The 57,671-nt window shown below is 40.9% G+C and carries 53 protein-coding genes and 2 pseudogenes (1 of these 55 running past the window's edge); 16 read left to right on the top strand and 39 right to left on the bottom strand.

Features of this window, described 5'->3' with window-relative positions; translation table 11 throughout:
* The 6 genes from DEAC_RS02320 to DEAC_RS02295 form a co-directional block, all read right to left on the bottom strand.
* Nucleotides 1-2,141, bottom strand: partial view of an ATP-dependent Clp protease ATP-binding subunit gene (locus tag DEAC_RS02320; protein WP_047808439.1) — the 5' portion only. The gene continues 301 nt to the left of window position 1, outside the view; 2,141 of the gene's 2,442 nt are visible here — the first part of the coding sequence; its start codon is at nucleotides 2,139-2,141; the stop codon falls past the left edge of the window.
* Nucleotides 2,142-2,220: 79 nt separating this feature from the next.
* Nucleotides 2,221-3,261, bottom strand: coding sequence for a protein arginine kinase (locus tag DEAC_RS02315; RefSeq protein ID WP_047808438.1), 1,041 nt, complete (start codon nucleotides 3,259-3,261; stop codon nucleotides 2,221-2,223).
* Entirely contained in the window at nucleotides 3,251-3,766 is a 516-nt protein-coding gene (locus tag DEAC_RS02310; protein ID WP_047808437.1) for a UvrB/UvrC motif-containing protein, read from the bottom strand. The genes DEAC_RS02315 and DEAC_RS02310 overlap by 11 nt, the downstream gene beginning before the upstream one ends.
* Before the next feature lie 13 nt (nucleotides 3,767-3,779).
* Nucleotides 3,780-4,250, bottom strand: coding sequence for a CtsR family transcriptional regulator (locus tag DEAC_RS02305; RefSeq protein WP_047808436.1), 471 nt, complete (start codon nucleotides 4,248-4,250; stop codon nucleotides 3,780-3,782).
* Between the two features lie 237 nt (nucleotides 4,251-4,487).
* Complete coding sequence (locus tag DEAC_RS02300) at nucleotides 4,488-4,805, bottom strand: hypothetical protein (RefSeq protein ID WP_047808435.1); 318 nt, start codon at nucleotides 4,803-4,805, stop codon at nucleotides 4,488-4,490.
* 220 nt (nucleotides 4,806-5,025) lie between these two features.
* Nucleotides 5,026-5,454, bottom strand: coding sequence for a universal stress protein (locus tag DEAC_RS02295; protein ID WP_047808434.1), 429 nt, complete (start codon nucleotides 5,452-5,454; stop codon nucleotides 5,026-5,028).
* 547 nt (nucleotides 5,455-6,001) lie between these two features.
* Between DEAC_RS02295 and DEAC_RS02290 the strand changes: the two genes are divergently transcribed.
* Nucleotides 6,002-7,213 carry an MDR family MFS transporter gene (locus DEAC_RS02290; protein WP_083995839.1) on the top strand — a complete coding sequence of 404 codons (1,212 nt, stop codon included), beginning with the start codon at nucleotides 6,002-6,004 and terminating at the stop codon, nucleotides 7,211-7,213.
* Here DEAC_RS02290 and DEAC_RS02285 read toward each other — a convergent pair.
* From DEAC_RS02285 to DEAC_RS02240, 10 genes are all read right to left on the bottom strand, one after another.
* Entirely contained in the window at nucleotides 7,205-7,522 is a 318-nt protein-coding gene (locus DEAC_RS02285) for a nitrous oxide-stimulated promoter family protein (RefSeq protein WP_047808432.1), read from the bottom strand. The genes DEAC_RS02290 and DEAC_RS02285 overlap by 9 nt on opposite strands.
* A gap of 104 nt (nucleotides 7,523-7,626) precedes the next feature.
* On the bottom strand, nucleotides 7,627-8,130 hold the full coding sequence (locus tag DEAC_RS02280) for a DinB family protein (RefSeq protein ID WP_047808431.1): 504 nt from the start codon (nucleotides 8,128-8,130) through the stop codon (nucleotides 7,627-7,629).
* A gap of 218 nt (nucleotides 8,131-8,348) precedes the next feature.
* The gene (locus tag DEAC_RS02275; RefSeq protein WP_047808430.1) at nucleotides 8,349-9,578 is read right to left on the bottom strand and encodes an NAD(P)-dependent malic enzyme; all 1,230 of its coding nucleotides are present in this window, start codon (nucleotides 9,576-9,578) and stop codon (nucleotides 8,349-8,351) included.
* 248 nt (nucleotides 9,579-9,826) lie between these two features.
* Nucleotides 9,827-10,720, bottom strand: coding sequence for an HpcH/HpaI aldolase/citrate lyase family protein (locus DEAC_RS02270; RefSeq protein WP_047808429.1), 894 nt, complete (start codon nucleotides 10,718-10,720; stop codon nucleotides 9,827-9,829).
* Between the two features lie 594 nt (nucleotides 10,721-11,314).
* The gene (locus tag DEAC_RS02265) at nucleotides 11,315-12,691 is read right to left on the bottom strand and encodes an FAD-binding oxidoreductase (protein WP_047808428.1); all 1,377 of its coding nucleotides are present in this window, start codon (nucleotides 12,689-12,691) and stop codon (nucleotides 11,315-11,317) included.
* Nucleotides 12,692-12,709: 18 nt separating this feature from the next.
* The gene (locus DEAC_RS02260; RefSeq protein WP_047808427.1) at nucleotides 12,710-14,014 is read right to left on the bottom strand and encodes an FAD-binding oxidoreductase; all 1,305 of its coding nucleotides are present in this window, start codon (nucleotides 14,012-14,014) and stop codon (nucleotides 12,710-12,712) included.
* Between the two features lie 86 nt (nucleotides 14,015-14,100).
* Complete coding sequence (locus tag DEAC_RS02255) at nucleotides 14,101-15,351, bottom strand: (Fe-S)-binding protein (protein ID WP_047808426.1); 1,251 nt, start codon at nucleotides 15,349-15,351, stop codon at nucleotides 14,101-14,103.
* 222 nt (nucleotides 15,352-15,573) lie between these two features.
* The gene (locus DEAC_RS02250; protein WP_047808425.1) at nucleotides 15,574-16,350 is read right to left on the bottom strand and encodes an IclR family transcriptional regulator; all 777 of its coding nucleotides are present in this window, start codon (nucleotides 16,348-16,350) and stop codon (nucleotides 15,574-15,576) included.
* A 327-nt stretch (nucleotides 16,351-16,677) separates the two neighbouring features.
* Nucleotides 16,678-20,292: an SbcC/MukB-like Walker B domain-containing protein gene (locus tag DEAC_RS02245; protein WP_047808424.1), complete on the bottom strand. Its 3,615-nt coding sequence runs from the start codon at nucleotides 20,290-20,292 to the stop codon at nucleotides 16,678-16,680.
* A complete protein-coding gene (locus tag DEAC_RS02240) occupies nucleotides 20,289-21,635 on the bottom strand; it encodes an exonuclease SbcCD subunit D (RefSeq protein WP_083995837.1) in 1,347 nt (448 codons plus the stop codon). The genes DEAC_RS02245 and DEAC_RS02240 overlap by 4 nt, the downstream gene beginning before the upstream one ends.
* 198 nt (nucleotides 21,636-21,833) lie before the next feature.
* Here DEAC_RS02240 and DEAC_RS02235 point away from each other — a divergent pair, with 198 nt between their 5' ends.
* The gene (locus DEAC_RS02235; RefSeq protein WP_047808423.1) at nucleotides 21,834-22,499 is read left to right on the top strand and encodes a uracil-DNA glycosylase; all 666 of its coding nucleotides are present in this window, start codon (nucleotides 21,834-21,836) and stop codon (nucleotides 22,497-22,499) included.
* A gap of 185 nt (nucleotides 22,500-22,684) precedes the next feature.
* Here DEAC_RS02235 and DEAC_RS02230 read toward each other — a convergent pair whose 3' ends face one another.
* From DEAC_RS02230 to DEAC_RS02215, 4 genes are all read right to left on the bottom strand, one after another.
* Nucleotides 22,685-23,239 carry a chromate transporter gene (locus tag DEAC_RS02230; protein ID WP_047808422.1) on the bottom strand — a complete coding sequence of 185 codons (555 nt, stop codon included), beginning with the start codon at nucleotides 23,237-23,239 and terminating at the stop codon, nucleotides 22,685-22,687.
* A complete protein-coding gene (locus DEAC_RS02225) occupies nucleotides 23,223-23,789 on the bottom strand; it encodes a chromate transporter (protein WP_047808421.1) in 567 nt (188 codons plus the stop codon). Before DEAC_RS02225 ends, DEAC_RS02230 begins: the two co-directional genes overlap by 17 nt.
* Before the next feature lie 98 nt (nucleotides 23,790-23,887).
* Nucleotides 23,888-24,592 carry a GntR family transcriptional regulator gene (locus tag DEAC_RS02220; RefSeq protein ID WP_047808420.1) on the bottom strand — a complete coding sequence of 235 codons (705 nt, stop codon included), beginning with the start codon at nucleotides 24,590-24,592 and terminating at the stop codon, nucleotides 23,888-23,890.
* Between the two features lie 317 nt (nucleotides 24,593-24,909).
* Nucleotides 24,910-25,485, bottom strand: a complete 576-nt coding sequence (locus tag DEAC_RS02215; protein WP_047808419.1) for a class I SAM-dependent methyltransferase — start codon at nucleotides 25,483-25,485, stop codon at nucleotides 24,910-24,912.
* Between the two features lie 251 nt (nucleotides 25,486-25,736).
* Here DEAC_RS02215 and DEAC_RS02210 point away from each other — a divergent pair, with 251 nt between their 5' ends.
* Complete coding sequence (locus DEAC_RS02210; RefSeq protein ID WP_047808418.1) at nucleotides 25,737-25,922, top strand: ferredoxin; 186 nt, start codon at nucleotides 25,737-25,739, stop codon at nucleotides 25,920-25,922.
* A 125-nt stretch (nucleotides 25,923-26,047) separates the two neighbouring features.
* Here DEAC_RS02210 and cbiM read toward each other — a convergent pair whose 3' ends face one another.
* From cbiM to DEAC_RS02185, 5 genes are all read right to left on the bottom strand, one after another.
* Nucleotides 26,048-27,073: a cobalt transporter CbiM gene (gene cbiM / locus DEAC_RS02205; RefSeq protein WP_047808417.1), complete on the bottom strand. Its 1,026-nt coding sequence runs from the start codon at nucleotides 27,071-27,073 to the stop codon at nucleotides 26,048-26,050.
* 50 nt (nucleotides 27,074-27,123) lie between these two features.
* A complete protein-coding gene (locus tag DEAC_RS02200) occupies nucleotides 27,124-27,906 on the bottom strand; it encodes an energy-coupling factor ABC transporter ATP-binding protein (protein ID WP_242847057.1) in 783 nt (260 codons plus the stop codon).
* Between the two features lie 17 nt (nucleotides 27,907-27,923).
* A complete protein-coding gene (gene cbiQ, locus DEAC_RS02195) occupies nucleotides 27,924-28,859 on the bottom strand; it encodes a cobalt ECF transporter T component CbiQ (RefSeq protein ID WP_053006258.1) in 936 nt (311 codons plus the stop codon).
* Between the two features lie 48 nt (nucleotides 28,860-28,907).
* On the bottom strand, nucleotides 28,908-29,120 hold the full coding sequence (locus DEAC_RS02190) for a CooT family nickel-binding protein (protein WP_047808415.1): 213 nt from the start codon (nucleotides 29,118-29,120) through the stop codon (nucleotides 28,908-28,910).
* Nucleotides 29,121-29,367: 247 nt separating this feature from the next.
* A complete protein-coding gene (locus DEAC_RS02185; RefSeq protein WP_047808414.1) occupies nucleotides 29,368-29,898 on the bottom strand; it encodes a hypothetical protein in 531 nt (176 codons plus the stop codon).
* A 449-nt stretch (nucleotides 29,899-30,347) separates the two neighbouring features.
* Between DEAC_RS02185 and DEAC_RS02180 the strand changes: the two genes are divergently transcribed.
* Nucleotides 30,348-30,716: a hypothetical protein gene (locus tag DEAC_RS02180; RefSeq protein ID WP_047808413.1), complete on the top strand. Its 369-nt coding sequence runs from the start codon at nucleotides 30,348-30,350 to the stop codon at nucleotides 30,714-30,716.
* Nucleotides 30,717-30,900: 184 nt separating this feature from the next.
* On the opposite strand, the gene DEAC_RS02175 is transcribed toward DEAC_RS02180, so the two are convergent.
* Together DEAC_RS02175 and DEAC_RS02170 are read right to left on the bottom strand one after the other, a co-directional pair.
* Complete coding sequence (locus DEAC_RS02175) at nucleotides 30,901-31,542, bottom strand: alpha/beta hydrolase (RefSeq protein WP_161796407.1); 642 nt, start codon at nucleotides 31,540-31,542, stop codon at nucleotides 30,901-30,903.
* 134 nt (nucleotides 31,543-31,676) lie between these two features.
* Nucleotides 31,677-32,054: a nuclear transport factor 2 family protein gene (locus DEAC_RS02170; protein ID WP_047808411.1), complete on the bottom strand. Its 378-nt coding sequence runs from the start codon at nucleotides 32,052-32,054 to the stop codon at nucleotides 31,677-31,679.
* A gap of 366 nt (nucleotides 32,055-32,420) precedes the next feature.
* Here DEAC_RS02170 and DEAC_RS02165 point away from each other — a divergent pair, with 366 nt between their 5' ends.
* From DEAC_RS02165 to DEAC_RS02155, 4 genes and pseudogenes are all read left to right on the top strand, one after another.
* Nucleotides 32,421-33,074 carry an MBL fold metallo-hydrolase gene (locus DEAC_RS02165; RefSeq protein WP_047808410.1) on the top strand — a complete coding sequence of 218 codons (654 nt, stop codon included), beginning with the start codon at nucleotides 32,421-32,423 and terminating at the stop codon, nucleotides 33,072-33,074.
* A gap of 25 nt (nucleotides 33,075-33,099) precedes the next feature.
* Nucleotides 33,100-33,297: pseudogene (locus tag DEAC_RS24085) on the top strand (MFS transporter); the annotation flags it as partial.
* Between the two features lie 186 nt (nucleotides 33,298-33,483).
* Complete coding sequence (locus DEAC_RS02160; RefSeq protein WP_047808409.1) at nucleotides 33,484-33,921, top strand: MarR family winged helix-turn-helix transcriptional regulator; 438 nt, start codon at nucleotides 33,484-33,486, stop codon at nucleotides 33,919-33,921.
* A 181-nt stretch (nucleotides 33,922-34,102) separates the two neighbouring features.
* On the top strand, nucleotides 34,103-35,449 hold the full coding sequence (locus DEAC_RS02155) for an MATE family efflux transporter (RefSeq protein WP_047808408.1): 1,347 nt from the start codon (nucleotides 34,103-34,105) through the stop codon (nucleotides 35,447-35,449).
* Nucleotides 35,450-35,654: 205 nt separating this feature from the next.
* Here DEAC_RS02155 and DEAC_RS02150 read toward each other — a convergent pair.
* From DEAC_RS02150 to DEAC_RS02130, 5 genes and pseudogenes are all read right to left on the bottom strand, one after another.
* Nucleotides 35,655-37,107: pseudogene (locus tag DEAC_RS02150) on the bottom strand (IS1182 family transposase).
* A gap of 229 nt (nucleotides 37,108-37,336) precedes the next feature.
* The gene (locus tag DEAC_RS02145) at nucleotides 37,337-39,484 is read right to left on the bottom strand and encodes an ATP-dependent helicase (protein ID WP_047808407.1); all 2,148 of its coding nucleotides are present in this window, start codon (nucleotides 39,482-39,484) and stop codon (nucleotides 37,337-37,339) included.
* A gap of 138 nt (nucleotides 39,485-39,622) precedes the next feature.
* Nucleotides 39,623-40,798, bottom strand: coding sequence for a TIGR04053 family radical SAM/SPASM domain-containing protein (locus DEAC_RS02140; protein WP_200903077.1), 1,176 nt, complete (start codon nucleotides 40,796-40,798; stop codon nucleotides 39,623-39,625).
* Between the two features lie 703 nt (nucleotides 40,799-41,501).
* Entirely contained in the window at nucleotides 41,502-42,011 is a 510-nt protein-coding gene (locus tag DEAC_RS02135; RefSeq protein WP_047808406.1) for a DUF2284 domain-containing protein, read from the bottom strand.
* A gap of 171 nt (nucleotides 42,012-42,182) precedes the next feature.
* Nucleotides 42,183-42,779, bottom strand: a complete 597-nt coding sequence (locus tag DEAC_RS02130) for a LysE family transporter (RefSeq protein WP_047808405.1) — start codon at nucleotides 42,777-42,779, stop codon at nucleotides 42,183-42,185.
* 120 nt (nucleotides 42,780-42,899) lie between these two features.
* On the opposite strand from DEAC_RS02130, the gene DEAC_RS02125 reads away from it, so the two are divergent.
* The gene (locus DEAC_RS02125; protein ID WP_047808404.1) at nucleotides 42,900-43,454 is read left to right on the top strand and encodes a helix-turn-helix domain-containing protein; all 555 of its coding nucleotides are present in this window, start codon (nucleotides 42,900-42,902) and stop codon (nucleotides 43,452-43,454) included.
* A gap of 204 nt (nucleotides 43,455-43,658) precedes the next feature.
* Here DEAC_RS02125 and DEAC_RS02120 read toward each other — a convergent pair whose 3' ends face one another.
* The 3 genes from DEAC_RS02120 to DEAC_RS02110 form a co-directional block, all read right to left on the bottom strand.
* Nucleotides 43,659-44,534 (bottom strand): AraC family transcriptional regulator, encoded by an 876-nt coding sequence (locus DEAC_RS02120; RefSeq protein WP_047808403.1) that lies wholly within the window; start codon nucleotides 44,532-44,534, stop codon nucleotides 43,659-43,661.
* 176 nt (nucleotides 44,535-44,710) lie between these two features.
* Entirely contained in the window at nucleotides 44,711-45,130 is a 420-nt protein-coding gene (locus tag DEAC_RS02115; protein WP_047808402.1) for a hypothetical protein, read from the bottom strand.
* Between the two features lie 121 nt (nucleotides 45,131-45,251).
* Nucleotides 45,252-45,461 (bottom strand): DUF5808 domain-containing protein, encoded by a 210-nt coding sequence (locus DEAC_RS02110; RefSeq protein ID WP_047808401.1) that lies wholly within the window; start codon nucleotides 45,459-45,461, stop codon nucleotides 45,252-45,254.
* Nucleotides 45,462-45,558: 97 nt separating this feature from the next.
* Here DEAC_RS02110 and DEAC_RS02105 point away from each other — a divergent pair, with 97 nt between their 5' ends.
* Nucleotides 45,559-45,981 carry an alpha/beta fold hydrolase gene (locus DEAC_RS02105; RefSeq protein ID WP_083995833.1) on the top strand — a complete coding sequence of 141 codons (423 nt, stop codon included), beginning with the start codon at nucleotides 45,559-45,561 and terminating at the stop codon, nucleotides 45,979-45,981.
* Between the two features lie 115 nt (nucleotides 45,982-46,096).
* Nucleotides 46,097-46,444 (top strand): cupin domain-containing protein, encoded by a 348-nt coding sequence (locus tag DEAC_RS02100; protein WP_047808400.1) that lies wholly within the window; start codon nucleotides 46,097-46,099, stop codon nucleotides 46,442-46,444.
* A 499-nt stretch (nucleotides 46,445-46,943) separates the two neighbouring features.
* On the opposite strand, the gene DEAC_RS02095 is transcribed toward DEAC_RS02100, so the two are convergent.
* From DEAC_RS02095 to nrdR, 3 genes are all read right to left on the bottom strand, one after another.
* Nucleotides 46,944-48,260: an O-antigen ligase family protein gene (locus DEAC_RS02095; RefSeq protein ID WP_047808399.1), complete on the bottom strand. Its 1,317-nt coding sequence runs from the start codon at nucleotides 48,258-48,260 to the stop codon at nucleotides 46,944-46,946.
* Between the two features lie 489 nt (nucleotides 48,261-48,749).
* Nucleotides 48,750-51,152: a vitamin B12-dependent ribonucleotide reductase gene (locus DEAC_RS02090; RefSeq protein ID WP_047808398.1), complete on the bottom strand. Its 2,403-nt coding sequence runs from the start codon at nucleotides 51,150-51,152 to the stop codon at nucleotides 48,750-48,752.
* 40 nt (nucleotides 51,153-51,192) lie between these two features.
* Complete coding sequence (nrdR, locus tag DEAC_RS02085; protein ID WP_047808397.1) at nucleotides 51,193-51,681, bottom strand: transcriptional regulator NrdR; 489 nt, start codon at nucleotides 51,679-51,681, stop codon at nucleotides 51,193-51,195.
* A 221-nt stretch (nucleotides 51,682-51,902) separates the two neighbouring features.
* Between nrdR and DEAC_RS24480 the strand changes: the two genes are divergently transcribed.
* The 5 genes from DEAC_RS24480 to DEAC_RS02060 all read left to right on the top strand — a co-directional run bounded on the left by DEAC_RS24480 (nucleotide 51,903) and on the right by DEAC_RS02060 (nucleotide 56,455).
* Complete coding sequence (locus DEAC_RS24480) at nucleotides 51,903-52,037, top strand: hypothetical protein (RefSeq protein WP_282433328.1); 135 nt, start codon at nucleotides 51,903-51,905, stop codon at nucleotides 52,035-52,037.
* Between the two features lie 294 nt (nucleotides 52,038-52,331).
* Nucleotides 52,332-53,909: a spore germination protein gene (locus DEAC_RS02075; protein WP_083995831.1), complete on the top strand. Its 1,578-nt coding sequence runs from the start codon at nucleotides 52,332-52,334 to the stop codon at nucleotides 53,907-53,909.
* A gap of 40 nt (nucleotides 53,910-53,949) precedes the next feature.
* Complete coding sequence (locus DEAC_RS02070) at nucleotides 53,950-55,050, top strand: GerAB/ArcD/ProY family transporter (protein WP_047808395.1); 1,101 nt, start codon at nucleotides 53,950-53,952, stop codon at nucleotides 55,048-55,050.
* Nucleotides 55,047-56,240: a Ger(x)C family spore germination protein gene (locus DEAC_RS02065; RefSeq protein WP_047808394.1), complete on the top strand. Its 1,194-nt coding sequence runs from the start codon at nucleotides 55,047-55,049 to the stop codon at nucleotides 56,238-56,240. The genes DEAC_RS02070 and DEAC_RS02065 overlap by 4 nt, the downstream gene beginning before the upstream one ends.
* A complete protein-coding gene (locus tag DEAC_RS02060; RefSeq protein ID WP_047808393.1) occupies nucleotides 56,237-56,455 on the top strand; it encodes a hypothetical protein in 219 nt (72 codons plus the stop codon). The genes DEAC_RS02065 and DEAC_RS02060 overlap by 4 nt, the downstream gene beginning before the upstream one ends.
* Nucleotides 56,456-56,947: 492 nt before the next feature.
* Here the strand turns inward: DEAC_RS02060 and DEAC_RS02055 are convergent.
* A partial coding sequence (locus DEAC_RS02055; RefSeq protein WP_047808392.1) for a transposase occupies nucleotides 56,948-57,671 on the bottom strand: 724 nt, incomplete at its 5' end.

Below are 57,671 nucleotides of genomic sequence, written 5' to 3'. Positions count from 1 at the left end.
TCATCGATACGATTCAGGAACTCAGGACGGAAAGTACGTTTTAATTCTTCCATAACCTGACCACGCATATTTTTATATTCCGTTTTCTCATCCTTCTGAGCGGCAAAACCCATGGCTTCCTTACGCAAAAAAGATGAACCAACATTGGATGTCATGATGATGACTGTATTGCGGAAATCAACAGTTCTCCCTTTCGTATCCGTCAAACGCCCATCCTCAAGAACTTGAAGCAAAATATTGAACACCTCGGGATGTGCTTTTTCAATTTCATCTAACAAGACAACGCTGTAAGGCTTTCTTCTGACCGCTTCTGTAAGTTGTCCGCCTTCGTCATGCCCCACATAGCCGGGAGGAGCTCCCACTAAACGAGAAACAGCATGTTTCTCCATATATTCCGACATGTCAATGCGAATTAACGCTTTTTCATCCCCGAACATAGCTTCAGCTAGAGAACGACCAAGCTCTGTTTTTCCGACGCCTGTAGGCCCCAGGAAAATAAAGGAGCCAATTGGTCGTTTAGGGTCCTTTAAACCTGCCCGCGCCCGTCGAACTGCTCGTGCGACAGCAGTTACTGCATCGTCTTGTCCGATAACTCTCTGGTGAAGAATTTCCTCAAGGTTCAGAAGCCGTTCACTTTCCTCTTGAGCCAATTTTTTAACAGGGATTCCGGTCCAGCTGGCTACAATCTGCGCAATATCATCCTCTGTAACCGTTGAGTTTTCTTTCTGGCGCTTGCTTTCCCATTCTTCCCGTTGTTTGGCAAGCTCTTCCTTCAGTTTGTGTTCCCGATCCCTTAATTGAGCAGCCTTTTCGAATTCCTGACTCGTAACAGCAGACTCTTTTTCCTTCTTCAGTCGTTCAATTTCCTCTTCAAGCGTTTTTAAATCCGGGGGGGCAATATAACTGGTGAGCCTAACTTTTGACGCAGCCTCATCCATTAAGTCAATAGCCTTATCCGGCAAGAAACGATCTGATACGTAGCGATCAGACAGCCGTACTGCACTTTCAATGGCTTCATCGGTAATTTTAACCCTATGGTGGGCTTCATAACGATCTCGTAAGCCGCGCAGGATTAAGATTGCTTCCTCTACCGTGGGTTCACTGACCGTGATAGGTTGGAAACGGCGTTCCAAGGCTGAGTCCTTCTCAATATATTTACGATACTCTTCTAAAGTCGTAGCACCTATACACTGCAATTCTCCACGAGCTAGGGCCGGTTTTAAAATATTGGCCGCGTCAATGGCTCCCTCAGCTGCACCTGCTCCAATAAGAGTGTGCAATTCATCAATAAAGAGGATAATATTCCCGTCTGCCCGGATTTCTTCCATAACTTTTTTCAAACGTTCTTCAAATTCTCCTCTATACTTGCTGCCTGCAACCATAGCCGAAAGATCCAGCGTTATTACCCGCTTGCCGCTAAGGATCTCAGGTACTCGATTGTTGATAATTCCTTGTGCTAAACCTTCAGCAATCGCCGTCTTTCCTACCCCCGGCTCGCCAATTAACGCCGGATTGTTTTTTGTTCGTCGGCTTAAGACTTGGATTACTCGTTCTATTTCTTGCTCTCGGCCGATAACAGGATCCAGTCTGCCTTCACGGGCTTGCTGCGTGAGATCCCGCCCAAATTCATTTAAGGAAGGAGTATTGGCAGGCCCAGCGTTTTTGCCGACTGGAACTGAGTTGGAAGACGGAACAGCAGATTCATCTAATTCTCCGCCCAACAATTTAACCACTTGTTTCCAAACTCTTTCCGGATTAACATTTAGATTAGCCAAAATTCGAGCGGCAATTCCCTCTCCTTCCATGATAAGACCTAAAAGAAGGTGTTCTGTACCAATATAATTGACGTCTTGGCGATGGGCTTCCTCATTGGCCAACTCTAAGACTTTTTTTACCCGCGGTGTCAGTTCTACAGCTCCCATGTTGGGTTGACCTATACCTGTGACTTCTTCAACCATTTTCCGGATTTTTTCAAGATCCAGGCCCAAATTTTTTAAGGCTTGGGCAGCAATTCCCTCCCCTTCTTGAATAAGCCCCAGCAAAATATGCTCAGTGCCTACAACCTTGTGTCCCATGCGTTTAGCTTCGCTCTGAGCTATCATTAAAACCTTTTCTGCACGTTCTGTATAGCGTCCTTTCATTGCGTTCATCCTTTCCGTTAACATTTAAGAAGTAATTCTATTTAGTGTTTGTTTTCCCGCTTCCTGTTTCATGCCTCGATCATGTTGTCTGTTCTCGAATCAAACGGGCTCTTTCAGCATCTCGCTGACTGGGATCCAATTCCCGATCAAGAATGTATTGCAAACATCCCGGACGAGTATTGACAAGCAGCGTTGCAAAACTCTCTTTGTTCTTAGGTAATATTCCCATATCTGTTCCCAAACGATCTTGGGATAATAACTGCATCGCATCCTCAGAAGTTAGCAGACGGGCATTTTTCAGAATTCCTCGGGCCCGCCAAACTTTATCCTCTAAGAATAAGGGCATCTGTCTGCGAAGATATTCACGGGCCTGAAGTTCATGTTCTAGAATTTGTCCGGTCACTGCTTCTAAATGGGTGAGAATATCCTCTTCGCTTTTTCCTAGGGTAATCTGATTAGAGACTTGGAACATCTGCCCATAGGCTTGAGATCCTTCTCCATACAATCCTCGGATAGCTAAGCCTAAATTCGTCAAAGCTCCCAAAACTTGCTGCACCTGTTTAGTCATTACTAAACCGGGCAAATGAACCATAACCGAAGCTCTTAGACCCGTTCCCACATTGGTCGGGCAGGCTGTAAGATATCCCTGGTTTTCCCGATAAGCGAAATCGAGTTTTTCCTCCAGAGCGTCATCTAAGGCCATTGCTAAACGATTGCACTCCAGCAATTGTCTTCCCGGCAAAAGAACTTGAATTCTTAAATGGTCTTCTTCATTGACCATCACGGCATATTTATGATCCTGAGCAAGAGCTACCCCGCTTGATCCGGAAGATTCCCCCAGACTTGGGCTGATTAAATGCTTTTCAATCAACACCTGATGCTCAATGCTGGTCAGATTCGTCAGAGACATATACTGTAAAGAGTCCTGATCCAACTGAATCGTTGTAAGAGCCTGCGCCAAGATCTGTTCCAGCTGACTCGCCCCTTCTATATTTAAAACATGAGGGAAAGGATAGTTCTCAAGGTTACGGGCTAACCGTACACGACTGCTAATCACGACAGGGGAATCCGATTCAGCCATCCAAGCACTAGTTTGCAAAAGAAGTTCTTTACGTGTCATGGTTTTCCTCTCCCTTGAGCTGTTCGATCTCGCGGATTTGATCCCGAACCAAAGCTGCCTCTTCGAAATTTTCTTGCTGAATTAATAGCTGGAGCTTTTCTTTAAGCTTTCGCTCTTCCAAACGGTTTTTGATAGCACTTCCTCGTCTGACAGGAACTTTACCTACATTTTGCCCTCCGCCATGTATCCTGCGAAGCAATGGTTCAAGCTGCGTTTCGAAGGTTTCATAACAAGTGCTGCAGCCAAGCTTACCGGCCTGAGTTATTTTGGAGAAGGATATACCGCACTTCGGGCAAACTTTCTCCGAAGGTTGTTCCGGTAATTTAGGATTTAAACCAAATAAAGCTTGAAGGAACTCGGGAACAATAACGGGATGGAAAATAAAACTGACTTCCTTAGTTTGTTTTGCACAAACTTCACAAAGATAAACTTCACGGGTCTCCCCATTTTCTGTCTTCATTATCTGTACTTTAGCTTCTCTTTGCTGACAATGTTGACAAAGCATATCAAATCCCCCTTTAAAGCAAATCATCCCTGCTCAACGTGGTTAAAATACTCTTCATTAATTGAGCACGAAGTACATTCCAATCGCTAAATTCTCCGCTCAAAGCCCCTCCAGAGAGAATTCCTTTAATTAGAGCCGCTTCGCGAACCGTCACCAACTGTTCATCAAGCAATCGATCGACCAGTCCATTGCAACGCACCTGTGTAAGCTGCTCACCTATTAATTGACGCATAATCTGCTGATATTGACCTTCCATGCCTAATCCTAAGCGGACAATTCGCAAGTATCCTCCGCCCCCTCGGCGGCTTTCCACTAAATAACCTCGTTCAACGGTAAACCGAGTATCCAATACATAGTTAATCTGAGATGGAACGCAGTCAAATTCTCCCGCCAGCTCGCTACGTTGTAATATAATATACCCATCTGGCGTTTGTTCCAGAATTCTTTTAAGATATTCTTCAATGCGATCCGCAAGATTTCCCATATTTGATGTACTCCTTGTCAAATAATCTTTGCCTAAGCCAGCCCAACAAACATTGACCTTTCCTGACCTTCTGCTTATATGATACCCATTTTCCTCAAAATTTGCAAAGGATTTTTCTTAAAAACATTAAAATTCATAAAAAATTAATCTTATTAGTTACTTATTAGTTTTATGGTCTGCCGAAAATAATTAAGACTGTCAATAGACAGTCCTTAGATAAACTTCATTGTTTAACAACTATTTTGAAAACAAGACAAAATAAAACCAAGATGACACCGTTAGCAAACCAATACTGCCAAGCAGCCAAACAACAGGCTGCCCTTCTAAGGGCTTATTTCCATCTGTGTTTTTATCCTCTATGTTAGCAAAAACCTTTGGTTCGAGGATTTGAGCTGTTTCTTCAGGAACAGGTCTTGGCTCTCTAGCTAGTTCTTCTGACCTTCGCATTCCGATCCGAGACGTCGACGTGCGGCACGCAATATCCGCCCAAAGTATGGAGCCATGCAACATCTGTTGGAGTTCTTCTTGACTCAGCCAAATATTATGCTCTTTCATGAACGTAAAGCGATAACCCTTTTCTTACAAAGGCCCCGCTTGGCACCTCCAAATCGTAAGTTAATTGCCCCAAGATCTGTGTATTACTTCTCTATCTCTGCTATTCGCCCTTAGACTAAAAATCCCTGCAATGAATGCAGGGATTTTGTCTTTCTTGCTCGCTATAAATCACGGAATTGCAGCATAGTTTGTGTCAAAGGTTTATAATACTTCCTAATTTCTATTTAATGATCAGAACCGGACATCCGGCTTTCTGAAGCACCCTTTGGCTTACGCTTCCTAATACTGACCCTGTGATAGCTCCATAGCCATGACTTCCCATAATTATCAAATCGATTTCCTCATTTTTGATCTCATCGAGAATCACCGTCACGGGATGACCTGATTTCAGCGTCTTCTTAATTACAACCTTTGAAGTATCGATACCCGTCAGAGTTGCCTCGAGAGCCAGGTCTCCGCTTTTGTCCAGTTGATCCTGAGTTACCGTAATACCATATGAAATCGTATACCCCCAAAACGCCTGGGGGGTAAAACTAACATGTAGAAGTTCTATCTCAGCCTGAACAGTTTGAGCTAAGTCTATGGCGGCCTTCAGAGCACGCCGCGAAAATTCAGAGGCATCCGTAGGGACGAGAATTTTTTTAAACAATCCTATCACTCCCTTACATAAAATGGACATCTTTCCTTTATTATATCCTATTCTCAATATTTCCAACACGACAGCTATAATTTATGTTCATTAATTAATTATTTTGCAACTACATTTCTGTAAGTGAACTCGTTCAGCTAAAGCTGAACATTGGTGCTTCAATAACAAAAGCGTCTAGCCCCTAACATTCGATACTTTGAAGGATAGACTCTATCCCCACCGAAGTGAGTTATGAAAACCACTCCCACTCAAAATAGGAGCCTTACACTAGATTAAAGAGTTAATGAAATAATATGTTTTAAAATAATAAAGAGGAGCTGTTACAAAATGCGTAAACGCTTCTTATTAAACAAAATCCTGCATAATTAGTGGTTTAAATCCTCCACATATGCAGGATTTTATTTATAATAACGGACGAATATTCATTATGCAACAGCCTACTAAAAGTGCGGCTTACTGAGGATGGCCGACCTGAGATCTTCGAGTAAAGGGTTTTTTATTCGTTTGTCGAAGTAATTATATAAGCTCTTAGAAGGTGGTTTTTCATTTGAAGTTTAAACGTCCAGATATCCCCCAAGCCGTTGTGATCTTGATTATCGGAGGTTTCATCCAATCCATCGGGAATTCTCTGATGTGGCCGTTAAATAGCCTCTTTATGCATAATATTTTAGGTCGTACTCTAACGGAGGCAGGCAGCCTCTTAGCTCTCCAGTCAGCAGCCTCTCTGCTGGGACAATTCTTAAGCGGCTTTTTAGCAGATCGTTTTGGTTCTAAAAAAATTATGATTATCGGACTTATAGGTGCTGTTTTATCCATTGGGGCCATCGGAGTTTTCCCTGTCTGGAAAGTTTATATGCCCGGATTTGTCCTTTTTGGCTTAGCCCAAGCATTTATTTTAGTCCCTTTAAACGCGCTCATTCATGCCGTCTGGCCTGAAGGCGGGCGACGCGGCTTTAATATGCTCTATGTTTCTAACAACGCCGGCGTAGCAATCGGTACTGCAATTGGAGGGATAATTGCTCAAGTATCATTCCGGCTTACTTTTTCCTTAAATGCCTCAGCCTTTTTCATTTACTTTCTTTTAGTGTCCTTTGGAATTTCAGAGCATAAGATGAAATCGATTTCCTCAACGCCTGCGAAACGTCACTCAGGAAGTTTGTATAAAGACCGTGGCTTTAAAGTGCTCCTTACTTTAGGAGGAGGTATTTTCTTTGTCTGGGGTGCTTACATCCAACTTGTATCTATTTTGCCGGTGGTCATGAATCAATTAGGTTTTTCCCTCTTTTCTTACAGCATTCTTTGGACGCTGAATGGTGTTTTTATCGTTACATTACAACCCCTCATTAATTGGGTGATTAGAACTTATGCTCAGACCTTTCAGCGACAGTTTTATCTTTCGGCCATACTTTTATCGATTGGTTTCATTATTATCTGGGCGAAACTGCCCTATGTATCCTATATTATCGCCATGCTCATCTTAACACTGGGTGAAATGTTAATCTTACCGGCAGTTCCTGCGGCCTCTGCTCAACTCGCCCCTCAGGGAAAAACCGGCGTATATCAAGGTATTGTTGGAGGGGCTTCTGCCGGCGGGCGCATGATAGGTCCTTTCCTTGGAGGTGTCTTTTTCGACTACGGGGGAGGATCCTGCGTTTGGATCCTTGCTCTCACATTCATGTCGATCTCTATAGTCATGTTTTTTTTCTACGGTAAGTATATTCGTTCTTTACTCATGGAACGCAGCGGCAGCTCACTTTGACGGCTTTTTAATTCCGGTAATTAAATGCCTAAAGGCCATGAGAGGATGGGAAAACACCATTTTAGGTCCTGCATAACGCATAATCTTAACCATTCTTTCTCGCATCTCAGGTTTATAGCAATGTACAGGGCATTTCCCGCAGGATGTTTTTTGATCTCCAAACCTGCAGTGGTCCAGACGAGTCATAGCATATCTCTCAAGCACCTGACATTCCGGACAGAGACCCTCTTGAGTATGATGATGATCTTTACAATATAGTCTAAGCATTGTTCTTACTGTTTTCTTTTCCTGATCCAGCATTTTTGACATCATCCTTAACTCCTTGTTTAACCCATCTTGAATTTAGACTCAATGCTATTGTTCTTTAATGATGTTATACCTCTTGTTTTAGGAAAATTTAACTTCTATTCTCTTTATATTAACGGAGGCTCCATGCCGAATTTACTCCAATCCTCCCGCGCAGGGCCGTAAATACCCGGTACTTTTAAACCTGCTTGCCTCATTAAAACGGTTATTTGTCCGCGGTGATGGATCTGGTGATTAACAAGAACGTTTAAAATCATGGCAATTGTCCAGCTCTCCCCATACATGTTACGGTCTTCTAAGAGTGTTTGATCATTCCACTGATGTATAATTCCCATTTTCATGCTCTCACTTGCATTTTCATAATAGTTTATTATATCTTTAACTGAGCTTGGTACCGGAGCATCTTCCAGAAATCCTTCAAATACCAGCCCTGTCTTAGACATCATCTCAGGGATTGTTATGGCTATGTGCCATGCCAATCGTCCTAAAGTACGGTCCTCCTTCGTGACTCTTTGATCCAGTGAGTCATCCGTTAAAGCTTTGAAAATTTCCAGGGTTAGTTCTGATTCTCTTTTCCAAGTTTCCAGAAATGAAGCAATTGACGAAAACACGCAAGTTCCTCCCCTAATTATTTAATTTTTCCCATCGTATCAGTTAGCCATAGTTCGGTCAATGAATGAACTTGGAGAAGTGGGAGGCTTGCTTACAATTGGATAAACTTTAAAAGCGGGATCTGCTATCTGAGCAGATCCCGCTTGTTCTTCATAATTTAATGATACATTAGAGGGTAGCCTAACATTATTGAAATCACTATGGTTCAAAGTCTGAATTATTTACTTTCGTAATATTTACGCAGGTTAGCTGCAACTTGCTCCGGATCAACCTTGTGAGTTGCAACTCCCGTATCCATAGCTGCTTTAGCAACAGCAGCAGCAACGGCAGGTCCAACACGTAAATCAAAGGACTTAGGTATTACATAATCAGCATTGAGTTCTTCGGCACTGACGATGCTGGCAATAGCATAAGCCGCTGCAACTTTCATTTCTTCATTGATCGCTTTAGCACCGGCATCAATAGCACCACGGAAAATTCCCGGGAAAGCTAATACGTTATTGACTTGGTTCGGGTAGTCAGAACGGCCTGTTCCTACAACTGCAGCACCTGCTTCTTTAGCATCAGCCGGCCAAATTTCCGGAACAGGATTTGCTTGAGCAAACACGATCGGATTCGGTGCCATGGATTTTACCATTTCTTTGGTGACGAGATTTGCACCAGATACGCCAATAAAGACATCAGCGCCTTTTAAGGCATCCGCTAAATTACCCTTGAGTAATTCACGGTTTGTTTTAGAAGCAATCTCTTCTTTGTATTTATTCATACCTTCTTTACGGCCTTCGTAAATCGTACCCTTAGTATCGAGCATAATTACATTCTGAAGTCCCATGCTCATTAAGAGTTTAACGATGGCCATACCAGCGGCGCCAGCACCATTAGCGACGATCTTAACGTCTTTCAGTTCTTTTTTGACCACTTTCAAAGCGTTGATCAATCCAGCCATAGTAACGACAGCTGTTCCGTGTTGATCATCGTGAAAAACTGGTCCGTCATAAATTTCTTTGAGTTTTTCTTCGATATAGAAGCACTCAGGAGCCTTAATATCTTCCAAATTAATTGAACCAAATGTTGGCTCAAGAAGCTTTACGGCTTCAACTACTTTATCACTGTCTTGGGTGTCTAAACAAATTGGGAAAGCATCTACATTACCAAAGGTTTTGAAAAGGATTCCCTTTCCTTCCATAACCGGCATGGCAGCGCGGGCGCCAATATTTCCGAGACCTAAAACGGCAGAACCCGTAGATACAACAGCCGTTAAATTTTCACGATTTGTATAAACATTAACCACAGCAGGATCTTTAGCAATTTCCAAGCAGGGTTCAGCAACTCCTGGGGAATATGCGAGACTTAAATCTTCTCCATTACGAACAGGTACTTTACTTACAACAGCAATTTTGCCTTTATTGTCTTTATGGAGAGCGAGAGCATCTTCACGAAGGCCCATATCTACACCAATCCTTTCAACATAAGATTATTTTTTATAACAAAACTTAACTGGCGCAGGAGGAACAAGTTAACTGCATTTATGCTAAAGGAAAGTATCAACCGCAGGCTATACTTTCTGATAGTATAAAGAAAAACCGGCTTCTCCGAGCCTTAGCGAAAGCGAAGTCGTTGTTGCATGCAATTTATAATAAATAACTTGTAAGAAAAAGCCTGGCCACTCAAATAAGTGACCAGGCTTCACTTACCTTAGGCTTTTTTGGATGCGTTTTTGGTGTCGATCTCGGCTTGTGCTGCTAAGATATCTTTAGCATTGAGATAAACCGGGGTATCAACCATTTTGTTATTGTAAGAAACGGAAGCTTTGCCTTTGGCAATTCCTTCTTCTTCGAAGACTTTCACAACACCGCGTGCCCATTCTACGTCAGCCGGATCTGGTGCATACATACGGTTGGAAGGTTCGATTTGTCCTGGGTGGATAATCATACGGCCTTCATAACCCATTTGACGGCCTTCGGCAACGTTTTTCTCAAAGGCTTCAATATTTTTGAAATCTACGAAAGGAGCGTCGATAGCGACGATTCCAGCTGCGCGGCAGGCAACAGCCATGTGAGCCCGAGCATATTGTTGCTCAACGGATTCATTGGTTAATTTTACGCGCATATCGCGGCAATAGTCTACAGCACCGAAGATAGCATTAACATTACGTTTACTGGCTAAGCAGCATTCTGCAGCATGTATAATACCTTTAGCAGTTTCCAGAAGCATGGAGATTTTCACGCTTCCTACTTCTAATCCGCGACGACGCTCGAGTTCTTCAAGTTTCCAATCGAGACGTTGAACATCTGCAGCACATCCGGTTTTAGCTAAGGTTACGCCTGCAAGTCCTTCATAAACGATAGCTTCGAGGTCATCATTGGTTAATTCAGTCTCCCAGTTGTTAATACGAACAAATACTTGTGCTCCGTTAGAGCCAGCATATTTGAGGTTTTCAGCAACTAATTTCCGGGCAGCTTCTTTTTCAGCAGGTGGTACGGAATCTTCGAGGTCAAGAGTAATGATGTCGGCAACAAACTCCGGAGCCTTTGCCACCATTTTTGGGTTGTTACCAGGAATATACAGAATTGATCTCATGATAGCCATAACGTTTTATACCCCCTAATAAATATAATTTATTATTGATTCCCAGACGATATCCAGGAAAGATCAACGAAGAAAATTAACAGCGGTTATCTCCGCAATGCACGAGAGAATCTTAAACCAACCTTCGAAACCCAGACCGGAATAGGTGCTCAATTAAACTTATCGAAGACCCTCCCTTCTCCGCAGTTACGTTACTGGCATCAGGGCTTGCTATGTATAGTACTTCAAATAAGCAATGTCTTTGGTTTAATTGTTATCGGTTTCGTTTCATTCCTCAAAACTTGGTTTCATTATTATTCCTATTTCATTATCGTACGTATCTCCAGATTAGTCAACCATTTAATTAGCTCTCCCGCCAAGACTTACAATAAAATTAATTTATGGAATGAAACAAGGTTTTATTCTTTTACTTTTAAGAATTAGCCCTTCTCAGGTTAACATCTGTCACTATTGGAATGTTCGTAGTAAATATGAAAGCAGGCGTTAGAATTTTTTGACCAACATCCTGCTTTCACCAAAGTTCTATCATAATTCTATAATTGCGAATTATTTTAAGACTACCTATTAAGTTGTTGAATACCCTTCCTTAGGCCCTTATAATTCGAAGACCTTTCCCGGGTTAAAGCGATTGCTTGGGTCAAAGCTTCTCTTAATCTTTCTAAAGGCTCCCATAGCAGCAGGCGTAAACTCCGAATCGAGATACTTCTTCTTAACGAGCCCGATTCCATGCTCTCCACTTACTGTACCATCAAGATCAAGAGCCATCATGCAAAGTGCCTTTTCTGCAGCATGAACGGTTTCAACTTCCTCTTTATTCCGTTGATCGAAAAGAACGAGAGGGTGTAGATTTCCGTCACCGGCATGAGCCACAACTCCGATGGTGACACCATACTCTTTGGCAACTTTAAGAACTCCCTGAATTGCTTTGGGGAAATTACTCCTCGGAACCGTAATATCATTAACGCCATATGACGGTCTGACACGAGCAACAGATCCGAAAGCACAGCGACGGGAAGTCCAAATTTGATCAACTTCAGCTGCCGATTGAGCAATTTTAAACTCTTTGGCAATTTTATTGCAAATTTCACTGATTGTCTTAACTTGAGGATCCATATCTTCGGGATATCCGTCAACCTCAATAATGAGAACCGCCCCGGCGTCACGAGGGAGCCCGGCATGGCTAAAATCCTCAGTCGTATTGATAAGCAGATTATCCATCAATTCCAAAGTAGTGGGAATAATACCGGCAGCAACTATATCAGCAACAGTTTGCGAAGCATCTTCAACCTTGTCGTAAATTGCCAGCATTGTTTTCTTAGCTCTGGGCAAGGGGATGATACGGACGAAGACTTTAGTAACTAATCCCAAGGTTCCTTCCGCGCCAACAATAATTCGAGTTAAATCATAGGCTGGCTCACTTTGGAAATTACGTCCACCCGTTTGGATAACTTTGCCATTGGGGAGAACAACTTCCAGGCCCAAAATATAATCTCGTGTAACCCCGTACTTAAAACATTTCGGTCCGCCGGAACATTCGCCAACGTTCCCGCCTATTGTCGAAGCTTTATAGGACGACGGATCGGGAGGGAAATAACAATTTTGCTTTTCGAGTTCAACTTGAAGGTCAAAGTTGATCACTCCAGGCTCAACAACTGCCACAAAGTTTTCAGTATCTATTTCATGAATTTTTGTCATTTTAGTAAAACTGATGACCACAGAATCTTGAGTTGGAATTGTACCGCCACTCTCATTCGTCCCGGCACCTCGCGGCACAAGTTTAATATTATGCTCGTTCATCAATTTGACGATTTCAACAACTTCTTCCGTTGTATGCGGAGAAACGACTCCTAAGGCCTCACCAGATAATAACGTGCCATCATAGCCATAGGTCAACAAGCCGACCTTGTCTGTAACTACATTTTTTTCTCCGACTATTTCCTTCAAGCGATTCACAACTGTTTGGCTTAACATATTCAGACCTCCTTCTTCTTAAGCCTCTAGACTTACCCCAGGACTAAGAATCCCTTTGGGGTCAAATTGTTGACGCAGTTCTTGGAGCAAGCCTACGGTTTGCTGCCACATTTCCGCATCATTGTAAGCTTCAGATTTGAGCTTGTGACCCAAGAGGCCCTTCACATTTCCGCCCAGGGACATTGCCAGTCTATTTACTTTAGCAGCTAAAGCAAGTTTATCAGTTCCCTCGGGCAGAGCCAAACAAACATATCCAAGAAGTCCTTCGACAACTACACCGGGGTAAGTTCCCAAATCTCCTGTAAGCGCTTCGAGCTGAGTTAAGGCTTGAGGCATTTTCGCCGGGCCAACCAGAAACTCCACAGTTCGCTCCGGTTTTCCATTGAGATCGGCACGGACCTTAAGCCAACCATTGACCACTTGATCATATTCAACCTCATCCTCAATGATTTTGACATCAGTGCCTCCGCCCAAGGTGAGAACTGCAGCAATTTCATTAGCAATATTTTTACCCGACTCTTTAAAGCCCTGTAAATCAATAATTACCAGTTGCCCTTCCGTTCCAGGTATCGCATTTTGGGCAAGAGAGGCATTGAGGAGGTTCATGCGGGTCGGCTGTATATTCCGCTTAATCAACGTATTGAACGTCGCATTAGCTTTATGAATTGATGTAAATGTGCCAATTACTGCTCTTTTGGCTTCCTGTGCAGGCAAGAGCTTCACCAAAAGTTTGGTAAAAATCCCAAACGTTCCTTGGCTCCCCACAGCGAAGTGAATGAAGTCTAAACCGGAAACGTTCTTAATGCATTTATTCCCAATTTCCAGGATTTCCCCTGTCGGGAGCACCATTTCAAATCCCAAAAGAAACGTCCTGGTAGGACCATATTCGAAAGATTTCGAGTCTGAATCCCCAATCGAAAAGCAGCCGCCAATAGAACTGGTTTCGACTTCATAAGGCTCAGGAGGAAAGTTTAAGCCGGCTTCCCCAACTTTAAGCAGAAATTCTTTGTGAAGAAGTCCGGGTTCAACGTATGCCACAAGGTTTAGATGATCCATTTCTAAAATGCGGTTCATCCGGGACATAACCATCGCAATTCCGCCGCTAAGACCCTTGGTCCCGACGCCTGCCCCGCCTACTGCTATTTTTACATTCTGTTCATTTGCCAGTTTAACGATGTTCGAAACTTCTGAAGTATTTCCTGGTAAGACAACGACTGCAGGCTTACCTTGACCTTTTAGGTATTTTGCCATTTCGGAAGGCGAATCAATGACATTATTATCACCGACAATCGCCTTCAGCTTACTGATATTGACGTTACTCATGACTACCCGCCCTTCCACTAATTTACTAGAACTTGCGGTCAGCATGTTCCGCAATTATACAAAGTCAATGTGATTCTTTTGGTTAATTAGTCTTTGTAAGCGTTGGCCATTAAATCGGCAACATGCATAACTTTTTGTTTTTGACCGGCTTTGTTTATGCCGCCTTGAAGTCGCAACATGCAAGCAGGGCAACTTGTAGCCACCAAATCTGCATTAGTATCCTTGATGTTTTGTACCTTCTGATCCGTGATATTTGTTGATACCTTATGATAGAAAGCTTGTATTAAACCAGCAGCTCCGCAGCAGCGGCCTGCTTCAAACATTTCCTTAAATTCAACCCGTGGAATCATTTGCAGCAATTGACGAGGCTGTTTTGTCACCTTAAGACCCCGGATCATGTGGCAAGGATCATGATAGGTAACTCTGACGGGGCTTGAATTATAAAGCTGACTTTGATCGACACCAATTTTCGCCATATATTCTGAAAACTCAACCACTTTTTCACAAAATAATTCAACTTTCGGAAGATATGATGGTTCATCGGCAAAGAGCTTTAGATAGTCGTGCTTGAGCATTGAAGCGCAAGAAGCACAAGCTGAAAGAACAACTTCAGCATCCTTATATTTATCTAAAAACGTATCAATAGTTTTGCGGGCATTCTTTTTCGCTGTTTCAAAGTCGCCATAGGCGTACTGCGGCAGGCCGCAGCACACTTGATCTTTAGGAATAATAACATCACAGTCATTTTTCGTTAACACTTTAACAACAGAATGAGCAGTTTGATCTAAAGAGTAATTTAGAAAACAGCCCACATAAAATCCGACTTTGTGTTTCGGATGCTGCACCGTAATCCTCTCTGGAACCTGCTCCAAAAATGGTTTTTTTGCTGTTGGAAAGTTGCGAATATCAATACCGCGGAAATAGTCCATTCCATCGATTTTATTAAGAACACTTTTGCCCATTCCTCCGAAAAGACTGAATCCCATTCCCAACCTTTTCGGGCTTGCTAATGTTTTTAAAGCAAAAGACTTAGCAAATGGTTTAATTCCTTTTCTTAATTTCAAGTCTCGCCGCGCTGCCATAACAAGCTCATTACCTCGCACACCGTTTGCACAAGCTACTGCACATTCACCGCACAACAAACAGCTCATGATAGCATCTTCATACTCTTGATTAGGTTCCAATTTCCCATCGGCAACAGCTTTGATGAGCTGGATTCTTCCGCGTGCAACCATTGTTTCCTGGCCAGTCAACTTATAGGTCTTACAGGCTGTATGGCAGCCACCACACTTATTACACGTGTTTAACATTTCGTATACTTCTGTCAAAACCCCCACTAATATTTCCCCCTTCTCTGCCAGATTATCAGACCATATGACGGATAGACTGATACTTGCAACACCCTTTACTCTTAAGAATTATCTAGGACTTAACCATGTGTTTTTACAAATGAAACCATGTTTCATAATTTTATGACTCTATTATCTACCTGAGGTATAAAATCGTCAAGAGTAAATTTCTGAAAAGTTCGCTTAAATGTGGTCAAATCAGAAAAGTCGTTATAGTTTTTGGAAATAGTTAAATCCCAATTTTGTGGAAACTTCTTCGCCGGCTTTTTTCATTTCCTGCCCAATTCGCTCGATACCCTTTTCCTGAATTCTGCTGGCAGGACCTGAAACGCTGATTGCTCCAATGGCTCGTCCCGAATAATCAAAAACAGGTGTTCCCAAACAAATGATTCCGATCTCATTTTCTTCCTTCTCGACGGAAATTTTACTTTCCTTAATCGATTGCAGCTCTTTAAATAAAACTTCCGGATCAACGATTGTATTCGGCGTATAACGAGTCATACCTTTGACCTCTAAGATGTGCCGAACCTCCTCCTCGGGAAGTGTAGAAAGAATAGCCTTACCTACAGCCGTACAATGCATAGGTGCTCTTCGCCCTACCTTGGAATGCATACTTACTACATGAGAACTTTCAGCTTTGTCAATATATACGATCTCACCATCGTCAGGCAGTACTAAATGAACAACCTCATTCAATAATTTTGCTAAATCATTGAGAACAGGTCCTGCAACTTTACGAATCTCAAGATCGTTAAAGAAGCGAATTCCCAGTTCTACAATTTTAATTCCTAATTGATAATGTTCGTTCCCTTTTGTTCGCTCGACATAACCTCGGTAACATAATGTCTGTAAAATACGATGAACTGTACTCTTATGCAACTGAATGCGATTGCCTATTTCTGTTACCCCTAAAGGCTCTTCCGCGTGAGCGAGCACCTCCAGAACATCCAGCGAACGTTCGAGAGTTTGCACATATTTTTCTGCCACTATAGGTCCTCCTTCTGAACACCTTTTCCTATCACCCATTAGGGGATGTGATTTCTCGGTTCCGAAACATTACATTTTCAAAGAACCAACATACTTTCGTACCTAGCCCCACCGTAAATAATACGGGGTACGACTCCCACTTGCAACTGCGGGAGTCGTGTAATTGGATTCTTATGATTAGATAAAGATTTACAATTATGACTACATCTTGAAACAACTTCGAATTACTGAGAAACCCTGTTTCAAAATATCTCCTTACTTTGAATAGTATGACTTCTTTAAATTATAGTCAAGCATTAAATACTGGATAATGAAAAATCAATTCTCTCACTCTATCTCTAATTTGACTTTACTCCCGACTCCGCCGGCCTCAGCAGGCGAAACAAGCAAACGCCTCGCCAGTCGATTCCTCAATTCCGGTACATGGCTGATAATCCCAATAGCTATATTTTGAAAACGCAGTTTTTCCAGAGTATTCATTACCGTTTCCAGCAAATGGGGATCAAGGGTTCCAAAGCCTTCGTCCAAAAAGAAGAATTCCAAGGGAGATTCTCCGCGCAGTTGAATCTGAGTAGATAAGGCTAAGGCCAGGGCTAGAGCTGTAAGAAAAGTTTCCCCGCCAGAAAGGCTGCTTACCGGGCGGCGTACTCCCCCATTGGCATCGTCCCTCATTACAAACCCTCCCTCAGTATCAACTTCCAGAGCGTAGCGCTGATTGGTCAGTTGTTTCAAGCGTTCCGAAGCATCACGCGAGACATTTGCCAGTTGCTCCTGAGCGAGGAACTCAATAAAGCCATTTCCTTTGAATACATTCTGCAGGCTTTTAAGTAAATTGAGACGATGAGTCAAAGCTTGACGTTCACCTTCCAAGCGCAGCCATTCTTCATGTTCTTCTTTGAGCTTATTTAGTCTTTGCAGACTGGCACCGCGCTTTTCAACGGCTTCCGTATACACTTTTTCCGCCTCTTTTAACACTATCGGCCAAGCTAACCATTCCTCAGATTGAAGACTTCGCCCCCGAAGACGCTTTTCAAGATCTTCTCGTTTTTGTTCGAGAAGCAATCCCTCCTGCTGAAACTCTGAAACTCTTTGTTCCATGTTCCTTCTGTCTGAGAGTTCACAAAGAGCACTTTGGACTGCTTCAACCGATGAAAATTGCGACGCTATAAGAGCCTGCTTTAATTTGAGTTGGATTAACTCCGCAGCCTCATGGGCTAGCTCCAAGGACTTTCCGTTTACTGCAAAAGCTTGTTCTGATTGCAGCCAAACTTCTTTCCCTTGTTCATAGTCCTTCTTAAGTCGTTCTTCAGCAGTAACAACTTGAGCTAACTCCTCCTTTACCTTCTCTAACCGCTCTTGTGCAGGTTTTCCTCCAGTTATAGCTTCACACTGAAGTTTTAGCTCTTCCAAGGTTCGAGAAGCTTCACTTCCTAAGGTCCTAAGATTCTGCAGATCAAGCTCACAAGCTGTCTTTTCACCGAGAAGTTTTTCCTGGTCTGCATTTATTTTTCCCAGTTCTGTTTCGACTTGTGTTAACTCTTGGCTTAAATTTCTGGTTACTTGATCCCAACGAGAATATTGGTCCTGTAATAACCGGATCTCGGATGTGAGGATATGTCCTCGCAAATTCTCTAAATCTTTTTGCCGCTTAGACTGTTCTTGTAAAATCTGATTGAGCCTATTTTGAATCTCCGAACCCATACCTGTAACCGCAGCACTTTTAGCCTGAAGCTTATGCCATGCTTCTTCAATCCCGTCCAGATTATGCTGAGCACTCTCTAACTGATGCATAAGCTGCTCTTGTTCTTGATTCCAATCCTTCAAACACTGACGCTGAACCTCTAAATTCTCTTCTTGTTTCTGTAACAATCGGTTTAATTCTTCTACAGTCAGGTTTTTATCAGCTAATGGGAGCCCCTCACGATAATTTTTCACCTCGGTTAGTTTATCTGCTAAAAGCTGAGACTGATTTTTTTCTAGGTCTTGTTTGGCAGCCAACTGAGCTCGTGCTACTGCAAGTCTTGTCGCCTTCTCGGCCTCAAGTTTCTCGAGATCTTGCAACTGTTTACCGATTTCCTCAAGATCCTTATTGGCCTCTTCTATAATCCCATCCTGAACTCTAAGAGCCGGGGAAGGATGATGCAGGGAACCGCAAACGGGGCAAGGGTCTCCTTCCAGTAAGGACTCAGCAAGTATTTTAGACCGATACTTCTGCTCGAGTTCTTTAACATAGGCCTTTTTAGCCTCCACAGATTCTTTTAGGCGGTTAATTTCTGCGCATAACAGTTTTTGTTCCTGAGCATACCCATTTAAATCAGCACCGGCTCTTTGACACTCCAAAGAGATCTCTTTTAAACGTCCTTCGGCTTCTTGTTTCTCCGCTTCAGCCCGTCCGACATTGATAATGCCATGGCGGCTGCGTTCCAGGTCCTGAGCTTGCCTGCTCAGCATCTCTTCTCGTATGGGAGGGTGTTCGGCCCTCATCGCCAAAGTTTCTTTTAGTCTTGTAACGACTTCCCGAGCCGTTTTAACTTCCCGAGCCAAATTAACTTCCTGGGTTTTTACAGACTTAATTTCCGTTGTACTTTCTTCAAAGTCTCTCTCTAAATCACTCACTTGTTTAGAGACAATTTCATAAGCTTCTAAGGCTTGAACTGAAGCATTGACTTTTGCCCGCTGGGCAGGGTCGACCGTGATTTGACTCAGCTTGCTCCTTCCCTCTTGTAACCGCTTTTCAAAGGCCCTTTTCTTTTCCAAGGTCTCTCGAAATGCTTGTTCCAATCCTTTACGCTTTCGATCAAGATCGCTATACTGCTGCCTTGTCTGAGATAACTTCAAACTGCGATTTTGAATCTCTGTTTCCAGACGTTTCGCCTGTTCTAGTTGTTCTAATTGGCGAAGAAAGGATGGTTCTTTCTCCAATCGCTGATGATTGATCTCCAGCCAAAGCTGCTCAGCCTGTTCTTTTTTCGCTCTTGCTTGTGCAAGTTTTTTTCTTGCTGTTTCTTCGTCTTCCTGGGCTTCCCGCAGCCTTTTTTCTGCCAGGCGTAGATCCTCTAAAATAGGCCGTAATTTCTCCGCCCGTTCTGCCAAAGCAAGCTTTTCTGAAAGCTTGTCCATCTCAGGTTTAACAGCTGAACGCCGGAATTCCCTTTCTTGAACCTGATGTAATTGTTCTTGCAACCCCCACAGTTCTTTGGCCTGTTCAAACTCTTGCTTGATACGCTCTAAATACCCAAGGGATTGCTCCGAGGCAATTCTCGCGGTTTCAAACTCCTTTTCGGCCATAGAAACCTGTTCAGCTGAGGCATCTCCCAGGCCTTGAAGCCGCTGCTCGACACCATTTAGATGGAAGCGGGCACTATCAGCTTGTTCCGAAAGACGGGCCGTAAGATTTCGCCCATACGCTTCAAGGGAAAACAATCGTTCCAACATTAAACGTCGGTCCTTCGGCTTTATCGTTAAAAATTCAGCAAATTTCCCTTGAGGCAAAACGACTGCCCGGGTAAAATCTTCAACCGTCAGACCTAACACTTCCTCAACTTTTTTAGTCATCTCATCGGCTTTAGAGGCCAGAACCAATTCCGTATCCCCTTGGATTTCTACAAACCGACATGTTGAGGCTTTAACAGTACGGTCTCCTGAACGTCGATAAGCGCGCTCTGCCCGGTATGTGATCCTTCGATTTCCCGCTGCTAAACAAAAGGTATATTCCACCGTGAGTTTATCTTCCCCTTGATTAAGTATCCCTTGGGTATTATTGGCGGCCCTTTCCACAGTACCATATAGGGCTAGAGTCATAGCATCAAGAATTGTAGATTTTCCGCTCCCTGTTGACCCAAAAATTCCGAATACGCCTGTCTCACAAAGTTTGGTAAAATTGATCTCCTGAACCTCACGAAAGCTATTTAAACCGGCAATCCTTAAACAGATCGGTCTCATGCAGTTTCGGCCCCCTCCCGGTCGGTCATCGCTTTCAGTGTACTGCCTCCTCGTAAAGGAATCTCATATTCCACCGGTTCCTCGATGTTCTGACCTTGAGAACAGCCCCCTTTATCTTCGTTCTTATCGGCATCAATCAATGTTAAAAATAATGAGACTAACTCTTGATCCGGCTCAGCTCCACCTGTTTTATCCTGATAGAATCTGCGAAAAAGTTCATCAAGAGGCAACTTGGATCTGGCCTCTAAGGTTATCTGCTCCATTTCCGGAAAAATCGGCCGAATATTAATAAGACGTTCTCTCTGACGTCGCAAGCTGTGAATATCCTGAGGATTAAGGACATTCGTTACATGAACCTCTAAATCGATCCATGCTTGCTCATCTTTCCCGTCATCAATCCACCGCTGTACCTGAGCTAAACCCTCTTTGACTTTCCATTTTACGAGAGGGTAACCAGAACTGAGGAAAATCTCCCGAGTTGCCACAGGCTGCCCCGGAAACCCTTCAATTAAAATAACAGATTTGGCATACCCAGTTTCAGAAAAGCTATAAGCCAAAGGTGACCCGGAATATCGCGTCGGAACCGGTGCCCCTTTGACAACTTGAGCCCGATGTAAATGACCTAAAGCCACATATTGGGCACATCCAGGCATTGCCTCTGCTTCTACGGTCGGTGCGCTGCCAAGTTGAATAGGACGCTCAGATTCTGATTGCATCCCTCCACGTACAAAAAGATGACTCATAGCCAAGTTCACAGTATCAGATCGAAAAGGTTTACTGAACAAAGCTAATAATTCTTGGACACGTTTTGAATAATCTTGCCTAAGGGTTTCCTCGTCAAGGCTGGAATTTAAAACCTCATTGAGCCGTGATTCCGAAGGATAGGGAAGGAGGGCTAAGATTACAGGGTCCGAGCACCCAGGGAGATGTAACTCTACCCATCCTTGACCCGCTGCCTTTCGTACTACTTTTCTATCATTAGAATACCCCGAAAAACTCGGCTGTAAAACATCTTTGGGAAAACCATATAAAGTAATCCCCTGCCGCGCCGCCAAAGGACTCGACGCGCAAAGCCGTTCCGGATTGTCGTGATTACCGGCAATTGCGACGACCCCTCGCCTTCCACCTGACGTTAAACGATTTAAGGCATCATAAAACAGTTCTTCGGCAATTGCCGGAGGGTTCACTGTATCAAAAATATCTCCTGCAATTAGGACAAGATCAACTCTCTCGTCTTCAACAATTTGGCAAAGTTCATCAATAAACTTTATTTGTTCCTCGATTCTGCTGCGTCCTTCAAGCATTCGTCCAAGATGCCAATCTGAGGTATGCAAAATTCTCATGGATGGAATCCACCCCTTTAATATTTAACTTCTTAGGTTCAATTCTTATTATAAATCATGTCCCAGACAAAAGGCTGCCTAAAAGATTTATAAATATTTTTCCAATACTCTGCCGGCAATTTACTGCAATAATTTAGTTTGATTTTCCGACACATGTTTGTGAGAATAAGTATAAGTGAAAAGGAAAGGGGCAGCATTATGGCAGTTCAAGCAGATTGGAAACGACTCTTAAAGGATGAGATACAAAAAGATTACTATCTTAAGTTACTGGAATGGGTTAAAAACGAATATCGAACGAAACAAATATTTCCTAAAAAGGAGGACGTATTTAACGCTTTAGTCTACACCTCTTATAAAAACACTAAGGTCGTGATTTTAGGGCAGGACCCTTATCCCAATATCGGACAAGGCATGGGGCTTAGCTTTTCCGTAAATGTTGGGGTCCCTCTACCCAAATCTCTGCAAAACATCTTTAGCGAGCTCCAAACAGACCTCGGATGCGCCATGCCTCATCATGGCTCACTAAAAAAGTGGGCAGAACAGGGAGTTCTGCTTCTTAATACGGCGCTTACCGTAGAAGGAGGAAAACCTAATTCTCATCAAAATAAAGGGTGGGAGATATTCACTGACCGTATTATTTCCTTAGTTAACGAAAAGACAGACCCTGTGGTTTTTATCCTCTGGGGTAACAATGCCCGTTCCAAGAAAAGACTAATAACGAATCCCTGCCATTCAATCATCGAATCTGCTCATCCCAGCCCTTTATCAGCAAGCAAAGGCTTTTTCGGCAGCAGGCCCTTTTCGCGAGCTAATAAATTCCTGGTCTCTCAAGGCAGAGAACCGATTGACTGGCAAATTGATTGATCCCCTTGAGCATTTTCTTAGACAGAAATAGCTGACACAGTGTTATCAGATACTTACAAAAAACGTACGAAGATTGCTTCGTACGTTTTTTAATGAAGTGAACTCGTTCAGTTTAAAGGTGAAGCAAGGATAGCCCTTCCTTGTAGAAGAGGGGATCCTACGATTTGATAAATACTTTTAGAAACTTAGAATAACAAAATACCAACCACTGCTGTCGCAGCTATAAATGTGAAGGTACCAATTTTAACTTTTTTCTGGTTGAGTACAAAATATCCAGCTACAGCCATGATAAAGGCTTTGAGCATTGTTAAAGACATGAAAGTATGAGTAGTTTGATATAAAGGCTTAAGTCCAATAATGTAGGCCGCACTGAGAAGGAGACCGAGAACGGCAGGTCTAACTCCCATCAAAAGAGCATTTACGTATCTATTCGCTTTAAACTGGGTATAAAATTTAGTAATAATTACGGAAGCAACAAAGGAAGGAATACAGAGAGCTATGGTGGCAACTATGGCACCGACAATTCCAGCAACTTTAAATCCGATATAGGACGATGAATCTACGGCAAAAGGTCCCGGTACGACCTGAGCAATGGCAATAACTTTTACATAATCAGCTAATGATACCCAATTATGAGACACCATTTCTGTTTCAAAGAAAGGAATCATGGCGTAGCCGCCGCCGAAGCTAATAGCCCCAATTTTTAGAAATACGAGAAACAAATCAATGAGCGTTGACATGTTGCTTTTCCTCCTTCTTTAAAAAGTAAATATTCTTGGCAAAGCCCAGTGCCGCAAGAAGTAAAAGAACAATAACAACGTTAATATTCGTAAAAAGCATTAAGGCAGCTGAGAGAAGTGCTAAGATAACATCGGAATAATGTTTAACCGCTGTTTTCCAGGTTTTCTTAACAGAATTGAGAATTAAAGCAGTAACACCCAGAAGAATTCCTATAAAAGCCTTATGAACAATAGGATTATCGGTAAATCCCCAAATTACGAAAGTCAGAAGCAGGATCAGCAAGAACGTTGGCAGGCAGGACGTGATTGTAGCAACAGTTGCTCCCAGGAGACCTTTCTTTCGATAGCCAATCATCGTCGCTGAATTGACGAAAATAATCCCAGGCAAAGTTTGTGAAATAGCCATGATATCAGTCAATTCATCATTGGTAACCCATTGTTTTAATTCAACTACTTCTTTTTGTAATATGGCAATGACAGCATAGCCCCCGCCAAAAGCCAGACAGCCTATTTTAAAGAAGGTAATAAACATCTCTAAATATATTCCCATACTATCTCTCCTGACTTATGAATTTTTCCTTAGAATTGCTTGTACAAGCATACCCTGTTTTTATTTCAATATTTCGGTATACGGTATACCAAAATAATTTAAAAGGAATTTGTCTTTATAGATTCATGATCTTCCTTAAAGGCCATCTCGAGAAAAGCCTTATTGGAATTTTGCACATGACGCTTTGCCGCAATTTCGGCTCTCGAACTGTCATGATCACGTAATGCTTCTATAATTTCATTGTGCTCCTGCCACACTTCTTCCGGACGACCCGGTTTAGAGTAGGCGACTTGGGTAAATTTTGTTATATATTCTTTAAACGTACTAAATAAGTTGTATAATCTCGGACTCTCTGCTGCTCGATAGACAATTTCATGGAAAGTATCATTTAATTGATTCGATTTTTGAATGTTTCCCTTCCTTTGTTCATCGGAAATCTGCTGGGCAAGCATAGCTAAGCGTTCTACCTCTTTGGGTTTGATTTTTGTCGCTGCGATACTGCCCATCAGCGCTTCTAAAGAGGCTCTGATAAGGAAAATTTCAATAATATCGGCTTTCGTAAATTCGGAAACTACAACTCCTTTCCGTGGAATATGAGTGACTAACTTTTCTAATTCAAGCTTGCGGATTGCTTCGCGCACAGGAGTTCTGCTAACTCCCAGTTGTTCAGCAATGTTCCGCTCCACAAGTCTCTCTCCTGGTTCTAGTTTCTTCTCAAGGATAGCATTCCTCAGAATGAAAAACACTGAATCACGGATATTGCCCAGATCATTAAATTTAATGGGTGGAAATCGATAGTCCATTGCGTTATCCCCTTAGAATAAATCTTCAAATCTTCTGCTAAATTCAATATTAGTCTATCAGACAACAAAAGGCAAGAGAAAAGTGGTATACCGTATACCAAAAATATTGGCTCTATCCTTTACGGTATAAGACTTTTGTCCAACCGCAAGGCTCCAACTTCTAAGATAAAGCAGGGGTATCTCGTTCTCTCTTCGGCGGGGGCAGAGTCCATCCTCTTCAGCGCGATAGAATTTGTTATGAGCTAGGGCTTTCGGCGAAAGTGTCCACAGGACACTTTCATCACCGAAGCTCGATATTCAGCATTTGCTAAATAAGTTCACTTCTTAATAGCTACTAAACCATAAAATGTTTCAGCGAATGACATTTCTTTTAAGAGCTCAAAACTTGCTGTTTGCAGCAAACCTTGAGCATCTTGACTGCTTATTCGATGATCTAAGGGAGGACCCATTTCCGTTGCCTTCTTTTCCCAATCAATCAGGGCTATTTTACCATCAGTTTTTAATATACGATACACTTCGCCGAGAAATCCTTCTTGGTTGTCAATTTCGTGGAGTACATTGACTAAGAGGACAAAACTTACAGCTTGATCAGGAAGCTTTAAGCCATATTCTTCGGTCTTAATTAAGACGATATTTGATATACCGGCATCATCAGCTCTTTTTTCTACCTCGGCCAACATTTCTTCTGAAGTGTCTAAAGCAAATACTTTATTGGGTGATTTGATCACTTCGGCCGCTGGGATAGTAAAATACCCTATCCCACACCCTACATCAGCAAGAGTATCGTCGGAATTAAGACCTAGTTTTTCTAATGTAGGTTTTGGAGGGAGATTCTGTCGACGCCACTGGTCATCGAGCTTTCTTTTATTTCCTGGATTAAATTTATGCGCCATAGCTTTTTCTCCTTAGTCTTAAAAATAGCCCATTATTGAAATATGGGAATATTGGATTGATTATAACCATTTTCCTCAGCGAGTTCAACTTTGCTCCAAAACCTCTTACCCGTCCAGGTAAAAACAAAAATCAACCTTAACTTTTACCGCTTTAAGCTAAAATCTATTGTTGACTATGAAGGGACTCCCAAGTTATTCTTATGTAAAATTAGAAGTTAGTCCGATAAAACTACTGAAAGGAGGCAACGTTGATGTATGCTTCTGTGAATTCTGATTGCATTGGATGCGCTTCCTGCGAGTCAATTTGCCCACAGGTTTTCAGGATGAACAGTTTCGGGATTGCCGAAGCCTATTTGAATCCTGTTCCCCAAGAAATTGAAAAATTAGCCAAAGACGCTGTGAACAGCTGTCCTGTGGAAGCAATTACTTTAGAATAATGTTAAAGCCTCCGGTTTTATTTGCCGGAGGCTTTAATTATAGCGAAAATTACTTACCGAAAATCTATGTACGAACATCCATCCTTCAAACCCGTAAGCAACCGCATTGCAGAACGCTGGATCGACTAACTTGTCCGTCCCTGAGACCTGCCCAGGAAACGCTGAACGATTAAAGCGATCATGCCAATGACCAACAAGCCGAAAAACGCCGAAATAAGATAACCAAGAGCCTGTTGCCAAAAGGTGTGGTCGTAGCCTGAAATACCATAGTCTTTGAGAAAAGCATGGTGCCAGAAATCCCCCAATTTTTGCAAACCGCTGGGAATAAAACCAAACTTGGCTTGCAATTCTTCACCGCCCCATTCACCAAAAGCAGTCCCAGAAGCCAATAATCCTAAAGGGGAGAGTACTGCCAGAACTAGTAAACCGATAATCAATGTTCTATACCGGAAACTGCCAACCGATTTTTCTGTATTCGACTTTAGTTGGAGCATTACCGGATTGGTACGTTGTAAGTAGGTAACAACCAAGGCGCTAACCAATCCCTCAACCGGGCCTGCGATCGTTAAATGAGCAAAAAGCATAGCTGGTACAGCAATGTTCAAGCCATAAGGACTATACAGCGGAGTGCCATTGGCAGTATGAAAAAGTAAGGGCTGTAAACCAAATTCAATGCCGGCACAAAGAGCTGCAGCTGATAGACCGACATACCCCGCTATGGCTGCTCCAATCCAATGGCGCTTCGATGAAACACCGCTTTTTCCTGCAACAAGCCGGTAAATACCATAGCTGACAAAGGGCAGTACGACAGCCATATTCATGATATTGGCCCCTAGGGCCAATATCCCGCCGTCTCCGAAAAAGAGGGCCTGAATAATTAAAGCAATTGAAATACTGATCATTGCAGCCCAAGGGCCAAGCAGAATCGCCAAGAGACTCCCTCCGACTGCATGGGCCGTTGTCCCATCAGGAATGGGAACATTAAACATCATAATTGTGAACGAGAAAGCCGCTCCGATCGAAAGCATGGGAATATATTTGGCACGCAGAGTATGAGCCGTTTTATAAGCTGCCCCTGCCGCAGCAATCACACTGGCGATACCTAAAAGGGCATCGGTTTGTGGACTTAAATATCCGTCCGGAATGTGCATAAAAAAATTCCTCCTTCCACGATTAAGTGAGGTGTTCCTTTCTCTCAACATTAACCATGCTGCCGACTGCCACCCAAATGAAAATGAGACCGTTCATGGATCAAGTTTACCTCCAGCAATAATTGACGATTCGTGAGCACTTGAAGCGGTGCACCATCCGCAGCAATTGTGTGATTCTCCCGGAAAATAATGACTCGCTGGGCTAATTCTTCAACAATAGATAGATCATGGGTTGCCATAATGACCGTCTTGCCTGCTGTTTGCAGCGCCTGCAGGAACTCAACCAGCCAGAATTGGGTACGAGGGTCAAGACCATTCGTCGGTTCATCCAGAAATAATACCTCCGGATTAACCGTGAGAACACAGGCCAGAGCAACCTTTTTCTTTTCACCTCCACTTAGTTTATAAGGGGCCCGGTCTAAGAGATTACCAATGCCAACCAATTGAGCAATGTCTGTAACTCTTTTTTGTACTGTTTCTTTGGGTAACCCCGCCTGCAAGGGAGCAAAAGCCAGTTCGTCCCGCACAGTAGCTGAAAAGAGCTGAGCGTCCGAGTTTTGAAATACAAAACCTACCTTTTGTCTGAAATCTTGCAGAAACTTAGGATCACGCAAGGCATCTTCGGTCAGCTCCTTCCCAAAAGCCAAAATTTTACCTTCCTCAGGATGGATAAGGCCACAAAGCATTTTAAGCAAGGTGGATTTACCACTCCCATTGGCTCCCAAAATTACTAAACCCTCACCTTTTTTAATACTTAAAGAAATCCCAGAAAGCACGGGATAGCCGGGCAGATATGAGTAAGATACATTAAGAATATCAAAAATTTCGTCCAAACAGAGATCTCCTTTCATCAGCCCATGACTTTGTTGGCAGCAATCAAAATAAGTCCTGCTAAGACAACCAATGACAAAACTAAGACATCTGACCAACACAGGCTAGAACCTTTTAGGAGGCGTATTTCTCCGGAATAACCACGTGCAGTCATGGCCCAATAAACTTCTTCACTCATTTGCAGCGACTTGCCAAACAATCCTCCCACTGCTGAAGCTACGAATCGCCGCTCTTCTTTAGGAGCCGATTGACCAGCATCACGGGCCTTTCGAGCAAGAAACATTTCTTCCATGGCGCTAACCAAAACAAAAATATAACGATAGGTCATCTCAAGGGTCATAATAAAAATTTTAGGAACAAAAAAGGTACGTAAGGCACGCAAAAAGTCCATCCAACGGGTGCTCAGCGTAAGGACCACTGCTAAAGAAACAGAGATTCCCACCCTGCTAATCAGCATTATCCCTCCCCACAATCCTTGGCTGGTAACTGCCAAAACCGAAGGAAACGATAAATACCCCAAGTGAAGAGAGTGATGGAAGTCAGCGATAACCCATAGCGGGTCGCCGGGACGCACCCAGTTAAAGATTGAAGGCAGTACCATAATCCCTGTAAACAATGGTATAACCAGCCATACCCTAGCCACCACTTGACGCAGGGGGAGTTTAGATGACACCGCTATAGCCAGCAAAACTAAGTAAAAGCCCCATAATAGAGAAAGGTGCGCACATAAGTTAACAATAATTAAAAGGTATATCAGGGAGATCACTTTGATTCGCGCGTCCAATCTCTGCAGAAATCCTGGCCGCAGGGCAATTTCCTCAGAAAAAACCGCTTCTTGGATAATCTTGATTATGTCCCGCAGTGTTTTCTCAATAAAATTTCCTTTCCGTCTGCCACCGCAACCGCAGCGACATAACGCAGGACTTGCTTCGCTTAACCAGTTAGGCAATTCCATTTAGGTTAGCCCCCTTCGCTAATGTCGCTGAGCTTTCTCTCCTTTTCCTTATTCCGAATCATGCTTAAACCCGGCAGTCTCTTCCAAGACGATTCGGTGATTAAGCAGCGTCATGTCTTTAATCCTAGCCTTAACAAACTTTTGTCGCCCGAATATATCCACTAACTTTAAGCCATCTTCATAAGGTTCAATAACATCAACCGCTTCCATAAACAAGACCTCTTGACCATTACTGTTAAAGTACGCATTAGCTTCGCACATTGTATTACCCTCCTCTTTAAATAAAAAAGACCATGGAGAACCCTATGTGGGTCAGACCTCCATGGTCTCATTTTTAGTATTAAAATATAGTTAGTATTAATAATGTAGCCAAATAATTACGTCAACACAAGCCTTCTGGCCTGCTATTCCGCTCATTATTTAGTTATATTCGCCGTGTTCGGAGCAAATACCTTCTTTATTTATAACTTTTTTATTTTTACCGATTAATCATTGCAGATTGCAGTTATTACTCATCAATCATCAAGCTGTTTAATTTCCAGGTACCATTGATTAATGAATACGTGACATTTAGAGTGTATATCCTGTCATCATATTTATTACCTGAAGTATATCCCGCATCATAGATCTCATAGATTGCATTATAAGTATTTCCATTCCTCGAATAGGCTCTTTGCCTTAGGTTCATCATGCGGTCTGGAATAATAAATTCGAAATTACCGGAGCTTAATTTCGTAATCAATTTGTGGTTTTCAATGCGCATCGAGGAATCAAGGTACTTTTCTGCCGTTGTATAATCTCCTCTAATAAGGGATGTTAAAATTAAATGAAGGTTATTATCCAAATTATTTCTTAAGTTGTATAGTTCCTCCTGCTGTTTAACTTTATTATTCGCAGTATCAACTTGTTGTTGTAGAGATTGTATTTCGGTTTTAAGCTGAGAATTTTCCTTAGCCAATTCAGAACTCTGAGTACTGCATCCCAGCAAAAAAAGGATACATATCAGTACGGAGATCAATAGTTTAGACTTACGAGCCATTCCTTTGCTCCCTCCTTATTATCAATTGTACTATTTTCCGTGCCCACCAAAGCAAGGTATTGGAACCACTCCCACTTGTGGAAGTAGAAGTCTTTGGATACGCTAACGCTTAGAGTTGGGGACTTCTTGTCGCACGAGGATAAAATTTTCCTTTTAAAAAACTGATCTTATTTCTATAATAAAAGTGAATCATATCTATGAGAAAATATCAATAGATAAATGGTCAATATTAGCGTCACCTAGATTGAGAAGAATCATATCGCTTTGTTTTTTATGTGTCCGCAGTTAGACCTATAGTAAGCTCGTTCAGCTAAAGCTGAACATCGGGACTTCGGTGGGGGACTCTACCCCACCGAAGCAGAGTACGGGGGACCCACTCCCACTTAAAGAAGTGGGAGTCTTACGATTGGATAAATCAATTCAAGAACCACAGAAAGGTGTTGAAGAAAGTGTCAAAGCCAGAACGTTCCAAGTATTGTATCTTTTATCCTGGCAGGGAAGGAAATCTTATCATTCGCGAAGATATAGGAGTTGATGATCTGGGCAAAATCTTTAAGGAGATTGAAGCCGTGTCTCAGGAGAACGAATTATTTGCCTTTAATATGAAGGGAATTTCTCAGCTTTCGGATATTGACGATTCTCCGGAAAAGACCTTTATCCTGATTACCATCAAAAATGACGAGTTAACTGCCTACACAGAAGTTGGGCGGACAGAGGCCGAAGAATTAATCGCCGGTGCTCAGCATTATTACCTCATCGACGATATCTATGTCGTTAGTGACACTGCCCTTCGACAATTCCTCAAAGGAAAAAAGTAGGCCAATTATAACTGCCAAAGCCAATAACCATAATTTTTGGTTATTGGCTTTAATTATCTAGGATGATATTATTCTATTTTCATGTTGTTACAAGGTAAAGCGTGTAGTATGCAACTCAGGGATAATCTCGTGAAACATTACACTTAGTTACTGGATTAGCCGAGCTCGTCCCAAATATTAAGATTCACCTTTGAATCGGCTCCAGCAGCCATAAAATAGCCCTGCCGATTCTCTGGGGTATTTCCCGAAAATGGCCGCCGGGCTCTTTAACATAAATCACTTTGGCAGACTTTGCAAGCAACTCCTTGGACTTCTGTGTGGCTTTGCCCACTTCACACATCAAAGGATCTTTAGTCTTTTCTTCTTTGCCGCCCAAACTCAGGTAGACTTTGCCGGGGGGCAGGTGCTTCTGCAAAAATTCCAGCCATCCTGGAAACCAGAGCGATCCGGAACAGCTGCCGCAACCGGTAAAACCCGACCTGCAGTGGCCATACAAAGCAGTCAACCCTCCCAGAGAATAACCGACCGGATACACTTCCCCGCTGAGGGAAAAAGTGCTCTGCAGCATCGGCAGCAGGGCATTTTTCATAAAGTCCAGCATTTCATCGGCCTTCCCGGCAAAAATCCGACCGCCTGTACCTTCCAGATACCATGGTGTAAAGTCACGATCCCAATCGATGGGACCAAATCCCGTAATTAGAAATGGCCGGCAATCCCCGGCAGCGATCCGGAGCAACAGCATTTCACGGATCTCCGACAACTGCTGCATACTATCGTCACCGGACAGCAAAATCACCAATGGCACCGGCTGGTCCGACGGACCCAACTGCTCCGCCCAGCAATATTTTTGGTCCAATACAAATTTCATCATCAGCATCCCGTCTCCTGCATCAAACTAAAACGATATTTTGACTAACAATTCTCGCTTGAAAGTTTCTCATCCCAACAACAGGAATCGTGTCACTTACAGAATTCCATTGATCTAGTTCCTTGATGAAAAACAATTTGCCACCTTCCATCTGTGAACCTCCAAATTGAACTGCGTAATGAGTTCCTCATCTCTTCTCTAGATTCGTTAGCCTTAACTGCACGATAAGTAGCTAGTACCACATATGTCGATAAAACTTTTACTTGAAAATCCTCAATAACCGTTGGAACAGTAGGAGAATGTGGCAATCCCTCCACAACCTGTATTTTATCATACGTGCGCCCGGAACTTCCAAATTCAACAAAATCGTCTGCTAATAGCATTGAAATTTCTTCTCCTGATCGGCGAATCTCAGGTTGTAATAATCTGTCTTCTAAATCGTATATTTGTTCGTGGAGTGATGATCCCATTTTCAATCCCCCCTTCGCCATAAGAAAACTTAAATAGTTTCCCCGTGTACGGTTTCACATACATGTTCTTCATGCTCATTCGCATAATAACGCCCCAAGTTTTTAATCAAATTGGTAACTGCATTGCGATGTCCAGTTCGAATTCAGGTAGTTTTCACACAATTCGCAAAATTATTACTCTAAATTATATAATATAGAGCTGTTCTTGACAAGTGGAGCATTCCCCGTTTATATTAAATGGAGATTGCTCCACTTGTATTAGCTTACTGAAAAGGAGTTGCACAGTATATGTCAAGCAGTTGTTTTGGCAATGGATAAATGGACGTCTACTAATATATCGAGAACTATAAAAAGGGGTGCTGTAAATTGAAAATCAAATGGTTCGGCCAATCGTGTTTTCTGATAACTTCGGAAAATGGCACAAAAATACTCACTGACCCGTTCAAAAATATGTTGGGTTACAAGTTACCTGAGATTGAAGCGAATATCGTATCTACCAGTCACAATCACAGCGATCATAATAATATTAATGCTGTCAAAGGCAGCTTTACCCATTTCAACGAACTGGGTACTCTTGCGGCAAATGATATTGCTCTAAAAGGGGTAGCAACATTTCATGATAAGGCTTTGGGGAGCAAGAGAGGAAAAAACACGGTATATAACTTTAGTATTGATGGAATCAATGTTTGTCATTGCGGCGATCTGGGACATGTGCTCACAGATACTCAGATTAAGGAGATCGGGACTGTGGATATACTCCTGCTTCCCGTTGGTGGACGTGCCACCATTGATGCACTGGATGCTGTTCAAGTCGTGAAGCAGCTAAATCCGGCAATTGTGATCCCAATGCATTACCGTACAAAGGCGTTCGGGCTACTTGGCTTTATATTTGAAAAGGTCGATAAATTCATTGCTGCTTCAGGATTAAAGGCCAGACATTGTAAGGAACTGGACATTGATAAAGCCAGTATAAAAGAATACAAAGAAGATAAAGAGATTGTTGTCCTTCAATATGATTGAGATCAGACAATTTGAACATGAATAAATAGAGGGTGTTGTCACAGGTTTTAGTACCGCTTGTACCGCCTTGATTGCAATGCAAACGGACAAGGAACACGCAGGATAGGCTTTGGGCACACTCTCAACAGGGGGTATCGCCGGTTCTCTGCTTGGTCCTATCATTGGCGGTTTTATCGAAGAGAACCTTGGTTTTCAACCAGTATTTTTCGTAACAGGGGCATTGCCAGGTTTTAAGTTACTCAATCTCTACTTCAAGCTTAATTTTTGTACCTAACTTCGGATAATTGGCTATGAATAATTAGCAGTATATGACGAAAAAGATAGATATAAAAAAATGTTGACTGTTAGAACTCTAATTATTATACTATGAATAGTTAGGATTCTAATACAAGTCGCAGGAGGTACTTTAATGACAAAAAATAGTTCCTTTTTAGAAAATCCATATTCTGATTTAATAAGAAGTATTGCTTGGAAAGCAAAAGCAAAGGCTGACCAAAATATAAACGCATTAGGATTGAATTCACAACAAGGTCGTATGATTGGTTATATTTATGAACACCAAGATAGTGGAATTATTCAAAAAGATTTAGCAGTTGTTTTTGAACGCAAAGGAGCAAGTATTACTAGTATGCTTCAAGGATTAGAGAAAAAAGGATACATTGAAAGAAGAATTACCATTAATAATGAAAGACAAAAAAATATTTATGTATTACCAAAGGGTGTTGAATTAATACAAGATTTTAATGAAGCATTTGGGGAAGTAGAGAAAAGTATTACTGAAAATTTGACCGAAAGTGAAAAGGACACTTTATTGTCTCTATTAGCGAAGGTAAATCAAAATCTATAATTACCAAATCTAAAAGTATACTCGAATTTATGTGGACTATTAGCAGGGTTATTGTTAGAATTCTAATAGTAATAATACTAATGATTAGAAATATTATTATTAGGATGTAGCATTCTATTAATATTGGCGGCTAAATAGTTAATCATTGTTTTGTACAAAAAAGGAATACAGGAGGGTAAAAATGGAACAAACATTAACAAATGAATATTATTTAGATAAGGCTCCCATTAATAAGGCAATTGCACATTTATCAATTCCAATGATGATTGGGATGTCAGTTGGTACAGTATATAACGTAATTAATGCTTTCTTCATCGGATTAATGCATAATACAGAAATGTTAACTGCTGTCACTTTAGGTTTACCGATTTTCACTATATTAATGGCTTTTGGGAATATGTTTGGAGTAGGTGGGGGAACATTTGTTACTCGTCTTATTGCACAAGAGAAAGTAGAAGAAGCAAAGGGAGTTGCAGGATATACTTTTTATAGCAGTATTATAGCCTCAATTTTAATCGCTATAATTGCTTACCTTATAATTAATCCTATTGTTAAGACCTTGGGTGCAGATATTGCTACCTTTGGTTATACGAAAAACTACGCTTTAACTATGTTTTTTGGTGGCTTTACTATAATATTAAATTTTGCATTAGAACAGGTTGTACGTGCTGAAGGAGCCTCAAAGGAATCTATGTATGGAATGGTTATCAGCACGGTGTTGAATCTTATTTTTGACCCACTATTCATATTAATATTGAATTTAAATGTTACGGGGGTAGCATTAGCATTAATTTTATCTAATCTAGGTTCATCTATCTATTATATTTATTACTTACAAACAAGAAGCGAACATTTAAAGGGATTTATTAATTACTTTAGAACTTCCTTAAAAGATAAAATAGAAATATACAAAATTGGCGTTTCTGAGTTATTTATGGCCATTTTTCTTATTATTACAACCCTTCTTTTAAATAATTTTTCGATTGGATACGGGGATAGTGTAGTAGCAAGTTTTGGTATAGCATTGAGAATTGTACAAGTACCTGAATTTCTTTCCATGGGTCTGTCATTAGGGGTTATTCCGTTAATAGCATACAATTTTTCTAATGGAAATTTTCAAAGATTAAAAGAAGGTATCAGACAATCATCTTTATGGATATTAGGACTGTCTAGTGTATTTGTTGCTTTAGTTTATATTTTCCGAACAACAGTAATACATCTATTCTCAAGTGATTCTTCATTATTGATTGTTGGCGTATATATTATGACTGCTATGCTTATTTCTGCACTATTTAATGGATTTACAACATTATTTATAGGAATTTTTCAAGCATCAGGTCAAGGGATACCTTCCATTATTATGTCTGTTACACAAGGGATTCTCTTTATACCAGTTATAATCATATTGCATAAGTTCTTTGAATTGCATGGGGTAATATGGTCTATGACTGTTACCGAAGTTATCACTTTTATTGTTGGGCTAATTCTATATATTCTATTTAACTATAGACTTTATAATCATAACTAGCTTGATAGACAACCTTAAACCGCTAATCGCAAAGAATTAATCCAATAAACAGTTGAAGCAAACACCCTCCAGATTTGGGAGGCCACTGAAAAACCTACGTTTTTCTTCTTGGTAGTTAAGTAATCAAATAAAAGAGACGGTCCTCATTCTTTATTCGAATGAAGATCGTCTTTTTATAACCTTTGTATGCGGGTATGTAGTTTTTTTATTCCATTAGTTTTAATATCCTTTTCAAATTTACGCTGAATATGGCCATCGCCCCTTGTAATTCCATGCCAATTAGACCCGAGGATGATGCAACATCATACCCGTGCCTGTGCTTTAGCTCACTATTTTTAGCTTCAATTTTATATCGTTCTTTAGATTTTCCTTTAAAATAATCGCTTTCTTGAAAATTTGCCTGTTCCGTATGTTCATTTGATTTAATAGATACAGAATAAGTTTTATTTTTAGCCCCTTCCTTATAGCAACCATCTTTAAATGAACATCTCTTGCACTTTTCGATGTCAAAGTAATATGTATCCGTTTGATTTTTGCTTTGACCTTTTTTACCTTGTCGGGCCTTCCGGATTGCCATATGACCTGCTTTACACACATACATTCCGGCATCTTTATTAAAATTGAATTCATCTTCCTTTTTCCGATTCCCTTGAGTAATCGAAGGATTTAATTTAGCAACTAATTTGATGTTGTTGGTCTTACTATATTTAATATTTTCCTTTTCTGAATAGGCTGCATCTCCAATGACTGTCTCAATTTCCATGCCAGCAGCCACACTTTTTTCAATCAGTGTAACTAATTCTTTCCCGTCACTTTTTTCGCCTGTTGTGACAGTCGCTGCGGTGATGATTCGTTCTTCACTCATTGCGAGATGGGTCTTATACCCAAAAAATGAGGAGTCCGCAGTTTTGTGTCCAACTCTCGCATCTTGATCGCCCGAGATCCAGAGGTGTTCGATATCTTCAGCGATGATTTCGTTTAATAGGTTTAGCTGTTCTTTTACTATTGGATACTGGGAAATACTTTCTTCTTTTTCGATCACTTCAATAAGCTTTTGGCAGTAGGATAGTTCATCTTCCAATACATCAGTTGTGTTTTTGGCGGGGAACTTGTCCTTCATTGATTCATCTATTTTGTAAACGGCTTTTCTTAGCTTTTTGGACCGATCCATCAAGATTTCCTTGGGGGTCTTCTGATTATAGCGAGATTTCGTATGAGTGGCATCAACGATAATAGCTTTGCTTTTGATGATTTCCTTTTCGATCGCAATTTTTACGGTTTTATTGATCAACATATCCAAAAGGTTGAGATCTTTCAAACGCAGTTTGCGAAATTTGGTCAATGAACTCGGCTCAATAACTGCCTCTTCTGGTGCCATATGAAGAAAATACTTAAAAGACATGTCATATTTTGAACGCTCAACTACATCAACATCCGACAAGTCATAGATAGTCTTCAACAATAAATATTTGAACATCCGAATAGGGTCGATGGCATTTCGACCGTTATCAAGACAATATTTATCTTTAAGTTCGTCATACAAAAAAGGAGAAGTCAACCAGTTCGTTCATTTTTCTCAATAGATTATCCTTTGGTACGACTATATTATATATATCCATAAATGGACTGAGGATCATTGATTGTTGTTTTTGAATCATAGAACTCACCTACATGAAATTGATACTATAATTATAAAACAAAAAAGGTATAACTTCCTCTATATTATGAGGTGTTATACCTTTTTACTATAAGGACTTTTTCAGTGGCCTCCAGATTTGGGAGGGTGTTTTTATGATGCATTGAACAAAAATGATAATAGGATAAGGAGTTATAACGATTAAAATCATAGCCATCGTCTTAGAAATTTACTTCTAATTATCCTACTAACTATGACTTAGCCCAAATCAACCTCTGCTTGGCACAGATATCTTTCATGAACGAACGCTGTGAACCGTTCTTAAAACGAACTACCATTACATTTCCCTCATCGTTAACAATGACTCCCTCTCCAAATGATTTATGTTGTATAACCAATCCTGCAACGAAATCGCTCATGGGGCTTGATACTTCCTGCCGAATCACCTCTTGAGGGTTTTTACCCTGCAGCACATGATTGACCTCACGGATAAAACGGGAAACTTTCACTCGTTTATGATGATAATAATTCATAGAGCATAAGGTTAACTGGCGTTTAGCCCTCGTCATGCCGACATAGAAAAGACGTCTCTCCTCTTCTAATAATTCGTTCTTTCCGCCTTGTTCAGCCTTGATCGTCTCTCGTTCAGGAATAATCCCTTCGACAAGATCAATTAGGAAGACCTGTTCCCATTCTAAACCCTTGGCAGAATGGATGGTTGAAAGGGTCACGGCATTTTTGTGCTTATTTTTATACGAAGACGTCATCTGCTCTTCAAGATACGTTAATCGATTGGCAAAATCCACAATTGTACATTCGTTTTGGGCAATTGAACTCAGAAGCTCCAAGAGACTTCTGACATATTCTTCAGAAAACCCTAACGACTCACATATTCTCTTCATTGCTTTATCATAATCCAGTTGGTTTCGGATATAATGGATCGCCTGAGCAGGCGAAAGAGCATTAAGCTCCTTAAACCACTTTTTGAAGTCTAAGTACTCTGATCTTTCCTTTAAAGTCACTCCCGGTTGTTCGGCTAAGATTTCAAAGATTGAACGATCGATTGGCATTTGCCTTAGTAAATCAAGATGTTGCTTACGTATAGGACAACTTAACTTAGACCAAATTCGCTCTAAAACGGACAAGCTCTTATCGTTAAATGAGAAGCGAAGGAAATTTAACATATCGTTAATGGCCCAGTGGGTAAAAAACCTCTGTTTACCTGATTCACGCATATAAAAGGAAATATTAGCCCGATCCAACGCATCTGCTAAATAAATGGCGGATAAATTATTTCGGTACAAAACCCCTACTTTTGCCAAATCCTTTTGGCCCTTGAGTTTCTGAATAATAAATTGATTTTGTTCTGTAATTCCTTCAAATTGCTTAATCCGCAGAACGTCTCCCTTAGGATTCTCAGTAAACATATCCTTATCAAATCGCAGTTTATTAGAACGAATAAAACCACAGGCTACGTCCACAATCTGCGGAGTCGAGCGAAAGTTTTGCTCCATGCGCAGGATCTTTGCACCGGGGTAGGTCTGTTCAAACTCTAAAAGGTACTTTGGTTCAGCCGCTCGAAATCCAAATATTGATTGATCATCATCCCCCACTACAAAAATGTTGCTCTTGGGTTTAACGATCATTTCAATGATTTTGTGCTGTAGAAGAGACGTATCTTGGCTCTCATCCGTAAGAATATAGTCAAATCGCTTTCGATAATACGCTAGGTACTTCGGATTTTCCATTAACTCTTGAAAGGCAAGAAAAAGCATATCGTCATAATCAATCAAACGCGGCCGGCTGCTTTGCTTATAGATCTCATAATCATTATGAATAAGGGGGAAATTCTTAATGTCACAATTTAAAAGCTCCTCAGGTTTGCTTAAGGTATTTTTTACGTAACAAATGCAATTCTGCAACCCTTCCAGCTGCTCATCGGTAATTGCGGAAGCATTATGCTTTTCATAGATTTTACGAAGAACTCCCATCTTACTATCAGCACCTGTTTGTTCCTCAATAAGTTCAAATCTGGTACCTCTTTGTCGGAAAGCGGTTCGAACTACTTCATAAGCAAAGCTATGAATCGTAGAAAATTGAATTTCCCCACAGCCTTCATTTTTACTGCTGACCATTGCTCCAAAATTCTCAACAAACCGTTCACGCATTTCCCTGGCTGCTGCCCGTCCGAAGGTTAGACAAAGAATTCTTCGAGGATCTATGTTTTTGACAAGAATCAAATAGGCTAAACGAACAGTGAGAACCGTCGTCTTGCCTGCACCGGGAACAGCTAAAAGCAAAAGAGGGCCCTGGTTATGGACAACAGCCCGTTTTTGCTGTTCAGTTAAATCAAAACCTCTAGCCTTGATCTCTGCAAAGAAATCCTTCTCGCTAATCACCTTATATCTCCCACTATGTATTTGTAACACCTTTGCTACTTCCCGATACCTCAGAAGTTGAATTCATGCACCAAGAATTACAAGAATTATATCATAGTAAAAACGCCCACGAAAATCGCAGGCGTTCACACTATAATTCTATTTCTTTCTCATCTTCTCTGGAATATACACGCAGAATGGCTCTGATGCCATATAGTTTCCAGTTGCGCCGTAGGCACGTGCTCTTGATCCACCACAAACTTTGTTATACTCACAAATACCACATTTACCTTCGTACTTATCTGGTGAACGCAAGTCTTTTAAAATAGGGCTTTCACGGTAGATGTCGCGCAGTCTATCTTCCTTAACGTTACCAACAACTAATGGTAAAAATCCACTTGGCATAACGTCACCTGTGTGTGATACGAAGATGAAACCATTTCCATCGTTAACTGCTTTTGGTGCTCTTGCCAGACCGTCAATGAACTGAGCCATGTCACGTGTCTTAGTGCCTTCGAAGGTGATTTCTCCACCTATAGTACCATTTTCCTTAGCACGTTGTTGGAATACAACACGACGATAGTGCTGACCTGCAGTTGTTTTTATATCATAAGGCGCAACTTTACTTAACTGGTATAGCCACTTGAATACTTCTTCGTGCTCAGCAGCTGATATGCAATCATCAATTGAAGCACGTCCAGTTGGAATCATCATTAAAATGTACCAAACTGATGTCTTCAACTCTTTCATCAATTCAGACATTTGCTCGAGTTGGTGTAAGTTTGCTTTGTTAATGCAAGTGTTGATTTGGTGAGAAATACCAATTTCATTTAAATACTTAACTTTCTCGATTGTTAAATCAAAAGTTCCTTCAATTCCACGAAAAGCATCATGCGTCTTAGCATCTGCACCGTCAATGGAGAAACTCCAACGAGAAATCCCAACTTCTTTCGCCTTGTCCATGCGCTCTTTTGTTACTTCCACAGTAGCACTTGGGCTCATCGAAACACGCATTCCTTTTTTAATACCGTAGTCTGCTAATTCAAAAAGGTCTTTTCGAAGCATGCAGTCCCCACCGGTGAAAACTAGCATCGGATTGTCCATTTCGTAGATTTCATCGATTAGCGCAATACCTTGCTCGTGCGTTAACTCCTCTGGATGCGGATCAGGCTGGGCATCTGCACGACAGTGTTGGCACTTAAGCCCACAGGCACGAGTAGTTTCCCAGATTACGATGAACGGGTTCTTATCGTAGTCAACGTTCATTCCTGGGTGCCCACCCGGATGACCACCTTTACCGTGCGGATGTCCACCCATTTTCATTTTATTTTCCATCTTAAATCACTCAATCCGTTTTAGTTTTCCAAATAATGATTTTACACAAAAATCTGGTGAAAGTCCATTGATAGACTTGCCGCTATTGTCCAACAGAACTTTCTACTACTTCTCACCTTAGGCAATCCGTAGATACTTTTGCTCTTCTACATGCACTTTTCGAAACACTCCATATTTGTAATTGCTCAAGATATTCTTGGCTCCGTGAATATCACGGTGTTCTCGATATCCACAAAATTGATAATCAAACGCAACTAGAAAATTTTCTATAAATAACTTTGCAGGAACGAATATGGTACCGAAATATTAAACTTTTAAGTCTTCATCCTCGTAAGGGGTCGGGAAAAAAGCCAATTGATTTTTCATACCCCTATACTAACCTCTAAGGCAAAAAATAATTCGATAGTTAAGATATTTACTTGCTATGCATACGATTCTCCTGAGGGATGGACAATTCGTTGTTCTCTGACTCCGTAAGCGCGCTTAATTATGAGATAGTGTTCTTCCATGACTATATTATTGTTTATTGTTTATAATTTATGGATAATGTGCAGTTCGGTTGGCGGGAATGTACTGTAATAAATGAGAATAATGGGAATAATGGTAATAATTGCAAGCGTACGGATGTAGGCAATTTTTTCGATATAGATTATTAGCGATTTTCGGCGTCAATATAAACCAGCCTAGTTAATGTGAAAACTATTTATTCTATAAGTATTAGTCCAAAATGATTTTGAACTTCATCCTTTCCCCGTAAAGTTGTAATTTCATAGCCATTATTCCTTACGGTTTGATAAACGTCTATTCCGCAAGCTTCCATGGCAGGTGCTATCTTGTCGGGAAAATTGCACCCCTGTGTATTGCATTCTTTACATCGCATACATGGACCACTACCAAAGGCAATTGCCTTGTAATACCCATCGAGAAACATTTCTTTAGCAATCTTCACGGCAATATCGGTCACAATAGACATATCATGACACCTAAAAAGAATAGCCATATTGTAACAATCTATTATTTCTTGAGTCTGTTTGTAGCTTGGGGATTTTGGCGGACAACACCAACTTTTACCGTATCGTCCACATCCAAATTGGCATTTATAGATTGTCCAAGGAGCAGTTACAATTGATTTAGTATCGATTGATTTTATACTATCCGAACCTAAACTCTGTAGTAATTCTATATACTTTTTTATAACAACATCTTTTTCCATCGTACCTACCTCCGATTAATATAGAATGATTAATAAATATAACCAATGATTTTTACCTAATCTTCAATTATTCAATCAATTCGACAGAGTATAAATATAATATAAACTAATCGGTATTGCGTAGTAGAAATCTTGTATTTTTAGAAAATGAAAGTCGATTTACATTTCTAATTAAAGGAACAATGAAATAGCACAATATAAAAGTAGTAATGCCATAACAATATTGATAATCTTTTCGTTTTGAACAAGAAGTTTTTGAAATACAGAACCAAATAGTGACCAGCAACAAGTAGCTATAAACCCAACAGAAGCGAGAATTGCCGAAAATATTGCTAGTACAACCGCAGACCTGTAGTACGGCACAATGAAAGTTGAAACGGTTGTAATTCCGTAAAGGATAACCTTCGGATTTACAAACTGAAGAAGAAATCCCGCTTGGAAAGTGTTTGTTTTCTTTTTGTCTTTGCTATCACTATTACCCTTACTGTGAGGGTCATTTTTATATGTCTTCCATGCAAGCCATAGAATATAAACAGCTCCAATGCAAGTCATAATTGGTTTTATAGAGGGAATAAGGCGGAAAAGTGTTACACTAAAAGTGCTACAAAGAGCAATTATTGTAAAGAAACCAAAGAAAATTCCAATATTAAAAAATATACTTTTCTTAAATCCATAACGACTGGCGTTTGACATGGACATTATATTATTTGGTCCTGGGGTAAAGGTTGTAATAACTACATACGATAAAAAAGCAGTAAAATTCGGCATATGACTCCCCTCTCTCTATTTTGTGTGATATAATATACAATATGATCTTTATACAGCATACCGTGCAATATAATAATACTTTATGTGCACTATATTGTCAATGGACGGTGGGATAATATTTTGGATAAATTGAATTATGTTATCGCCGAAAACTTAAAAAGACTTCGTGAAGAGAGAAAGTTAAGCCTTGATAATGTATCAAGGCTTTCGGGTGTTAGCAAAAGTATGCTTGGTCAAATTGAAAGGGGCGAGGTAAACCCCACAGTATCAACGGTATGGAAAATTTCCAATGGGCTTAAAATATCCTTTACCCAGTTAATGAGCAGACCAGAAGCAGATATTGAGTGTATTGATAAAACCGAAATACAACCGCTTATTGAAGATAACGGAAGATTTAGGAATTTCCCAGTATTTCCTTTTGATAGCAAAAGAAGATTCGAAATGTACTCTCTTGAGATTGATAGTGGTGGTCATCTGGATGCAGAAGCACACCCTCATGGTACTCAAGAATTTATTACCGTATTTTCAGGTGAGGTTATAATAAGCTTAAACAACAATAACTTCTTAGTAACTACAGGCAATTCAATTCGATTTAAGGCTGATAGTCCACATAGTTATAAAAATTCGGGCAGTGAAGTCTGCACATTGTGTATGGTTATTTACTATCCACAGTAGGATGTTATAAATCCAGGACCAAAAAAAACCAACTTCTACTCATGCCGTCCAAGGCGGGAAGGCATTTTATACTGATGGGTATCAAATTATAATTAAACAGCTGTCCTCGTTGCTGAATATCAGTGGAGGACAGCTGTTTATTTGGTTAGTAGGCTTAATAAGAACAATTCGAAGTAAGTTTTACTTCGCATTGTTGAGTATTTCTCATAACCTTTCGACTATTGGTATCCATATCTCACTTTTAAAACTTGATGAGGATGTATCTTTGTTTTCATTCCACAAAATTTCAGGCCCTTGTGCCAGCTCGTAATTTGTAGACGGGAACCATTCAGCATAGATACGTCCCCAAACATTTTGTAGTGCATCCGGGAATAGTCCGACTGCCTCAAACACAGCCCATTTAGATTTTGAAACTTCGAGGCATGCGAAATTATCTGGACACTCTTTCGTTGTTGCTACACCTATATAATGGTCTAACTCTCCTTTTTCCTCCATACGTCCTTCTGAAAAGTTAATCGATGCACTTATTATTCCCGATGGCTCTATATTAGAAAGTCCTTTAAGTTGTTTGATTGTTTCATCGTTAAGGCTCTGCCACATTGAGGCAATCTCTGGATTCACCCCGTTGAAAATTATAGGAACTCTTTTTTTAATACCAACAATACTAAATGTACCTTTTTCTACAATTCGGTAGTTCATTTCAATTCCCCCTTTTACTGATAGCTGGAAGGTCATTGGTGGATAAGCCTTAAGTGGACAACCATTTTTCCTAGCTTCTGTCGGTGTTATACCATGCAGATTTTGAAAAGCTCTTGAAAAGGAATCTGTGGAGTTATACCCGTATTTCATTGCAATGTCTATGACTTTAATGCTACTATTCTTAAGTTCAAATGCAGCAAGAGTTAGTCGTCTACGACGGATATACTCTGAAAGAGAAATACCTGCAAGGAAAGAAAACATTCTTGAAAAATGGTATTCAGAACATATAGCCATCTTAGCTACTTCCTTTAAATCGATGTCATTAGCAAGATTCTCCTCAATATATTGCAATGCTCGATTCAGGTTCTTAAGCAAATCCATTAGTTTAACCTCCTTTCAGTAACAGAATAGCAGGATTTGAATTCATCTTCCCGATATTCCATGCACTATTATGTCGGATAATTATTACTCCATATTTTACTGATGTGTCTAAGAATTAGCAGAACTTGCCATGCTACGCTATAAGAGTAGAATACGAATAAATAGCAAAACATTTATTACTTGGTTTCAGAGGAAATCACATTGATAAATGCTATATAAAAAGGATAGATAAGAAAAACACCAATCAATAATAGCCCCAAGACTGGAGGAGGTTCTTCTCCCCGAACCATTGCGGGAGATAAAAATAAAGTGAAGATAACGAAATAAGGAATCCAAAGAAGTGTTATTATAAATCTCAATTTTGCTTTACTTAGATACCTACTTGTGATTAGGTAAAATAAAATTGATGTAACTATAATTATCATTAGAATCAAGATACCGACCCGTATATTAGCAGTTTTAACAGACCAATTTGTTATTCTAGCGATTCGATAAATATTTCCCATAAGTTGAATCTGGGCAAATAAAGCCAGAGCGTATATAGCACTTAAAATATTTAATTTAAGGAAAATCCTCAATATTTTCTCTAAAATCATACACAAAAACCTCTTAAGAAACTTATAACTTATTGTGCTATAGATGTGTCATAACATCACCGACGCGTAAGGTTTAAGAATTAGAAGAAGTAACCAGTAAAACCATTACATTAGATTTCGGTTATTTAAAGAATGCATGATAAGCCATTAAAATTACAACTGCTAAAATTATTAACCATGAAGCTGGATGTGCCCAGTTGTTTGTCCGTCCCAGTCCGTTTGCTTTTGGAACTACAAAATTAGCATCATCTGGGTTAAAATAGAAAACATATTGATTGTGAGTTCTCCTATACTCGTCAATTTCTTCAATTGACCATTTTCTATTTGCCATGTTTTCTCTCCACCTTAAACTGACTTTAATGCTATGTCAAATGAATTAACCACCTCTATAACTTCCGTTATTTGTTACCGAAAAATACGTATAAAGTATGGAACTTTATTCCGATGCTATGAATGCCGTCCAACACTTTGTCGGGACGGCATCAATGTTCGGTTATGGGTTAGAAATTAATTTGTGGAGTTATAAAATAATGCCTACTGTAAAAGTCGAAGATATAACCATGTATTATGAATTTCACGGTGAAAAAAATGCCAATTCACTTGTGATTATTCCAGGACTAGGGACAGATTTAACTGTCTATAAGGAAATTATTAATCAACTCTCTGAAGAATTTAAAGTCCTAGCCTTTGATAACCGTGGTTCAGGTCGTACTGACAAGCCTGATATTATTTATACCATTGAAATGATGGCAAATGATACTGCAAAACTCATACGTGCTGTTGGGGTTAATAGGGGAAATATTCTAGGCATTTCCTTGGGAGGCCGCATCGCTTTGGGTAGTTTATTGTGATTTGACTTGGTTACTTCCTTATAAGATAGTTGAACATTTTGTAGAAAAGGAATTCGTAACAATATTCAAATTGGGTATATTAAAGTTTAGTTTAGAATTATAGGAGGATTTATCTATGAACAAGTTTATTTTCAATGATTATTTTCAAGAGCCACTGGGGAAAATCGCCAAGCGAATGCTTTTCACCAGCGATAATATAATTGCTTTTGTTCTAAACATTGCAAAAGGGGAAATGCTACCGGGGCATACGCATCTAGAATCAACCCTTTTCCTGCAGGTCATGGAGGGTAATGCTAAGGTTGTCACGGATGGCAATGAAACCTCGTTGCAGGTGGGCGAGTTAATGCAGGTTGATGGGCAGGAAAGCTTGCAGGTTATAAACACCGGTGAAGAGGTCTTACGTCTTTTTGTCACAATATCACCAATGGGTTCAGAGGCCTTTGCAACAGATGCGAATGTATAATGATAAAGCGCCTACAAGTTCAAATTTGGCTTGAGGCGCTTTTTTGCACTGCGACGTCTGTATACACGCTGGTTCTTTTTCTTCTGGAACCAAAATTCGTTAAAGTTAAAGCAAACTTCTTAATTATTGAATCGGAAGTACAAATGATTTTTAAAGGTCTTAAATGAGATTGAACATGAACTTTTTGAAGAAGTGATAGAAGAGCACTCGCTCAGCTTCAGCAAAAGGGAGCGTGTAAAAAAAATTTCACACACTCACTCTTATTGCTTACTTTAAGACTTTCGAGAGCTAATAATACAACTTCCCCAAATCCTACAAATGCCGTCCACCTAACATAGAGGTTGGACGGCATTTCTACTACAGGGTTTAAGAATAATGGGAACAAATTCCTTCCGCTTTTTAAAACTCTAAACGCCTTTAATATCGCCGAAAATTCACTTGAGTCATTTCAAATCCACCACGGGCATTAGTCAGACAGCCTTAATAGAAAATTCCAAACTTACGTCTTCATATCATTCTCTACACCAAACAACAATCTGAGTATCATACCCATGCTAACCCAGAGTACAGGGTCTTCAAAGAAACGCGCTTCGGACTGAGAACTAATAAAAATAGTCAAAATCCATAAAAAGTACCCCACACCAGGAATATACCAGTCTAATCGATTTTGGTCGAGACTTCGTAAACTTCGAAGAATCTGTATGAGCGCAAACCAAATCAACGCGAGTGCAGTTAGTCCCAATAATCCAAGCTCAGCTGCTATTGTAAAAAGAGTTGTATGTGAGCGAGTTGCCCCTTCAGCAACTGTCTTATAGCTTATGTAATAGGTTTTAAACATCTTCTCAAAGCCACCCAAACCAACTCCAAAAATCGGATGGTCCGTAAACATTGCCCAAGCCACTTTCCCTAAATATTTACGCTGGGCATCTAACGCTCCCAGCCCCTCTCTAAAGGTAAGCAGACGATGCTGGACGGTCGGGCTCATAGCCACGATAATGGACCCAATTACTCCCATTAGCCCAATCGACTGGGCTATTTGTTTTCTCGGAATAAGCAAGAGAATAAAAACTAAGATGATAGCCAAAGTTACTTCTCCACTGCGCGATAATGTTATTGCTAACGCTCCTATCAATCCTAATAGCGACATAAAATACGTAAGGCGCTTCCAGGTTTCAACGTTATAGATTTGGAGAATTAAATTCGCCACAATGCCTAATACAAGGTAGCGGGCAAAAATATTTGGGTCCAAAAAGGTTGAATTAACGCGTGCAATCTCTCCCACTGCTAAATATCCCCGCCAGATAAAATGTTTTGTCATTCCTTCATACAGTGTGAGTGGAACAAGTGCCACCCCGACCCAATGGACTACCCGAAAGGGAAAAAGGGTGTATTTACGTTCCGCAATAAGGCAGATGCTGAGGTAAAGCAAAAAAAACGTCAGCAATCGAACAACCTCAACTACGGTTAGTCCCCGTCCAATGGAATAAAAAATGCTAAATGCCCCAATTGTAATATAAATCATTAGGGCACGAGATAAAAAATGATTTAGAATCTTTTTCAGATTTTGATATTTCTTAGGTTCAATCCATAAACGTCTAAGCGCAGACAAGATAATACCGAGGCTAAGAATACGGGCTAGAGTAAATACAGGCTGGGAGCTGAGTTTTTCCAACAGCGGAAACCAAGTCTCGGAAATATCTAAAGCGACCACCCCAACGAGTAACGAGATTAGAGTATTCGGTTTTTTTAATCCTAAATAGACAACAATTCCAATACTAATAAGTAAAATCCCCCATTTAAAAAATGCAAAACCCACGTTAATACTCTCTTTCTAATAAATATTTACATTAAGAGTGTAAGACGAGAAATATATTCTAAAACACATTAATTTGGTCTAATAAAGAAGACGATTAAAATTTATTCTCCGTTTTCTTCCAAATTCCTCTGTGTACGACAATTTATCTTTTGATGCGCTTACTAACTTAAATATTCAATCATAGAAAACCAGTATTAAGTTAACGTAGTCTCGTTTATTTGGAGATGGTTCGCTTAATTATCTGATTCGCATTATCCTACTAACTATGACTTAGCCCAAGCTAAACACTTAGCTTCCAATTATAGATAAAACGGTTATAAATGCATAATAGTAAAAACAAAAGCCAATAACCGTAATATTTCAGTTATTGGCTAAGATGCATTTTGGTTAGTCCTGATAGTTATTAATTTTTCAAAGTCAACATCGGTTGTCCAATAGTGTCCGACTTTATTATTCAGTGTCAGACTTTATTATCAGTGAACACTTTTATTATCCGCACTTCGAATATCCGCAATGGGTGCAGACAACGCAGCCGCTTTCATGGTTAATCGGCATACCGCACTCTGGGCAGGCATTCGCTGGAGCTACGCCCGGAAGGGACTTCTTGGCAGAAATCTTTCCAGAGGGACCCGTAACTTTTGAAAGTCCGCTTGCATTTTGCCCTTCAACAGCCTGGACTTGTGTAACATTGATGCCTACTTCATTATATTTCTTAATGACACGGGCAATTGCATCCGGACAGGAAGTCACGCTTACCCCTTCACGTCGCATACAAGCAGGGCAGCGAATTCCTTTGACTTGCTCAATAATGGCATCAACAGACAAACCGGAACGTAAAGCAATAGAAATCAGGCGAGCTGTGGCCTCTGATTGTGAAGAACATCCTCCAGCCCGGCCGGTATTTGTAAATACTTCACATATTCCCTTTTCATCAGCATTAACACTAACATAAAGATTGCCGCAGCCAATTTTAATTTTCTCTGTAACCCCAATAGTTGTGGTCGGGCGTGGACGAGGCATTACGGTATTCACTTCAGGAACAAACGGGGTACTGGGGGCAGTTATCTGACCAGCTGAAGAGGTCAGGGCTTGTCCTTGATCCCCGCCTGCAGCTTGTTTGGAGGCCTCAGCGGCTGCCGGTACTGTAGTTCCAGTAGAAAGTACTTGTTCCTCTCTGCTTCCATCCCTATAAACCGTTAAGCCTTTGCAGTTCAACTCGTCTGCTAAACGATATGCTTCTGCAATATCTTCTCGTGTTGCTGAATTAGCAAAATTAATCGTCTTAGAAACTGCGTTATCCGTATATTTTTGAAAAGCGGCCTGAATGCGGATATGCCATTCCGGAGAAGTTTCTTGAGCCGTCGTAAAGATTTCCTGTACCCAGTTAGGAACCTCCGGCAGTCCGAGAACCGTTCCTTTCTCAGCAATTTTACGCATTAGTTCCGGTGAATAAAAATTGTACTCTTTCGCGAAAGTTTCAAAAAGAGGGTTTACCTCAACTAACGAAGTGCCATCCATGACAGTTTTCGTATAAGCCACTGCAAAAAGAGGTTCAACTCCGCTCGATGCAGCACAAATCATCGATATCGTTCCCGTCGGGGCAATTGTGGTTAGTGTGGCATTACGCAGTTTCATAACTCCGTCATAAATAGAGCTTTCATAATTGGGAAAAGTTCCTCGTTCTTCGGCTAGACGTTGGGACTCGATGCGTGCTTCCGTCTGAATAAATTTCATGACTTTTTCCGCATAGTCAACGGCTTCTTCCGTAGCATAAGACGTTTGCAGCAAAATCAACATATCAGCAAAGCCCATTACTCCCAGGCCAATTTTACGATTTCCTTTTACAACCTCATCAATAATCTTTAGCGGGTACTGATTGGCATCGATAACGTTATCCAAAAAGCGTACCGCCAGACGGGTAACATGACTTAATCGCTCCCAATTGATAACCATTTTACCATTTTTCTCAGTCACCATAAGTTTAAGGTTAATGGAGCCTAAGTTACACGCTTCATTAGGAAGCAAGGGCTGTTCCCCACAGGGGTTTGTCGCTTCAATTTTACCAAGTTGGGGAGTAGGATTGCTTTCGTTTAAACGATCAAGAAAGACAATTCCCGGCTCTCCGTTTTGCCATGCATGATCAACAATTTTAGCAAAAACCTCGCGAGCAGATAATTTACCTGCTGCTTCCCCAGAATGAGGGTTAATAAGGTCATAATCCCTCTCTTCACGGACAGCCTTCATAAATTCTTCCGTAATCCCAACTGAGATATTAAAGTTCGTAATTTCCTTATTGTCCTCTTTGCATTGGATAAAATCTAAAATATCCGGGTGGTCAACTTTCAGTATTCCCATATTAGCCCCGCGTCGAGTTCCACCCTGCTTTACGGCTTCTGTAGCCGAATTAAAAACCTTCATAAAAGAAATTGGTCCCGAGGCTACGCCGCCTGTTGAACGAACCATACTATTTTTAGGACGCAGACGTGAAAAACTAAAGCCCGTTCCTCCGCCAGACTTATGAATAATTGCCGCATTTTTTATCGCATCAAAAATATCCTCCATACTGTCTTCAATCGGTAAGACAAAACAGGCACTCAGCTGTCCTAGGTCCCGACCCGCATTCATTAAGGTCGGAGAGTTAGGCATAAACTCAAGATTGGCCATAATTGTATAAAATTCCTTCGCCAAAGCCCGTGTTTCTTTCTCACCTTTGCCATACTTTTCTTCTTCAATGGCGGCAATTACATTGGCAACTCGATAAATCATATCCTCCGGCGTCTCGATAACTTGTCCATCAATTTGTTTTAAATATCTCTTTTCCAACACAACACGGGCATTGGGCGTTAAATTTATCTTTAACCAGTTCTTTGGTGCTTGTCCTTCGAAATTCAACTAAAATCCCCCAACTTTCTTTATATTTCTTTATATTTCTTTATATCTCTTTACTTTCCTTATCTGTTAACGTTCCCCGTTTTTCTATAAGTTCATGTAACTCTTCCAGAAAACGTTGTATATCCCCAAACTGGCGATATACAGATGCAAAGCGTATATAGGCCACCTCATCTAAGCCGAACAATTGCTCTAAGACTGCCTCCCCAACTTCAGCACTCGTCACTTCACGCTCATGCGTATTGCGCAGAGCCTTTTCAATATTATAGGCGGCCTCTTCAATTTGTTCTGTTGAAATTGGCCGTTTTTCACATGCTCTTCGCATGCCGGCCATCATTTTAGAACGAGAGAAAACATCACGTCTTCCGTCTTTTTTGACAACCACGAGCGGTGAATCCTCAAACTTCTCAAAGGTAGTAAACCGACGCATACATCGGTCACATTCTCTGCGTCTTCGTACAGTTGTTCCTTCGTCAACCTGACGCGAATCAAAAACCTTCGTGTCCTCGTTTCCGCAGAATGGACAGCGCACCCCTTCACCCCCAATATGTAGTATGCTTTTCAATTTAAACACACTACATATAGTATGTCAACTAGCCTTTAGTCATGTTTTGAGTCTATCTTTCTAATCATTGTTTGTTTCTTCTTGCTATCTTCGTCTTTCTTGTTTTTTTATTCCGTAGTATTACTTCTAAAAAGGGACAAAATAAATTAGAACCTAAACCATGATCTGAGAAAGGAAGTGACATTACTATGATAAAAAAGATGCCTTCGGAAAAAAATCCTAATCCCAATCCAAAACCAGCGCCGCCTAATCATCAGCCGAGCATGGATTCCAGGGATAACCATGGCCTTTCTCAAGAGGAAGCTTTACGCGCTAAGAAGTAACCCTTTCATGCCTTTCCCTTTGTGCAATGACTATCAGAGTACAGGGGACCCACTTCCACTTAAAGAAGTGGGAGTCTTACGATTGGATAAATCACTAAGAGGGGCTGCAGGACCTTATCTGTTGCCCCCCTTTTGTGAAGAATCCTATCAGAATTGCATCACTTCAGGAGTTAACTTATAACGTAACGGAACAGGCAGGAATATCGGATATTTCCAATATTCCTGCCTGTTCCGTAATAAATCTCCCACTTTGCGCAAAAACTATTTTAAGGAATGAGGAACAGGAGGTGGATTATGCTCACAAAAATTATTAGAAAATCTACTAGGAAGAAACGCCGCCAATCCTCTGAGCCACTCTGCCAAAATCCGTCGGGAAACCCCACAACTCTATCTAAAAAACTAGAGGATAACCGGCAGGCAATTCTAAACACCTTTCCCAAGGCTGACGATCTAGTAATTCGAGAGTTCACTATTGGAAGCGAAGCTCCTGTTCAGGCCTTTGCGGTTATGATCTTCGGTCTTTTTAATGAAGATTCCGTTAACGAAAATCTCTTTAAGCCATTACTATCAGTACACAATAACCAACTTACAGGCTCCACTTTAGAAATCATTAAGGAAAGTATATTGTCTGTTTCCAGTGTTCAGGAAGTTCAAACTCTAGAAGATACCGTTACAGGAATTTTGTCAGGTGATACCGTCTTATTCATTGATGGAGCCGATAGAGCACTTATTGCGTCAATTCGCGGTTTTGCAGCACGTAGTGTAGAAGAACCGAGCACTGAATCGGTTATTCGTGGTCCCAGAGAAGGCTTTGTTGAGTCTCTAGGCACAAACATTTCTCTTATCCGCAGGAAAATAAAAAATCCAAATTTAATGGTTGAGAAAATGACCGTCGGCAGACAGACAAAAACATCATTAGCCATCGTCCATATTCAGGGTATTGCCAATGACGAGGTCGTTCAGGAAGTTAAGAAAAGAATATGCCGCATCGAGACAGACTCTGTTCTCGAATCAGGTTATATTGAGTCCTTCATCGAGGATGCTCCTTATTCCTTATTCCCTACCGTTGGAAATAGCGAAAAACCTGATATAGTCAGTGCGAAATTGTTGGAAGGCAGAGTTGCAATTTTAACTGATGGAACTCCCTTGGTCTTAACGGTACCTTACTTATTCATAGAAGCGTTCCAAAATAGTGAGGATTATTATTCACGGCCTTATCTTGCAACATTTATCCGTTGGCTCCGTTGGCTGGCTTTCTTTATTTCTACATTTGTACCCGCTCTTTATGTTGCTATCACAACTTATCACCAGGAACTGCTGCCAACATCACTCTTGATTAGCATTGCCAGTGCGAACGAAGGCTCACCATTTCCTACTATTGTCGAAGCACTTTTGATGCAAATCGCTTACGAAATCTTAAGGGAAGCCGGCCTTCGCTTGCCAAAGGCCGTTGGACAGGCCGTTAGTATTGTCGGCGCACTGGTCATTGGGGAAGCCGCAGTATCCGCCGGATTGGTTGGAGCTCCCATGGTTGTCGTCGTGGCCCTTACAGGAATTTCCTCCTTTGTCGTCCCAGCTTTTACAGATGTCACTACTATCGCCCGCTTTGTTCTCCTCATCTTGTCAAGCTTTTCTGGTCTATATGGAGTAATGCTCGGATTTGCGGGGTTTGTTATTCATCAACTCTCGCTTCGCTCCTTTGGAGTGCCTTATATGTCTCCGCTTGTACCACTTAACGGTTCTGGCCTTAATGATGTCATTATTCGCAAACCTTGGTGGGCTATGACTTCACGGCCTCATAGTTTAAGTAGAAACACAACGAGACAAGTTGATTCATTAGCTCCCAGTCCGCCGGAAAATCCCGGCAATTAGGAGACAACTAATTAATATACCTCTCCATAAAGGAGATCCTATGTTAGAAAATGCAAAAATCACCCCCAAACAACTTATTTTCCTTGTAGCAATAAGCAGACTTGTCGTTTCAATTACGTTTTTCCCTGTTTTTACTGGTCCTCCAGGAAATCAGGATGTATGGATATCGGAAATTTTTAGTCTTCCTGCTAGTCTATTGTTAACAGTTCCATTTTATCTATTATGGAAACGATTTCCGGATCAGTCACTCTTTGAATATGCAGAGACACTCCTTGGCAAAGCTGGTAAAGCAGTCAGTCTTCTTTATGTCTTATATTTTTGTCATGGACTATCTCTATTTTTATACGAATGGAGCGCCTTTTTGACAACTGCCGTTATGCCTGAAACTCCAGTCCTTTTTATTCTCCTCTTTCTTTTCCCGTTTTGTGCTTATGCTGTTCTCAAGGGCATTGAAGTAATTTCACGGTTTGCTGAATTTCTAGCGCCTATAGTCTTCGGAGGAATTTTAGTTATATTTCTGCTGCTGGCTAAAGATATGGATTTCAATGTTTTTATGCCATTCATGGAAAAAAACATAATATCCATAGGAATGGGTGGATTCGCAATTGCCTTGAAAACATCCGAGATAGTTGTACTCGCTATGCTGCTTCCCCATTTAAAATCTGAGAAAGAGAAAGCAAAGCTTGTCCTGATATCCAGTTATTCTCTTATAGCACTTTTGTGGCTTATTACAACTGTAACTGTTCTGGCAACTCTAGGACTCGATTTAGCTAAGATGCTTCAGTTTCCTTATTTTAGCGCCGTTCGTTTAGTGAACATTGGTGATTTTATTGAACGCATAGAATCTATTCATCTCTCAATATGGATTCTCAGTGGTTATCTAAAAGCCATCTTATATCTCTATGTTATTCTGATCGGATTGAGTCACTTAGTTGGGATAAAGGATTATAGGCCCCTTGTTATCTCAACCCTTACCATACTTCTTCCGATATGTCTATCCGTTCAAAGCAACATTTCCGATCTCAATGATTTTTTGTCTTATCCTATATCCGTTTGGATTAATATTATTTTCATAATTGTTATCCCCTATCTGCTTCTCGCTATAGCCTTCTTTAGAAAGCAAGGTGAAAAGAACATATGAGAAGAAAAATTACTTTAATAATCCCAACTATTCTTCTGTTACTTCTTCTACCAGGTTGCTGGAACCGGCGAGAACTAAATACCATGGCAATTGTTGAAGCTGTGGGTGTTGATCGGGCTAATGACGGACAAATCGTTGTATCGCTTCAAATTTTAAAACCTAGCGCAATTAAATCTTCAACATCGGAAAAAGCGAGTGGCACGAAAAGTGTTTGGGTCGTCACGAGCAAAGGAGAAACAGTTTTTGATGCTATACGAAATGCTTCACTGCAAACAGATCGAAAAGCATATTTTTCTCACAACACTGTTTACGTTTTATCTGAAGAACTCGCCAGGAATGGAATCAGCGACGAACTGGATCTATTCAGTCGCGATTCTGAATTTCGTAAATTAACTTATGTTTTTATTACCAGAAGAAAAGCTGAGGATATTATTAGAAGCGATTATGAACAGGAAAAAATACCTGCCCAAGCAATAGAAAAGCTTGCCAAAGTAACATATGCAGCTTCTAAAGTCCCCAAAGTCCAGTTAATTGATCTCCTCAAAAATTTCGCCAGCAAAACCAATGACTCAATTGTTCCCGGGATTGACATAATCCAAGAGGACAATAAAAACCCAAACGAAGAAAGCCTAAAGCTTGATGGAACAGCGATCTTAAAACGAGATCGAATGGTTGGTTGGTTTAATGAAAAGGAAACTAGGGGTGTCTTATGGGTTCTTGGCAAAGTAAAAAGCGGAATCATTGATATTGCGACTCCCGGAAATGAAAGCAAAAAGTCCGGAATTGAAATTATCAGAGCTGACAGCAATGTTGTACCGGAGTTAGTTGACGGGAATCTCATAATGACGATTAATGTTCGTCTGGACGGCAATCTTGGAGAAGAAATGGGAAGCAGCGATTTAGTAAAACCTGAATCCTTTGATGAGATCGAAAAACAAATAGACACAGATATCAAAGAGGAGATCAGCAGCGCCGTCAGCAAAGCTCAAAATTGGGACGTGGACATCTTCAAATTCGCCCCGGACGTGCATCGCAAGTATCCCCGAGAATGGCCCGAATTAGAAAGAAACTGGCGAGAAGAGTTTAGGAAAATTCAAATCAATATAATTGTCGACGCCAAGCTCCATTGGTCCGGGTATCTTAAAAAACCAGTTCAACCGAAAAACACTGAAGGAGAAGTGGCTCAATGAAAGTTTTTCTTTATATTCTAGTCTTAATTCTGATCTTTACGCTTTTGTCTCTCTCACAAATTCCTCCACTTATAAAAAACAGGCAGCGAAAAGAACTTATTCTGGTAATCAGTCTTTTGTCAATTGGCTTTATCCTGAACTTCTTATTAATTATCGGTATTAAACTGCCTAATCCCATTAAGATCCTGACCACAGTTATTCATTCACTACTTTAAAAACTAACGGTTAACAACTTCACTTACACAGATAGACTGCCTCATTGGCAGTCTATCACTTATTTACCTGGCGATGACCTACTTTCCCAGGAGCCTGCGCCCCAAGTATTATCGGCCCTGGAACGAAAGGCGGATGAGCCTTTCGCCACACTGCGTCCCCATACGCATACTCCTGCAGTGTGGATCCTTAACTTCCGTGTTCGTGTATACGAAAAGCACGAAAGCCTCCGGTGGAGGGTTTCGCCGAGCCACCAACCCCAGAGATTCACTTCGTGGCGAAGTACGAGCTTTTCGCCACGCTGCGACTTGTGAAACATTCTCCTGCAATGTGGACCCGAACGGGTGGAATCCCTAACTTCTTCCCACAATGCTTATTATTATTACTTTAACTTAACCTTTACTCTCATGCAACACAAAGGGGCTGTGTTGAAACTTTGTTTCTCACAGCCCCTCAATAGGTTTCGAATGGGGAAGGCTAAACTGACTGACCGTCTATCCTAAGACGACAGTCAGTTTTCTCATGTTATGGGCAATACAATGTAATCCCCACTCCAGCTTGACCTTTTCCAATCCCTTTAGGATAAATCGTCGCACACCAAAATTGCCTTTGATATCTCCAAAGACACTTTCCACCTCTATAGGTCTTAAGCTACGCATTTTTATCCCATATTCGCTGGTCAGATTAGCCCTTGCCTCTGCTTTTAGTTCATTGCCTTTAGGGTTAATGTTGATCTGCTTCTTAAAATTCGCATTATTACTTTGCTTAATACAACGTTTGCGGTAGGGACAATCTTGACAATCATCACTTTGATAGACTCGGATTGTACTTTGATAGCCCCTTTTGCTTTTCTGAGTTTTTATGTGCTTGAACCTTAGAACCCTCCCAAACCCGCACGTGTATTCATCCTTCTCCTTATCATAGAGCCAATTCTGAACCAGCGTCGGATCGGATTTCCACTTGGCCGTTGCTTCCTTATGAAAGGTATTATATTTTACATAGTTCCCAAGGTTCTTTTGAGTCAGATATTCGTAATTCTCTTCACTGCCATATCCCGCATCGGCAACAATGTTGGCAGGGAGTTTCCCCCCTAAGTTTTTCTTCAATTCTTCCAGATGTTCTTTCATGCAATTGGTATCGCCTGCTGATTGATGGATACTATATCCTACGACAAATTGATTTTCTGTTCCTATTTGGACATTGTAACCCGGCTTTAAT

It is taken from the genome of Desulfosporosinus acididurans (assembly GCF_001029285.1).
Lineage (GTDB): Bacteria > Bacillota > Desulfitobacteriia > Desulfitobacteriales > Desulfitobacteriaceae > Desulfosporosinus > Desulfosporosinus acididurans.
The sequence above is the reverse complement of the archived record's forward strand: the minus strand, read 5'-3'. Positions and strand labels throughout refer to the sequence as shown.

Excerpts from the sequence above, each read along its gene's own strand:
- DEAC_RS24480 (WP_282433328.1), top strand. The coding sequence starts at position 51,903 with ATGATAAAAAAGATGCCTTCGGAAAAAAATCCTAATCCCAATCCAAAA.
- DEAC_RS02285 (WP_047808432.1), bottom strand. The coding sequence starts at position 7,522 with ATGTCAAAAATGCTGGATCAGGAAAAGAAAACAGTAAGAACAATGCTT.
- DEAC_RS02140 (WP_200903077.1), bottom strand. The coding sequence starts at position 40,798 with ATGGAAAATAAAATGAAAATGGGTGGACATCCGCACGGTAAAGGTGGT.
- DEAC_RS02305 (WP_047808436.1), bottom strand. The coding sequence starts at position 4,250 with ATGGGAAATCTTGCGGATCGCATTGAAGAATATCTTAAAAGAATTCTG.
- cbiM (WP_047808417.1), bottom strand. The coding sequence starts at position 27,073 with ATGCACATTCCGGACGGATATTTAAGTCCACAAACCGATGCCCTTTTA.
- DEAC_RS02245 (WP_047808424.1), bottom strand. The coding sequence starts at position 20,292 with ATGAGACCGATCTGTTTAAGGATTGCCGGTTTAAATAGCTTTCGTGAG.
- DEAC_RS02120 (WP_047808403.1), bottom strand. The coding sequence starts at position 44,534 with ATGGATTTGCTTAAGAACCTGAATCGAGCATTGCAATATATTGAGGAG.
- DEAC_RS02060 (WP_047808393.1), top strand. The coding sequence starts at position 56,237 with ATGAAAGTTTTTCTTTATATTCTAGTCTTAATTCTGATCTTTACGCTT.
- DEAC_RS02190 (WP_047808415.1), bottom strand. The coding sequence starts at position 29,120 with ATGTGCGAAGCTAATGCGTACTTTAACAGTAATGGTCAAGAGGTCTTG.
- DEAC_RS02270 (WP_047808429.1), bottom strand. The coding sequence starts at position 10,720 with ATGGCTATCATGAGATCAATTCTGTATATTCCTGGTAACAACCCAAAA.
- DEAC_RS02215 (WP_047808419.1), bottom strand. The coding sequence starts at position 25,485 with ATGGCGCATAAATTTAATCCAGGAAATAAAAGAAAGCTCGATGACCAG.
- DEAC_RS02075 (WP_083995831.1), top strand. The coding sequence starts at position 52,332 with ATGCTCACAAAAATTATTAGAAAATCTACTAGGAAGAAACGCCGCCAA.
- DEAC_RS02105 (WP_083995833.1), top strand. The coding sequence starts at position 45,559 with ATGGAACTTTATTCCGATGCTATGAATGCCGTCCAACACTTTGTCGGG.
- DEAC_RS02265 (WP_047808428.1), bottom strand. The coding sequence starts at position 12,691 with ATGTTAAGCCAAACAGTTGTGAATCGCTTGAAGGAAATAGTCGGAGAA.
- DEAC_RS02170 (WP_047808411.1), bottom strand. The coding sequence starts at position 32,054 with ATGGGATCATCACTCCACGAACAAATATACGATTTAGAAGACAGATTA.
- DEAC_RS02155 (WP_047808408.1), top strand. The coding sequence starts at position 34,103 with ATGGAACAAACATTAACAAATGAATATTATTTAGATAAGGCTCCCATT.
- DEAC_RS02110 (WP_047808401.1), bottom strand. The coding sequence starts at position 45,461 with ATGGCAAATAGAAAATGGTCAATTGAAGAAATTGACGAGTATAGGAGA.
- DEAC_RS02115 (WP_047808402.1), bottom strand. The coding sequence starts at position 45,130 with ATGATTTTAGAGAAAATATTGAGGATTTTCCTTAAATTAAATATTTTA.
- DEAC_RS02240 (WP_083995837.1), bottom strand. The coding sequence starts at position 21,635 with ATGAGAATTTTGCATACCTCAGATTGGCATCTTGGACGAATGCTTGAA.
- DEAC_RS02070 (WP_047808395.1), top strand. The coding sequence starts at position 53,950 with ATGTTAGAAAATGCAAAAATCACCCCCAAACAACTTATTTTCCTTGTA.
- DEAC_RS02130 (WP_047808405.1), bottom strand. The coding sequence starts at position 42,779 with ATGCCGAATTTTACTGCTTTTTTATCGTATGTAGTTATTACAACCTTT.
- DEAC_RS02300 (WP_047808435.1), bottom strand. The coding sequence starts at position 4,805 with ATGAAAGAGCATAATATTTGGCTGAGTCAAGAAGAACTCCAACAGATG.
- DEAC_RS02160 (WP_047808409.1), top strand. The coding sequence starts at position 33,484 with ATGACAAAAAATAGTTCCTTTTTAGAAAATCCATATTCTGATTTAATA.
- DEAC_RS02225 (WP_047808421.1), bottom strand. The coding sequence starts at position 23,789 with ATGGGAATATATTTAGAGATGTTTATTACCTTCTTTAAAATAGGCTGT.
- DEAC_RS02210 (WP_047808418.1), top strand. The coding sequence starts at position 25,737 with ATGTATGCTTCTGTGAATTCTGATTGCATTGGATGCGCTTCCTGCGAG.
- DEAC_RS02220 (WP_047808420.1), bottom strand. The coding sequence starts at position 24,592 with ATGGACTATCGATTTCCACCCATTAAATTTAATGATCTGGGCAATATC.
- DEAC_RS02185 (WP_047808414.1), bottom strand. The coding sequence starts at position 29,898 with ATGGCTCGTAAGTCTAAACTATTGATCTCCGTACTGATATGTATCCTT.
- DEAC_RS02310 (WP_047808437.1), bottom strand. The coding sequence starts at position 3,766 with ATGCTTTGTCAACATTGTCAGCAAAGAGAAGCTAAAGTACAGATAATG.
- DEAC_RS02135 (WP_047808406.1), bottom strand. The coding sequence starts at position 42,011 with ATGGAAAAAGATGTTGTTATAAAAAAGTATATAGAATTACTACAGAGT.
- DEAC_RS02275 (WP_047808430.1), bottom strand. The coding sequence starts at position 9,578 with ATGGGCCTTCGTGAAGATGCTCTCGCTCTCCATAAAGACAATAAAGGC.
- DEAC_RS02230 (WP_047808422.1), bottom strand. The coding sequence starts at position 23,239 with ATGTCAACGCTCATTGATTTGTTTCTCGTATTTCTAAAAATTGGGGCT.
- cbiQ (WP_053006258.1), bottom strand. The coding sequence starts at position 28,859 with ATGGAATTGCCTAACTGGTTAAGCGAAGCAAGTCCTGCGTTATGTCGC.
- DEAC_RS02100 (WP_047808400.1), top strand. The coding sequence starts at position 46,097 with ATGAACAAGTTTATTTTCAATGATTATTTTCAAGAGCCACTGGGGAAA.
- DEAC_RS02260 (WP_047808427.1), bottom strand. The coding sequence starts at position 14,014 with ATGAGTAACGTCAATATCAGTAAGCTGAAGGCGATTGTCGGTGATAAT.
- DEAC_RS02315 (WP_047808438.1), bottom strand. The coding sequence starts at position 3,261 with ATGACACGTAAAGAACTTCTTTTGCAAACTAGTGCTTGGATGGCTGAA.
- DEAC_RS02235 (WP_047808423.1), top strand. The coding sequence starts at position 21,834 with ATGGCAGTTCAAGCAGATTGGAAACGACTCTTAAAGGATGAGATACAA.
- DEAC_RS02065 (WP_047808394.1), top strand. The coding sequence starts at position 55,047 with ATGAGAAGAAAAATTACTTTAATAATCCCAACTATTCTTCTGTTACTT.